This is a genomic window from Lysobacter enzymogenes (genome assembly GCF_900106525.1).
In the GTDB taxonomy this organism is placed as follows: domain Bacteria; phylum Pseudomonadota; class Gammaproteobacteria; order Xanthomonadales; family Xanthomonadaceae; genus Lysobacter; species Lysobacter enzymogenes.
In genome coordinates, this window is record NZ_FNOG01000003.1 from 515,247 (window position 1) to 569,976 (window position 54,730).

A 54,730-nucleotide genomic window follows, 5' to 3' on the forward strand; every position below is an offset into this window, starting at 1 on the left:
TCCTGTGTCCGAGCTGCGGCGACGTGCCGGTGCCGGAAGATCAGCTGCCGGTGGTGCTGCCGGAAGACGTGGAATTCAGCGGCGTCGCATCGCCGATCAAGGCCGACCCGAACTGGCGCAAGACCACTTGCCCGCAGTGCGGCGGCGCGGCCGAGCGCGAAACCGACACCTTCGACACCTTCATGGAGTCGAGCTGGTATTACGCGCGCTACACCTCGCCGGGCGCGGCCCAGCAGGTCGACGAGCGCGCCAAGTACTGGACCCCGGTGGACCAGTACATCGGCGGCATCGAGCACGCGATCCTGCACCTGATGTACTTCCGCTTCTATCACAAGCTCATGCGCGACCAGGGGCTGGTGAACAGCGACGAGCCCGCGGTGAACCTGCTGACCCAGGGCATGGTGATCGCCGAGACCTACTTCCGCGGACCCAAGGGCAAGGAAGACTGGTTCAATCCGGCCGACGTCGAGGTGACCCGCGACGAGCGCGGCCGCATCGTCGGCGCCACGCTCAAGGCCGACGGCCTGCCGGTGGAGATCGGCGGCATCGAAAAGATGGCCAAGTCGAAGAACAACGGCGTCGACCCGAAGCTGATGGTCGACAAGTACGGCGCCGACACCGTGCGCCTGTTCTCGATGTTCGCCGCGCCGCCGGACCAGTCGCTGGAGTGGAACGAGGCCGGCGTGGAAGGCATGGCGCGGTTCATGCGCCGGCTGTGGACCGCGGTGCACAAGCACGCCGATGCGGGCGCCGCGCCGGCGCTGGACGCGGCCGCGCTCAGCGCCGCGCAGAAGACCCTGCGCCGGCAGATCCACGAGACAGTGCAGAAGGTCGGCAGCGACTACGGCCGCCGCCTGAGCTTCAACACCGCGATCGCCGCGGTGATGGAACTGCTCAACCACCTGTACAAGTTCGACGACGCCAGCGACAACGGCCGCGCCCTGCGCCAGGAAGCGCTGGAAGCGATCGTGCTGCTGCTCAACCCGATCACCCCGCACACCAGCCACGCGCTGTGGCAGACCCTGGGCCACGCCGAGACGCTGCTGGAAGACATCGCCTTCCCGCAGGCCGACGAGGCCGCGCTGACGCGCGACGCGGTGACCCTGGCGGTGCAGGTCAACGGCAAGCTGCGCGGCACCATCGAGGTTGCGGTCAGCGCGCCCAAGGACGAGATCGAGAAGCTGGCCCTGGCCGAGCCGAACGCGGTCAAGTACCTGGAAGGCCTGACGGTGCGCAAGGTGATCGTGGTGCCGGGCAAGATCGTCAATATCGTCGCCAGCTGAAACCGCGCGCCGCCGGCCGGTCCCGCGTTTGCGCCGGGCCGGTCGCGCGGCGCGCCTGCGTGCGCATTCCGCGCCGGCGGGCCACCGCATCGCCCGATCTCCCACTGCGAATCCCGAGTCCCGGCCCATGACCGCGATCCTCTACTGCCATCCCGATTCGGGCTTCAGCTACAAGGTCGCGCTGGCGCTGGACCTGCTCGGCGTCGAGTACGAGCAGCGCCAGGTCAACATCCGCATCGCGCGCGAACAGCGCTCGGCGGAATTCCGCGCCGTCGCCGCGCACGGCGAAGTGCCGGTACTGCTCATCGACGGGCTGAACCTGTGCCAGTCGAATGTGATCCTGGACTATCTCGCCACCCGCCAGGACGCCGCCGGCGGCCCGCGCCGCCTCGACGGCGCCGAGCTCGCCCAGCGCCTGCACGTGCGCGAATGGCTGTCGTGGGAAGCCAACCGGGTCAGCCTCAACCTCGCTCATGCGCGCTACGGCCGCCAGTTCGGCGCCTACGATCCGGCCCTGCTGGCCTGGTACGACCGCCGCAGCCGCGCCGACCTCGACCGCCTGCAGGCCCAGCTCGCGCAAACCCCGTGGCTGGCCGGCGACGCGCCGACCATCGCCGACGTGGCCTGCATGGGCTATCTGTGCTTCACCGTCGAACCCTGGGCCGAAGCCGCCGGCGTCGCCCACACCGATTGGGCGCAGCGCTGGCCGGCGCTCAAGGCCTGGTACGACCGCTTGCTGGCGCTGCCGGGCGCGCGCAGCGCGCAAGCCGCGTTCGCCGGTCGCGAAATCCGTTACTGAGCCGGCGCGCGCCGCGCCGCACGGTTCAGCCTTCGCTATTGATGCCCACGGCCGCCTCGTCCAGACTTCGCCCCATGACGCCTCGCTCCCTTCTTGCCCGCACGTCGCTTGCGGCTCTCGTGTTGGCCCTGTCGGCCTGCGGTTTCCAATTGCGCCAGGCCCTGACCCTGCCGCCGGACCTGGGCCCCGTGCGCGTGGTCTCGATCGACCGCTACAGCCCGCTGGCCGAATCGCTGGCCCAGGCGCTGACCCGCGCCGGCGCGGTGCCGGCCCAGGAGGGCTCGGCGGAAGTGGCGGTGCTGGACCTGATGTCCGAACGCTGGGGCGACACCCCGGCCGCGCTCGACGAACTCGGCCGCGTGCAGGAATACAGCCTGCGCTACGCGGTGGTGTTCGAACTGCGCAAGGCCGACGGCAAGCCGCTGGTGCCGCGCCAGAGCATCGAACTGTCGCGCGACTACGTGTCCAGCCCGACCAACGCCATCGGCACCGAGGGCGAGCGCGAAATCCTGATGCGCGAAATGCGCCGCGAAATGAGTTCGGCGGTGCTGCGCCGGATCGGCGCGGTCAGCGAACGGCGCTGAGCCGCATCGCCGGCCGGCCCGCCGCCTCATGGAACTGACCCCCGAGCGCCTCGTCGCCCAGCTCGACCAGGAACCGCTGCGCCCGGCCTATCTGATCGCCGGCCCCGAGCCGCTGCGCGTGCTGGAAGCCGCCGACGCCGTGCGCGCCGCCGCGCGCGCCCAGGGCATCGGCGAGCGCGAAGTGTTCGAAGCCGAAGGCAACCAACGCGAGCCCGATTGGAACGCGCTGTCGGCGAGCTTCCGCGCGCCCAGCCTGTTCGCCAGCCGGCGCCTGCTGGAACTGCGCCTGCCCACCGGCAAGCCGGGCAAGGAAGGAAGCGAAGTCATCGCCGATTTCTGCGCCGCGCCGCCGCACGATGCGACCTTGCTGATCTCCTGCGGCGAATGGAGCAAGCAGCACGGCGGCAAGTGGAGCGAGGCGATCGGCCGCATCGGCCACATCGCCGTGGCCTGGGCGATCAAGCCGCACGAATTGCCCGAATGGATCGAGCGCCGCCTGCGCCAGCGCGGCCTGCGCGCCGACCGCGACGCGGTGCAGAGCTTGGCCGACCGGGTCGAGGGCAACCTGCTCGCGGCGGCGCAGGAAGTCGACAAGCTGGCGCTGTTGTCCGACGGCGAAACCCTCACGGTGGAGCGCATGCAGGCCTTGGTCGCCGACGCCGCGCGCTTCGACGTGTTCCGGGTGCTGGACGCGGCCATGAACGGGCAGGGCGCGCAGGTCTCGCGCATGCTCGCCGGCCTGCGCGCCGAGGGCGAAGCGGTGCCGGCGCTGCTGGGCATGGTGGTGATGGAACTGCAGCGCACCGCCGCGCTGGCGCGGGTGTCGGCGCGCGGCGGCAACCTGTCGTCCGAGTTCAAGGCCCAGCGGATCTGGGATTCCAAGCAACCGATGTACCGCCGCGCCCTGCAGCGCCACGACGCGCGCCGCTGGGAAGCGCTGCTGGCCCAGGCCGGGCGCGTGGACCGCATGGCCAAGGGCCGCGAGGCCGGCGACGCCTGGGTGGCGCTGGAGCGGCTGCTGCTGGCGGTGGCCGAGCCGCGCGCGCTGCGCCTGCTCGCGGTCTCCGCAAGCTGAGCGGCAGCGTTCGCGCATGAGCCTCGTCGTTTTCTACGGCGGCACCTTCGATCCGATCCACGACGGCCACCTCGCCGTCGCCCGCGCCGCGCGCGACGCGCTGGCCGCGCAGGTGCGGCTGATGCCGGCCGCCGATCCGCCGCACCGCGCCGCGCCCGGCGCCGATGCGGCGCAGCGCGCGCACATGCTGGACTTGGCCGTGGCCGGCGAGGCCGGCTTGGTCGTGGACCGGCGCGAACTGCAGCGCGAAGGCCGCTCCTACACCGTCGAAACCCTGCGCGAGGCGCGCGGCGAGTTCGGCCTGGAACGCCCGCTGGCGCTGCTGGTCGGCGCCGACAGCTTCCTCGACCTGCCCAAATGGCGCGAATGGCAGGCGCTGTTCGGCCTGGCCCATTTCGTCGTCGCCGAGCGGCCGGGCAGCCCGCTCGACGAGGGCCGCATCGACGCTATCGCACCGGGCTGCGAGACCGATGATCCGGCCGACCTGGGCCGGGCCCCGGCCGGGCGCGTCTACCGGCTCAAGCAGCCGCTGCACGCCGAATCGGCCAGCCAGGTCCGCGAGCTCATCGCCGACGGCCGGCCCTGGGACGAGTTCGTGCCGGCGCCGGTAGCCGCCTACATCCGCGCCAGCGGCCTGTACGGCGTCGTCGCCGACCGCGGCGCGACGACCGCCTGAACGCCCCGCCGCGCGGTCCGCAGCGCCGCCGCAAAGGCCTTGGGTATAATCGGCACATATCTTCCGAACGATGAGCCGTACCTCTTGACCAGCCAAGCCCAAGTCATCAAGACCCAGCTGCCGAATCCGCCGCCGCCGACCGAGCTGCTGCTCAAGACCGTCCACGCCGCGGTCGAAGAACTCAAGGCCAAGGACGTCGTGGAAATCGACGTGCGCGGCAAGAGCAGCGTCACCGACTACATGGTGGTCGCCTCCGGCACCTCGACCCGCCACGTCAAGTCGATCGCCGACGAAGTCGTCAAGTTCGCCAAGAACCTCGATGTCATGCCGCTGGGCGTGGAAGGCGAGCGCGAGGCCGAATGGGTGCTGGTCGACCTCGGCGATGTGGTCGTGCACGTCATGCTGCCGCGCGTGCGCGAGTTCTACGCCCTCGAGCGCCTGTGGACCGTCGGCGACCAGCCGCCGCCGCCGGAAGGCGTGGAAGGCCGCGACAACGACACCGGCGAAGACGATCGCTACTGATCCTCGCGGTTTGCGCAGCACGATACGAAAACGGCGCCTGAAGGCGCCGTTTTTCGTTTCCGAACCCGCGAACCCGCAACCCCGACGGTAGGAGCGACGCGAGTCGCGACCGCAGGGTTGCAAGCTTGCGTCGTACGCGTGGTGCCGCGGTCGCGACTCGCGTCGCTCCTACAGTCGGTGCTCTCGCATTCGCCGCGGCTCAGCTCAGCGCGAGCTTCCCCGCCGCTGCCACGATCAATCCACCGGCGACACCATCGATCCAGCGCCGCCGTCGCCCGCCCAGCGCAGGTGTTCCGCCGCCGCCGCGCGCGCCGCGGCCGAGGATCAGGCTCAGCGCCGCATAGATCAGCGCGCAACCGCTCACGAACAATGCCGACAGCGAGATCGCCTGCGTGGCCGCCGGCGCATCGGCGCGCATGAACTGCGGCAGGATCGCCAGGTAAATCATCATCCCCTTGGGGTTCAGCGCCGCGGTCAGGAAGCCGCGGCGGAACGCATCGCGCCGGCCGGCCGCCTGTATCTCGAGCGCGCCGGGCCGCAGCGCCGAGCGCAGCAGCTTGAACGCCAGCCACGCCAGATAGGCCACGCCGATCCAGCGCAAGGCCTGGAACAGCAGCGGCGACGCCGCCACCAGCGCCGCCAGCCCGAGCGCGGCCAGCAACGAATGCAGCACGTAGCCGGCGCAGACCCCGGCGGTGGCGCGCAGCCCGGCCGGGGCGCCGCCGCCGAGGCTTTGCGAGGCGACGAACAGCATGTCGGGGCCGGGCGTGCAGATCAGCGGCAACACGGTGGCGCAGAAGAGCAGGGCGGTGTGCAGGTCCATGAACGCCATCGTCGGCCAAAAGCCGCGGCGCAGGGTTGCGCGGATGGCGCGTTTGTCGGAATTATTGGCAGGAACTGCCACTCAATTGCCGATAGCGAGGTCAGGATTGCCATGAGGCTGGACGAGACCGACCGCCACATCCTGCGCGTCCTGCAACGCGACGGGCGCATCCAGAACGCCGAACTGGCGCAGCGCGTCGGCCTGTCGCCGTCGCCGTGCCTGCGCCGGGTCCGCCTGCTTGAGGAGGCGGGGGTGATCGAGCGCTACGTCGCCGTGCTCAACCCGGCCCGGCTGGGCCTGGGCATGTCGTTGTTCACCCGGGTCTGGCTGCTGACCCAGGACGCCGAGACCATCGACCGCTTCGTCGCCGCGATGCAACGCCTGGAGCAGGTGATGGAGTGCTACATCGTGCTCGGCGAATGCGACGCGATGCTGCGCGTGGTCGTCGCCGACCTCGACGATTACCGCCGTTTCCAGACCACCCACCTGACCCGCGCCAACGGCATTTCCAACGTCAAGACCGACCTGCCGAGCCAGGTGGTGAAACGCAGCTACGAGCTGCCGCTGTAAGCGCCGGCCGCAAACGAAAAGGGCGCCCGAAGGCGCCCTTTTCGCGAGATTGCGCGGCAGTCGATCAGTTGCGCGACTGCAGCTTCGACAGCAGGCGCAGGAACTCGATGTACAGCCACACCAGGGTGACCATCAGGCCGAACGCGCCGTACCACTCCATGTACTTCGGCGCGCCTTGCTCGACGCCGGTTTCGATGAAGTCGAAATCCAGCACCAGGTTCAGCGCCGCCACCACCACCACGAACAGGCTGAAGCCGATGCCGATGATGCCGGACTGGTGGATGTAGGGGATTTCGATGTTGAACAAGCGCAGCACGATCGAGGCCAGGTAGACCAACGCGATGCCGCCGGTGGCGGCGACCACGCCGAGCTTGAAGTTCTCGGTGGCCTTGATCAGGCCGGTGCGGTAGGCCGCCAGCAGCGCGAACAGGGTGCCGAAGGTCAGCATCACCGCCTGGATCACGATGCCCGGGAAGCGCGCTTCGAAGATCGAGGAGATCGCGCCGAGGAAGAAGCCTTCCAGCAACGCGTACATCGGCGCGGTGATCGGCGACCATTCCTTCTTGAAGGTGGTCACCAGGCTCATGATCAGCCCGCCGATCAGGCCGCCCCACAGGTACAGCCCGGCGCCGGAGACCTGGCCGCGCGGGCCGATCTCGATCTGGTTCCAGGCGAACGCGGCGGTGAGCACGGTCAGCAGCAGCAGGAAGCCGGTCTTGTTGACCGTACCGTTCAGGGTCATCGCCTGGCCGTCGCCGCGGACGACCGCGCCGCTGCCGAGGTCGAGGAAGGTGGATTCCTTCAGGGCGGGGTTGCCGCTGCGCATCATCGGTGTAGCTCCTTTTCGTAACGAGCCGCCGGCCCGGCCGGCGGCGGAATAGGTTTTCTGATCGGCGAAAGCATACACGGCGCTGTTTGCGGCCGGCCGCGGCAGGATGTTTCCAAGTGTGCTTACCGCCGGGCGCGGACCGGCGGCGCGAACCGATTGCGCGACAGGATTGACAGTTCAGGAAGCGGCGACGACACTATGCGGCCTTTCGCGGCGTTGGCGCGCCACGGGAGTCCCGGTTCCGGGGTATAGCTCAGCCTGGTAGAGCGCCAGCTTTGGGAGCTGGATGTCGTGGGTTCGAATCCCTCTGCCCCGACCATCCATCGACCAGGCCGGCCGTCAGTTAAGATTCGACTTTCCTGGCGCCCGTAGCTCAACCGGATAGAGCACCGGCCTTCTAAGCCGGTGGTTGCAGGTTCGATTCCTGCCGGGCGCGCCAAATTCGCAAGCGCTGTGCGGTACAATGCGCAGCTTGTAAGTGTTCTACGGTGGCTGTAGCTCAGCTGGTTAGAGTACTGGATTGTGATTCCAGATGTCGGGGGTTCGAGTCCCCTCAGCCACCCCATTCAAATCGTTGCGACGGAAGATTGTTGTAACGAAAGTGTTGTGCGGAGCGAAGTTGTTGTGTAAGATTTCGCTCCTCGGTTTTACCGGGCCGTTAGCTCAGTTGGTAGAGCAGTTGACTCTTAATCAATAGGTCCAAGGTTCGAATCCTTGACGGCCCACCAAACAAAAAGGATCTGGCTCACGCCAGGTCCTTTTTTCTTTTCCGGACGAAAAGCCCGAAGCGCGCGCATCGCTGCGCGCTGCGTTGCCACGACAAGGATTGCGGCATGAATTGGAAACGGATCGCCAAGTATTCGCTGGCCTTGTGGTTCGCAGGCTTCGCGGTCGGTTTCGTCCAGGGGTTGTTCGCGCCCCAGGAACTGGCCGCCGCGGCGAGGTACGAACTGATCGGCAACGTGGCCGGGTTTGCGCTGTACCTGGCGGTGTTCGCGCACATGGCGGCCGGCGCCGACGGCCATCCCATCGCCGAGACGGTGGCGGCCATGGCCGCGACGACGGCGCTGTCGTGGTTGTGCTCGTGGGCGCTGCAGGCGCTGGCTCCGCAGATCTTCGACGGCGCCATCGGCGTGCTGCAGGTGGCCGTGGAGCTGGCCTTGATGGCGATGGCCGCGACCTTCGGCATGGGGCTGGGCAGTTATCTGCGCGATCGGCGGCGCTTGCGTTCGGTTTGAGCGCTGAAGCGGCGCGACGGGCGATCGGATCGATGCGGGGCGCGGCTTGTCCGGGCGATGGGGTCGTCGTGACTCGTCGTCTCGGTTTGCGCGACGCGACGATGTTCTTATCGCGAGCTTCGCGGACGGCGCGGCAGCCACCCGGCATCGCGCCGCGGCAGTAGCCTGCGCGCGTCCGAACGCACACGACGATTCAACGATGACGCCTTCCTATCTCGATCCTCAGCTGGTGTTCGCCTGGCAGACCGCGCATTGCATCGCCCGCGGCGCGCCGTCGCCGGTGCCCGACCGCGGCGGCGTGCGGGTGGATACCGGTTCGGAGAAAGAAACCAAGCGCTGGGTGTTCCCGCAACTGTGCGACGGGCTGCGCGAGGTCGCGCGCGAAATCGCGGCGCCGCGGCATTACTTGAAGCTGTGCGGCTCGGACGAAGAACTGCGCAGCGCGTTGCCGGCGCGCTGGACGCTGCAGCCGGCGAACTATTTCATGACCGCGGCAGAGGCGGCGGCCGCGCAGGCGCTGCCGGCGCCGGACGGGTACACCGTGGAGCTTTACCGCGCCGGCCCCGTGGCGCGCGCTTGCGTCGTCGCGGCGGACGGCGAGCTGGCCGCCAGCGGCTACGCGGCGGAAACGGCGGACGTCTTCGTCTACGACCGGATCGAAACCGCGCCGTCGCATCGGCGCAAAGGCCTGGGCGCGGCGGTGATGAGCGCGCTGGGCGCAGCGCGGAAGTCGCGGGCCAATCCCCAGCTCTTGGTCGCGAGCGAAGACGGCCGCGCGCTGTATGCGCGCCTGGGCTGGACGGTGCTCGCGCCGTTCGCCGCCGCGGCGATCGCCGACGACTGAGCCGGCTGGGGCGCGCCTGGCCGTCGAAAGCGGCCAGTGACCGCGCGCACTCACGATGTGTCTCTATGGCGCACTAAAAGTGCCGGAAAACATCACATTTCGGCCGTGACTTCGTCGGCGCAGCGGCGGACAGCGGGCGCGAAATCCGGTATCCCTGAATCATCGAGCCGCGCGACCGCTTGCAGCGTCCGCGCTCGTCGTTGCCTCCCCCTCAAAACTCCGGCTACCCGGTGGCGGACAGAATCGCTGGCTGTCCGCTCCGGCGCGCGCGTGCGCCGCTTGCTGGCGTCGGGCGCGCAGGGGAACGACCCAGCGACATCATCGTATGAACAAGGAGAGGTGCATGAAGCGGACCATGATGAAGGCGGCGACGGCGGCGGTTTTCGCTGCGGGACTGGTGATCGGCGTCGGCGCGGCCAACGCGCAGGTGGGCGGGCAGTTCTGCAGCCCGAACGGCGCGGCGACCACCATCGTGCAGAACGGGTGGCGCTACTACTACACCTGCAGCAAGAACAAGTGGGTGTTCGTGCGGGCCTGCCCGGTCGGCGGCGGGCATTGCATCGAGTGACCGCGCAGTAACCGCTGACGTGGCGCCGCCCACTCGAAGAATGAGCGGACCGGCGCGACAACTGCGACCCTGCCGGCCGTCTGGCCGGCAGGGTCGCTGCGTTCTTGCAGCCGCGAGCCACGACCGGCTCGGTCGGGCGCGCCAGCGGGGCCGCGCCGGCGCCGGTTTTCTCGTATCGTCGCGTTCGCCGACGGCGGCGCGAGCGATGCGGTTTCGCGATGCCGCCATCATCGAGTCCGGCCAGGAGGCCGGCCATCAGGACCGAAACCATGTCTCGCCGTTCGTCGCACCCTATCCCGCACGCAACGCCTCACGCGATCGTGCGCGCCTGCGCGATCGCGCTGGCCCTGGTCTTCGCCGGCGGCGCATCGGCAGCGACGCCTCACGACGACGTCGACGCCAGTAACAACGCCAGCACCGGCGACGCCAATGTCGACCTCGCGCTGGAACTGGCCCAGGAACGCGCCCTCAACGCCGACCGCCCCGATTGGCCGGCGGTGCGCGCACGCGCCGCGGACCTGGTGCGCGCCGAGCCCGGCGAAGCGGGGCGCGCGGCGGCGATCCGCTACGTGCTGGCATCGTTGGGCGACGGGCATTCGTTCTATCTCAGCGCCGGACAGCTCGCTGCCAACCTCGGCGGCGCCCGCGACGAGGGCGACGGCAAGGAGCGCGCGCCGATCGCGCAAGCGCTGGCGCCGTCGAACGGGTTCGCGCGGCTGTCGCTCAACGGCTGGGTCGGCGACGGCGAAGCGGCGGTGGCGCAGGCAGCGCGGCAGGTGCGCCAGGCCTTGATCGAATCGCTGGGCGAGGGCCGCTGCGGCCTGATTCTCGATCTGTCCGCCAACGGCGGCGGCAATATGTGGCCGATGATGGGCGGGCTGGCGCCGCTGTACGACGAGGGTCTGGTCGAGGTCTACGACGGCCGCGGCGGGCGCACCGAACTGTACGTGCGCAAAGGCGCGCTGCATTCGGGCCGCCTGCGCCTGCCGAGCGTCGACTTGCCGCCGTTGCCGGCGCGGCCGCAGCGCATCGCGCTGATCCTGGGGCCGCAGACGGCCAGCTCCGGCGAAATCGTGGCGCTAGGCTTCAAGGGCCAGCGCAATGCGCGTTCGTTCGGCGCCGCCACCGCCGGCGCGACCACCGCCAACCAGGGCGTTCACCTGCCGTCCGGCGGAGTGCTGGCGTTGACGATCGCGCGCCTGCTCGATCGCGACGGCGTCGCCCAGCAAGGGCCGCTGCTGCCGGACGAGCGCAGCGAGCGGCCGTTCGAGGCCGCGGCGCAGTGGTTGCAGGAACAGTGCGACGGCGCAGCGGAAACGTCCGCGCCGTGATCGCCGCGCGCACGTCACCGTCGCCGCGCAGCTAGAACGCGGCCCGCGCGGCTGCGGACGAAGCTACCGGCCCGCGACGTTCGGCGAGCGCGCCCTCAACGCTTGCCGAACCGCTCGGCCAGCGCGTCCGTCGCCGTCACCAGCGCATCCACGATCGCCGGGTCGGCCGCGCTGTGCCCGGCCAGGACGATGCGCAACTGCGCTTCCGGCCACGCCGCGGCCAGGTCGACCGCGCTCTTGACCGGGCAGATGATGTCGTAGCGCCCGTGCACGATGGTCGCCGGGATGTGGCGGATGCGGGCGACATCGCGCAGCAACTGATCGGGTTCCAGGAACACGTCGTGGCGGAAGTAGTGCGCTTCGGCGCGCGCCACGCTCACCGCCGATTCGATATCGCCGTGGATGCCCGGCTCGTTCGGGTCGTGCAGCAGCGTGGTGCTGCCGCCTTCGCAATCGCTCCAGGCCATCGCCGCTTCGATCCGCACTTTGGGGTCGTCGCTGTCCAGGCGCCGCCAGTAGGCCTCGACCATCTGCCCGCGCTCTTCCTCGGGGATGTAGTCCAGGTAGCGCTGCCAGCGCTCGGGGAAGACCCAGCGCGCGCCGCCGTCGAGCTCGTTGAACCAGCGCAGCTCCGGCGGCCGGCCGAGGAAGATGCCGCGCAGCACCAGCCCCAGCAACGGCTGCGGATGGGCCTGCGCATAGGCCAGCGCCAGGGTGGAACCCCACGAGCCGCCGAACACCACCCAGTGCTCGATCCCGAGCATCGCGCGGATGCGCTCGATGTCGGCGACCAGATGCCAGGTGGTGTTGTCGCGCAGCTCCGCGTGCGGGGTCGACTTGCCGGCGCCGCGCTGGTCGAACAGCACGATGCGGTAGCGGGCCGGATCGAAGAAGCGGCGGTGGTACGGCGACACGCCGGCGCCGGGGCCGCCGTGCAGGAACAGTACCGGCAGCCCGTGCGGGTTGCCGCATTCCTCGACGTGCAACTCGTGGACCGCATCCACGGCCAGGCGATGGGTGCGGTAAGGCTCGATCTCGGGATACAGCTCGCGCATGGCGGTCGCAGCCGGTGGGGAAGGGCGCAGCATAGCCGCGCGCGGCGGCCGGCGGCTTGCCTGCGCTGGCGCCTCGCCCGTCGCCGGCGGGGCTCGGCATTTGCGCCGGCGCGCCGTTAGAATGCGGGCCCGGCCGACGCGCCGGCGATGCGAAAGTGGCGGAATTGGTAGACGCACTGGATTTAGGTTCCAGCGCCGCAAGGCGTGCGGGTTCGAGTCCCGCCTTTCGCACCAAGGCGGCCGGCAGACAAAACAGCCGCCACGCCAAGCATCAATGGCCGGCCTTCCCAGCCGGCGCAGTTGAACGCGGCTGTTCCCCGCTTCGCCGCCCTCGCTCCCAATCCCACCGCCGCCTGCGACACACCCCGCAAAACCCGGCATCGGCCCCAAAACCCGCCGCCCGCCAGCCTTTCGGCTGCGCAACGCTGGCAGCCCAGCGCGTAATCGGCCAAACTAGCAAGTTCCGCCGGCCGGCGAGTTTCACCCCCGGGCCGGCGGCCGGACCGGATCAACAACATCGTCGCCGCGGCAGGTGCCGCGGTCGCAGGAGTGGATATGCAAGTTTCGCTCGAATCGCTGGGCTCGCTGGAGCGCCGACTGACCTTCAGCCTCCCGGCCGAAAACCTGGAAACCCAGGTCGGCGGCCGCCTGCGCGAAATCGCGCGCGGCGCCAACATCAAGGGCTTCCGCCCGGGCAAGGTGCCGGCCAAGATCATCGAGCAGCGCTTCGGCGCCCAGGTCCGCGCCGAAATCCTCGACGGCATGCTGCGCGAGAGCTTCGGCGACGCGGTGCGCAAGGAACAGCTGCAGATCGCCGGCAACCCGAGCATCGAGCCGGCCGGCGAAGCCGAAGGCACCTTGTCCTACGTGGCCACCTTCGAGGTGGTGCCGGACTTCGGCGACATCGACGTGAGCAAGCTGGAAGTCGTGCGCCACACCGCCGAGGTGTCCGACGCCGACATCGACGCGATGATCGAGAACCTGCGCCTGCAGCGCCGCACCCTCAAGTCGGTCGAGCGCGGCGCCCAGGACGGCGACATCGTCGAAGTGGAAACCTGGACCGAAGTCGACGGCCTGCGCCTGCCGGCCGAGGGCGCCGAGCACGGCAGCACCCAGATCGGCTCCGGCGCGATGTTCAAGCCGCTGGAAGACGCCATGATCGGGGTCAAGGCCGGCGAGGAGAAGGTCGCCCAGGTCGAGTTCCCGGCCGATTGGCGCGCCGCCGAGGTCGCCGGCAAGACCGCCAACGTCCACCTCAAGATCAACCACGTGTCCGAGCCGGTGCTGCCGGAAGTGGACGCTGAGTTCATCAAGAGCTTCGGCGTGCGCAGCGGCGATGCCGAGCAGTTCCGCGCCGACATCCGCACCAACCTGGAGCGCGAGCTCAAGGGCGCGCTGATGAACCGCCTGCGCCAGGAAGTCGGCGAGCAGCTGGTCAAGGCCTACGAAGCGGTGGAAATGCCGCCCAAGCTGGTCGAGCAGGAAGCCCGCAACATGGTCTGGCAGACCGTCGAGCAGGCCCGCCGCCAGGGCCGCCAGATCAGCGCGCCGGACGACGCCCACCTGAGCTACATGGATTCGGCGCGCAAGCGCGTGCTGGTCGGCCTGCTGGTCGGCGAGATCGCCCGCCGCAACGACCTGCGCCTGGAAGCCAAGCGCGTCAACGAGACCCTGCGCCTGATCGCCTCGACCTACGAGGAGCCGCAGCAGGTGATCGACCTGTACCGCAACGACCAGCAGCTGATGGCCGGCCTGCAGAACCGGGTGATGGAAGAGCAGGTGATCGACTGGATCGCCGAGCGCGCCCAGCACACCGAGCAGCCGCTGTCGTTCAGCGACGCGATCCGTCCGAACTGACGATCGCACGGCCCGCGGCCACCGCCGCGGGCCGCTTGCTTTGCATCGCCCGCTTTGCGCGATCCAGCCGGAGGCCCTCCCCGCGAGGGCCTTCGCCGCACTGGCCGCCGGCATCGGCAGGCCGCCGGGCGGCGCCCCGCGGCGTTTTAGCAATCGCGCCTCTTGCGCTGCGCCGCGACCGGCCCCAAGTTGGGCTCAACCGCGCAAGCAACTCCAGCGCCCCCTACGTCAGCCACAGGTGCCGTTTAACCCATGGATAACCTAACCAAAGCCCTGAATCTGGTGCCGATGGTGGTCGAACAGACCAGCCGCGGCGAGCGCGCCTACGACATCTACTCGCGCCTGCTCAAGGAGCGCGTGATCTTCCTGGTCGGCGGCGTCGACGACCACGTCGCCAACGTGATCGTGGCCCAGATGCTGTTCCTCGAGGCCGAAAACCCCGAGAAAGACATCAACTTCTACATCAACTCCCCGGGCGGCGTGGTCACCGCCGGCATGGCGATCTACGACACCATGCAGTACATCAAGCCCGACGTGAGCACGATCTGCATCGGCCAGGCCGCCAGCATGGGCGCGCTGCTGCTCGCCGCCGGCGCCAAGGGCAAGCGCCTGGCGCTGCCGAATTCGCGGGTCATGATCCACCAGCCGCTTGGCGGCTTCCAGGGCCAGGCCACCGATATCGACATCCACGCGCGCGAGATCCTGACCCTGCGCCAGCGCCTCAACGAAATCCTGTCCAAGCACACCGGCCAGTCGCTGGAGACCATCGCCCGCGACACCGAGCGCGACAACTTCAAGAGCGCCGAGGCCGCGCGCGATTACGGCCTGGTCGACCAGGTGCTCGAGCGCCGTCCGGACGAGACCATCCAGGCCTCGTAAGCACGCCGTCGGGCGGGCCGACAGCACGCGCAAACCTTTGATCCGCCTGAACTATGTTCGCTCAGGCAGATCCAGGGGGAGGGCCCGGGACGCTGTGCTATCCTCGGCCCGTGTCGCCTGAACGAGCCTCGGCGGCGCTTGCCGCCCAGGCGATTTAGGCATATTAAGAAGCCAACGCGCACCACAAGACTGAGCACCAACGGGCCAAATCAAGCATGACCGACGAACGACAAGGACGCAGCACGGGCGACAGCAACAAGATCCTGTATTGCTCGTTCTGCGGTAAAAGCCAGCACGAAGTCCGCAAGCTGATCGCGGGCCCGAGCGTGTTCATCTGCGATGAGTGCGTGGAGCTGTGCAACGACATCATCCGCGAGGAACTCGAGGAGAAGGCGCAGTCGGCGCGCAGCCACCTGCCCAAGCCGCGCGAGATCCTCGAGGTGCTCGATCAGTACGTGATCGGCCAGCAGCGCGCCAAGCGCACGCTCGCGGTCGCCGTGTACAACCACTACAAGCGCATCGAGAGCCGGCAGAAGAACGACGACGTCGAATTGTCGAAGTCGAACATTCTGCTGGTCGGCCCGACCGGTTCGGGCAAGACCCTGCTCGCCGAAACGCTGGCGCGGCTGCTCAACGTGCCGTTCACCATCGCCGACGCCACCACGCTGACCGAAGCCGGTTACGTGGGCGAAGACGTGGAGAACATCATCCAGAAGCTGCTGCAGAAGTGCGACTACGACGTCGAGAAGGCGCAGCAGGGCATCGTCTACATCGACGAGATCGACAAGATCTCGCGTAAGAGCGACAACCCGTCGATCACCCGCGACGTGTCCGGCGAAGGCGTGCAGCAGGCGCTGCTCAAGCTCATCGAAGGCACCATCGCCAGCGTGCCGCCGCAGGGCGGGCGCAAGCATCCGCAGCAGGAATTCCTGCAGGTCGACACGCGCAACATCCTGTTCGTGGTCGGCGGCGCGTTCGCCGGTCTGGACAAGATCATCCAGCAGCGCAGCACCGAGGCCGGCGGCATCGGCTTCGGCGCCAAGGTCAAGAGCGCCGAGCGCAAGATCGACATCGGCAAGATCCTCGCCGACGTCGAGCCGGAAGATCTGATCAAGTTCGGCCTGATCCCCGAGTTCGTCGGCCGCCTGCCGGTGGTCGCCACGCTCGAGGAGCTCGACGAGCCGGCGCTGATCTCGATCCTGACCGAGCCGAAGAACGCGATCACCAAGCAGTTCCGCAAGCTGTTCGAGATGGAGAACGTCGAGTTGGAGTTCCGTCCCGACGCGCTGTCGGCGATCGCCAAGAAGGCGCTCAAGCGCAAGACCGGCGCGCGCGGCCTGCGCACCATCGTCGAGTCGGTGCTGCTGGACACGATGTACGAACTGCCGTCGCTGGAGAACGTCAGCAAGGTGGTGGTGGACGAGTCGGTCATCGAGCACAAGTCCGAGCCCTACCTGATCTACCAGACGCCGCCGGCGCAGCCCAAGGTGGCTTCGGCCGAGTAAGCCAGTCCGCCGTAAAAGCAAGACCGTCGCCCCCGCCCAGTGCGGGGGCGATCGTTTTCGGGGTCGGTTTCTTTGTTCGATGGACGCCGCGGCAGTCCTGCTCTTGTGGGAGGGACTTCAGTCCCGACGCTGTCTTTTCACATCGCAGCGATCCGGCACAAAAGCGTCGGGGCTGAAGCCCCTCCCACAAAAAAGCCGTTTCCGGCCTGCGCGGCAAGCGCTACGACTGCGAAGTGGTCCCGCTCTTGTGGGAGGGACTTCAGTCCCGACGCTGTCCTTTCAGGTCGCAGCGATCCGGCACAAAAGCGTCGGTGCTGAAGCCCCTCCCACAAGGCAGGCCCCTCCCACAAAAGAGCAGCGTGCGTGCGCCGGCAAAACAGCGGGCGAGGCCTTCAGGCCGCGTCCTCTTCCCCATCGCCGTTCCACTCGATCATCGCCTGCCGCGCGCGCTCCACGCCTTCGCACAAGGCCTCTTCCAGCGACTGCCGCGCCGGGCTGGCGCCGAGCATCGCGCGCAGCAGGCGTTCGACGCTGCCGAACCCGTCCTGGTCGTAATACAGCGCGCCGAACCGGCCCGCTTCGTCGGCGTACACGTACCACGCGCTTTCCCCGACCGTGTCGGTGCGGTACCAGCCGAAGCAGCGGTAGCGCGCGTTGAGCGCGTCCAGCTCGGGCTGCTGGAAATTCGCGCCGGGTTCGAACTCGGGCCGGTCGTTGCCCCAGCTGTGGACGATCACATCGACCAAACCCAAGGAGCGAATACGCTGCCAATCGTCGGCCTGCGCCAGCCCTTCGGCGAGGGCGGCGGGGCCGGGCAGTTCCATGCAGTGCGACTCGGTGTTGTCCTGGTTGCCCAGGCCGCCGAAGCGCCGGTAGAACTCCTCCAGCTCGGCCGGCAGCGGCCGCGGCTCCAGCGCCCGCAGCCGGGCGATGGCGTCCTCGGCGGCCGGCCCGGGCGCGGTCAGGGTGTTGTAGTCGTCGTCCCAGAAGCGGGCCCGGTTTGCGTTGTATTGATCGATGGCGTCGCGCAAGCGTTGCATCGGTGGCGTCCTGATCGGCGGGGCGGGCGGGACGCTTTGTCCCAGGCCCGGATTTGTATCACAAGGCAATGATTTAAAAGCGGTTTTTCTCGATTCTGCGGGCCGTCCGGCGGGCTTTGCTTGCGCTCCCGCGCCGCCACCCCCATAACGGGAGCCTGGATGCCACGGCATCCTCACCCCACGCTTGTCGAGAGCTCCAATGACCCAGTCTTCCGCCGAATCCATGACCCTGCCGGTGCTGCCGCTGCGCGACGTGGTCGTGTTCCCGCACATGGTGATCCCGCTGTTCGTCGGTCGCGACAAGTCCATCCGCGCCCTCGACCTCGCCATGGAATCGGACAAGCGCATCCTGCTGGTCGCGCAGAAGTCCGCCGAAACCGACGACCCGGGCGCCGAGGATCTGTACGAGATCGGCACCCTGGCCCAGGTCCTGCAACTGCTCAAGCTGCCCGACGGCACCATCAAGGTCCTGGTCGAAGGCGTCTCGCGCGTGCGCGTGGACGAAGTCGCCGAGCGCGACAGCGCGCTGTCCGGCCACGCGGTCGTGGTCGAGCCGCAGATCGACCGCGAAGAGCGCGAGATCGAAGCGATCGCGCGCTCGCTGATGGGCCTGTTCGAACAGTACGTCAAGACCAACCGCAAGCTGCCGCCGGAGCTGATGCAGACGCTCGCCGGCATCGACGAGCCCGGCCGCCTGGCCGACACCGTCGCCGCTCATCTGGGCGTGCGCATCGGCGACAAGCAAAAGCTCCTGGAGACGCATGCCATCGGCACGCGCCTGGAGCAGCTGGTCGGCCTGGTCGACGGCGAGATCGATGTGCAGCAGCTGGAAAAGCGCATCCGCGGCCGAGTGAAGTCGCAGATGGAGAAGAGCCAGCGCGAGTACTACCTCAACGAGCAGATGAAGGCGATCCAGAAGGAGCTCGGCGAGATCGACGATGCGCCCAACGACATCGACGAGCTCGCGCGCAAGATCGCCGAGGCCGGCATGCCCAAGCCGGTCGAGACCAAGGCCAAGAACGAGCTCAACAAGCTCAAGCAGATGTCGCCGATGTCGGCCGAAGCCGCGGTGGTGCGCAACTACCTCGACTGGCTGCTGGGCGTGCCGTGGAAGAAGCGCAGCAAGATCCGCAAGGACTTGAAGGCCGCGCAGGACGTTCTCGACGCCGACCACTTCGGCCTGGAGAAGGTCAAGGAACGCATCTTGGAATACCTCGCGGTGCAGTCGCGGGTGAAGAACATGAAGGGCGCGATCCTGTGCCTGGTCGGCCCGCCGGGCGTGGGCAAGACCTCGCTCGGCCAGTCCATCGCCAAGGCCACCAACCGCAAGTTCGTGCGCATGTCGCTCGGCGGCGTGCGCGACGAGGCCGAGATCCGCGGCCATCGCCGCACCTATGTCGGCTCGATGCCGGGCCGGATCGTGCAGAACCTCAACAAGGTCGGCAGCAAGAACCCGCTGTTCGTGCTCGACGAGATCGACAAGATGTCGATGGACTTCCGCGGCGATCCGTCCTCGGCGCTGCTGGAAGTGCTCGATCCCGAGCAGAACAACGCCTTCAACGATCACTACCTGGAAGTCGACCTCGACCTCAGCGAAGTGATGTTCGTCGCCACCTCCAACTCGCTCAACATTCCCGGCCCCTTGCTGGACCGCATGGAAGTGATCCGCATCCCGGGTTACACCGAGGAGGAGAAGCTCAACATCGCCATGCGCTACCTGCTGCCGAAGCAGATCAAGAACAACGGCTTGAAGCCGGAAGAGATCAAGATCGCCGAGGGCGCGGTGCGCGATATCGTGCGCTACTACACGCGCGAGTCGGGCGTGCGCAACCTGGAGCGCGAGATCTCCAAGATCTGCCGCAAGGTGGTCAAGGAAATCGCGCTGGCCGGCCCCAAGCCTGCGAAGAAGGGCAAGGACGGCGCGGTCAACGTCGGCTCCAAGAACCTGGAGAAGTACCTGGGCGTGCGCCGCTTCGATTTCGGCCGCGCCGAGGAACAGAACGAAGTGGGCCTGGTCACCGGCCTGGCCTGGACCGAAGTCGGCGGCGATCTGTTGCAGGTCGAAGCCACGCTGGTGCCGGGCAAGGGCCAGCTGATCCTCACCGGCCAGCTCGGCGATGTGATGAAGGAATCGGTGTCGGCGGCCCTGTCGGTGGTGCGCGCGCGCGCCGAGCGCCTGGGCATCGACGTCGAGTTCCTGCAGAAGCACGACGTGCACGTGCACGTGCCCGAGGGCGCCACGCCGAAGGACGGCCCCAGCGCCGGCATCGGCATGGCCACCGCGCTGGTGTCGATGCTGACCAAGAATCCGGTCAAGGCCGATGTGGCGATGACCGGCGAGATCACCCTGCGCGGCCGCGTGCTGCCGATCGGCGGCTTGAAGGAAAAGCTGCTGGCCGCGCTGCGCGGCGGCATCCGCACCGTGATCATTCCGGAAGAGAACCGCAAGGATCTGGCCGACCTGCCCAAGAGCGTGACCCAGGGCTTGAAGATCATCCCGGCGCGCTGGATCGACGAGGTGCTCGACATCGCGCTCGAGCGTCCGATCGCGCCGGTGCCGACTTCGGGCGAAGGCGAAATTCCGGTGCGCGAAAACGGCAAGAGCAACCCGCAGCCCGACGTCAAGCACTGACTCGGGCCGCCGGTCGGAGAGCGCCGAAAGGGGACGCGAAAAAACGCTGAAAGCCGCGCCACTGCTGGCTTTCGCGCTTGCGCCCCCTATAGGCCGCTGGTATAACGACCGCAACCGCGCAGCCCCAATCCACACGCACAACTTCTGCGCGGCACACTTGATCGGAACCACGCCTCCTGCGGCGATGCTCCGATTCTCAGAACACGCGGTCGCAACCGCACAGGGAGTCAATAAAATAATGAACAAGGCCGAACTCGTAGGCGCCGTCGCCGAAACCGCCGAGCTGTCGAAGACCGACGCTACCGCCGCCGTCGATGCGCTGATCGACGTCGTCACCAAGGCGCTGAAGAAGGGCGACACTGTCACGCTCGTAGGCTTCGGCACCTTCCAGGTGCGCAAGCGCGCCGCTCGCCAGGGCCGCAACCCCAAGACCGGCGAGACCATCAAGATCCCGGCTTCGAAGAATCCCTCCTTCAAGGCTGGCAAAGCGCTGAAGGATGCCGTAAACTAACCAACTCGGCGGCGATGCAGGCATCGCCCACGAAACCCAAAGCAGTCAGCCCTAGGTATTCGGGTGCTTAGCTCAGCGGTAGAGCGTCTCCTTTACACGGAGAGGGTCGGGGGTTCGAAACCCTCAGCACCCACCAGAGTCGCTGGTCTTTCTGCCGTGGCGTTTTCCTCGCAAGAGCGAATTCAGCGAGCGAAACGGGTTTTCGAAAACGAGTTTTGGTAGTAAAGTTTCAAAATATGCGGAGTGGTAGTTCAGTCGGTTAGAATGCTGGCCTGTCACGCCGGAGGTCGCGGGTTCGAGTCCCGTCCACTCCGCCAGTTTTGTCGAAGGCGCCGGAAACGGCGCCTTCGTTTTTATATAAGTGAGAGTCCTCGATTTTGCCGCGATGCGGCACGGATCGCGGGCCGAAGTTTCAAAGCGCGGAGTGGTAGTTCAGTCGGTTAGAATGCTGGCCTGTCACGCCGGAGGTCGCGGGTTCGAGTCCCGTCCACTCCGCCAGTTACACCTGAAAGGCACCGGAAACGGTGCCTTTTCTTTTTTCTGCGGTGCGGCGTTTGCGTGCCTTCGGTTTCGCGAGCCGGCTTCTGTTTCCCAGGCTCCAACCGCTGCCCCACCGGTGCGCACGAGCGTTCGCCTCGACGGGTGCTGCGGTACGTCGCGCCGGCCGCCCGGCCGGGCGCCCGCACCGCCCGCCACCGCCCCGAATGCGACAACCGTCGCCCCGCGCCGCCCTGGCCGCGGAACCGCGCTAAACTGTCCGGCTTACGACTTAACCCGACCCGGACATGCTGCAGACACTCCGCGACAAGACCTCGGGCTGGATCGCCACCGTGATCCTCGGCCTGCTGATCATTCCCTTCGCCTTCGTCGGCATCGAGCAGTACATGGTGCAGCGCACCGACAATGCGGTCGCGCACATCGAGATCGCGCCGTCGTGGTGGCCGGCTTCGATGCTGTGGAAGAAGGAAGCGATCGAGCGCGGCGAATTCGACGAGCGCTTCAACCGCGCCCGCGACCAGGCCCGCGCCCAGCAGGGCCCGAACTTCGACGCGCGCGAATTCGAAAAGCCGGAGAGCAAGCGCCGCGTGCTCGATGCGCTGATCGACGAGCGCGTGCGCAAGATCGCCGCCGAAGTCGACGGCGTCAGCGTCAGCGACGCGCTGGTGGTCAAGACCATCCAGTCGGTGCCCGATTTCCTCGACGGCAGCGGCAAGTTCAGCCAGGAGCGCTACATCCTCGGGCTGCAGATGCGCAATCCGCCGCAGACGCCGACCCAGTTCGAGCAGTTCGTGCGCGACCGCCTGCAGGAAACCCTGCTGCCGGCGAGCCTGGCCGAGAGCAGCTTCGTCACCTCCGGCGAAACCGACCGCTTGATCAAGCTGCTGGGCGAGAAGCGCGACATCAGCCTGATCGAGCTGCCGGCGCCGGCCGCCGACACCGCCGAGGTCAGCGCGGCCGAGATCCAGAAGTGGTACGACAGCCACGGCAAGGATTTCCGTTCGCCCGAGAGCGTCGGCATCGAGTACGTCGAGCTCAACGCCGCGGCGATGCCGCCGCCGGCGCCGCCGACCGAAGCGGCGCTGCAGGAGCGCTACAAGAACGAGCAGAGCAAGTTCCTGGCCGCCGAGCAGCGCCTGATCTCGCACATCCAGATCAACGTGCCGGCCAACGCCGACGCCGCCGCGCAGAAGGCGGCCGAGGACAAGGCCAAGCAGATCGCGGCGCAGGCCAAGGCCGCGGGCGCCGACTTCGCCGCGCTGGCGCGCGCCAACAGCGACGACCTGGGCTCCAAGGCCGCCGGCGGCGAACTGGGCTGGATGGGCAAGGGCAATTTCCCCGGCGCGTTCGACGATGCCGCGTTCGGCAAGCTGCTGGCCGGCCAGGTCAGCGACCCGGTCAAGGCCGACGGCGGCTGGCACATCATCCAGGTGCGCGAGATCAAGAGCGGCTCGCAGCAGCCGTTCGAGGCCGTGCGCGAGACCTTGCTGCGCGAGGAAACCGAAGCCGGCCGCGAGCGCGCCTTCAACGAGTTCTCGGCCAAGCTGGTCGATCTGGTCTACAAGAACCCGACCACGCTGGAAGCGCCGGCCAAGGCGGTCGGCCTGCCGCTGCAGAAGATGGCGGTGGTGACCCGCGACGCCGCGGCCAACACCGGCATCGCGCAGAACCCGGCGGTGGTGCGTGCGGCCTTCACCGAGGCGCGCATCCAGGACAACACCGTCAGCGATCCGATCGACATCGGCCAGGACCACAGCGTGCTGATCCGCGTGGTCTCGCACACGCCCGAACGCGCGCAGCCGCTGGCGCAGGTGCGCGACAAGGTCATCGCCGCGGTCCGCGCCGACCGCATGAGCAAGGCCGCGGAGAAGGACGCCGACGCGCTGATCGCGCGCATCAACGGCGGCGAAACCCTGACCGCGGTGGCCGCGTCCAAGCAATTGCCGCCGCCGCAGGATCTGCCCGGCGTCGCCCGCGGCATGCCGATGCTGCCGCCGGACGTGACCGAGGCGATCTTCGCGGTGCGCGCGCCGGCGCAGGGCAAGAACGCCGGCGGCAAGGCCAGGCTGCCCAACGGCGGCTACGTGCTGTTCGCGGTGACCAAGATCGCGCCGGGCGACAAGACGGTGCTGAAGGCGCCGGAGCTGGACATGCTGCGCACCCAGTCCGCGCAGGCGACCGCGGCGGACGAAGTGACCGAGCTGACCTCGGCGCTGCGCAAGCGCATGACGATCAAGGTGCTGGAGGAGAACTTGCGCTGAGGCGCGGGTTCGCTTCGCATCGCTGAAACGACGAAGGCCCGGCGCATGCCGGGCCTTCGTTTTTGCGGGGCGGTTTTGTTGCGCGCGATGTTTGGGTTGGGTGCGGGCGGGAGTCGGTTGCGCGGTCGCGTCGTTTTCGCGGTCGCGGCTTGCGCCGCTCCTACAGTCGCTCCGACGTAGCTGCGCTTGCCCCTGTAGGAGCGGCGCAAGCCGCGACCGCGCCACTACGCCAACGACGAAACCCGCATCGCCCCCGCGCTACCATGCGCCCATGAAAAGCAAACTCATCGCCGTCGGCGAACGCGCCCCGCGCTGGGTCGCCGAAGGCTTCGGCGAGTATCAAAAGCGCCTCTCGCACTGGCTGCCGTTGGAACTGGTGGAGATCGAGCCGGGCCTGCGCGGCAAGGGCCGCGATGCGGTGCGCGCGACCGCGGACGAGGGCGCGCGGGTGCTCGCGGCGCTGCCCAAGAACGCCTGCGTGGTGGCGCTGGAAGGGCGCGGACGGTTGTGGACGTCGGAGCAGTTGGCGCAGCGCCTGGAGCATTGGCGCGGGCAGGGGCGCGATCTGGCGTTTTTGATCGGCGGGCCGGAAGGGCATGCGCCGGAGGTGCTGGCGCGCGCGGATGAGCAGTGGTCGCTGGGGCCGCTGACGCTGCCGCATATGCTGGTGCGGTTGGTCGCGGCGGAGCAGTTGTATCGGGCGGCGGCGTTGCTGGCCAATCATCCGTATCACCGCGCTTGAGGTGTGGGGGCGGTTTGGTGCAACGGTTTTCTGCGGAGCGATTGGCGCGGGTGTTGCGGGCGGTCGTCGTGGTTGCGGGTTCGCGGTCGCGGCTTGCGCCGCTCCTACAGGGGCTTTCGTGGGGTAACGAAAACAAGACCCTCGCTGAGGCGAGGGTCTGTGCGTTAGTCGTCGAGTGTCGGAGCGTCGCCCGCGGCGAGCGGGCGACGCTGCGGCTTACTGCCGGTCCAGCTTGAACTCGATCGGCACGCGGCCGCGCGCCTGCACCGCCTGGCCGTTTTCCATCGCCGGCTGGAACGCCCAGCGCTGCAGCACGACCTTGCGCGCGGCCTGGTCGAGTGCGCGGTTGCCGCTGCTGCGCACGATCAGCACGTCGATCGGCTTGCCGTCGATGCCGACCAGGATTTCCAGCTCGACGGTGCCGGTGATGCCGGCGCGCACGGCTTCGATCGGGTAGCTCGGCGGCGGGTTGCGCAGCACCTGCAGGGTCGCGCCTTCGATGATCTGGCGGCCGACGTTGGTCTGCGGCGGCAGCGCGGTGGCGACCTGTTCGACGCCCTGGAAATCCATCGGCATCGCCGGCTGGTCGACCACCACTTCCTGCGGCGGCGCGACCGTCTGCGGCACGACCTGCTGGACCCGCGGCGGCGGATCCTTGACCACCTGGCGCAGCGGCGGGTCTTTCTTCGGCGGCGGCGGGGGCGGGTCGACCAGCTTGGGGCGCGGCACGAACTCGATGATCGTCTGGTCGAGCGGTTGGGTGATCAGCTGCGGCGCGCTCAACGGCGCCAGCATCAGCATCAGCATGGCCGCGTTGAAAGCGATGGCGCCGGCGTTGCCGGCTATGCGAGTGCCATCCAGGGGTTGGCGGGCGTGGTGGGATGGGAGCGTGCGAACCATGGGCATCCTCCTTGAGTGTGTCGTACTGCTCTGACAACGGCCCGGAACCGCTAGCGGGGTTGCGCTGGAAAGCGGTTCCGCGTCTCAAAAATGCGCTGGTGGCCGCTGGCGATGCAAGCGGTTCTCGTTTACTACTTTGGTGGGGGAGGGCGCCGGGCGATTCGGTCGATGGCCGGGGATTTCTGCTGACATCGTCGGACTTCGTGCGGCGATTTCCGTCGATTCGGCTAGAGCTGGAAATTCTACGGAAGGCCGGTTCAAGCGTTATCTGCCTGAATGAACGGCAACGTTTGGCAACGACTCGTGCGCTTGGCCACTTGCCGGAGCGATGGAGCTTTAGTGCTGAAACCAGCCGGGCGTTGCTGGCAGCTTTGCGCTGCCGAAGAAGGGGCGAGTGAGGCCGAGCCGGACTCGCCCACGCGCGCCTCGCCACGGCCTGCGCCGGCCCTCAGGCAGCGCCCCGCCGCGGAAATGCCGCCGCAGCAAGCCGCAAAAACGACGAGGCCCGCTCGCGCGGGCCTCGTCTTTTTGGTCTGCGACCCCGGCGGGTTCAATCGCCGTCGGCGCCGTGTTCGGGCTTTCGCTCCAGTCCGCCCTCATCGGGATCGGGCTGGTGCGGCTTGGGCCGCGCGGCGTCCTCGCGATCCTGCGGCTGCGGCTCCGGATAGCCCGGAGTGCGGCCCGGACGCGGGTCGGCGGTGCCCGGCGTGCGCTTCTTGTCGCCGCTCATCTCACTTGCCCAGCTCGAACACCACGTCCAGGTTCATCGACAGGCTGTTTTCGCCCGGCGAGACCGAGGTGTCGGCGGCGGCGCCGGCCTTCTCCATGCGCATGGCCATCATCGGCATCGGCATCGGCGGGGCGAAGCGGCCGCCTTCGCTGACGCTGACGATGCGGCGCACCTTCACGCCCAGGGTCTTGGCGTACATCTCGGCGCGCGCCCGGGCCTTCTCGATGGCGCCGCGGCGGGCTTCGTCGAAGGCCGCGTCCTTGTCCTTGTCGTCCAGGTCGAAGGTCGGGCCGTTGATCTGGTTGGCGCCGGTGGCGACCAGCGAGTCGAGGATCTTGCCGACCTTGGAAATATCGCGGATCACGATGTTGACGTTGTTGTTGGCCTGGTAGCCGGTGATCTGCGGCGGCTGGTTTTCCTGGTAGCGGTACTGCGGATTGAGGTTGATGCCGCTGGTCTGGATGTCGCGCTCGGCGATGCCGGCCGCCTTGATCGCGGCCACGACCTTGGCCATCTGCTCGGCGTTGGCGCGCATCGCCGCATTGGCGTCGGCGGCCTGGGTGACCACGCCGGTGGAGACGTTGGCGATGTTGGGGGTGCGCTTGGCGGTGGATTCGGCCGAGACCGAGAGCAGGGTGCCGTCGGTGGCGACGTAAGGGGCGGTCTGGGCGGACGCGGACATGGCGGTTGCGGCTCCGAAGGCGAGGACGGCGGCGAGCGCCAGCGGGCGCAACGACAGGCGGGGCAGGGACGGCGGGCGGACGGACGACGAGGACGACAACCGGGTCATGTGCAACTCCTTGAGGGACGAGGTAAGGGTCTTGCTGAATCGGTTAACGAACCGTGATTCGGTACGGGGTTTGCGCCGTCCGGCTTGGGGCGGCGCTCAGTCAGCGCGGGTTATGCTTTCGCGCATGCTCTATCTAGCCTCCCAGTCGCCGCGGCGACGCGAACTGCTCGGCCGCCTCGGCCTGGAATTCGGCCTCATCGACCTGGATCTGCCCGAACAGCGCCAGCCCGGCGAGCCCGCCGCCGACTACGTGCGCCGGGTAGCGCGCGAAAAGGCCGGCGCGGGCCTGCTCAAGGTGGTCGCCAACCCGTCGGCGGTGGTGCTCGGCGCCGACACCGAGGTGGTGCTCGACGACGAGGTGTTCGGCAAGCCGCGCGACGCCGAGGATGCCCGCGCCATGTTGCGGCGGCTGTCCGGCCGCACCCACCAGGTGATCAGCGCGGTGTCGCTGGTCTCGCCGGCGCGCGAAGCGCAGGCGGTGTCGGTGTCGCAGGTCAGCTTCGCCGCGCTCGACGAGGGCCAGATCGAACGCTACGTCGCCTCCGGCGAGCCGATGGGCAAGGCCGGCGCCTATGCCATCCAGGGCGGCGCCGAGGTCTTCGCGACCCGGCTGGCCGGCAGTTATTCCGGGGTCATGGGGCTGCCGCTGTACGAAACTTCGAAGCTGCTGCGCGAGTTCGGCCTGCCCGCCTGAACCGCGTCGGCCGCGTGCGCGCGCGGCGGCGAACTTCGCCCGCCGCGCGCGCTCCATAGCCACCCCGGCGCCAATCGCCCAGACGCCGCACCGCTGCATCCGCACTGCGATCCTTCGCTGCCCTCATTCCCGCTTCATCGCGCCAACGGACCCGCGCCCCCTCATGACTGAAGAGATCCTGGTCAACGTCACCCCGCGCGAAACCCGCGTCGCCGTGGTCGAAAACGGCATGCTGCAGGAGCTGCACATCGAGCGCGGCTGGCGCCGCGGCGTGGTCGGCAACATCTACAAGGGCAAGGTGCAGCGGGTGATGCCGGGCATGCAGGCGGCGTTCGTCGAGATCGGCCTGGAGCGCGCGGCGTTCCTGCACGCGGCCGACATCGTGCGCCCACACCAGAGCGGCGAAGGCGAGGGCGAGGAAGCGCCGCTGCCGCCGGCGCCGACCCGGCCGATCGCCGAGCTGTTGCGCGAGGGCCAGGAAATCATCGTGCAGGTGGTCAAGGACCCGATCGGCAGCAAGGGCGCGCGCCTGACCACGCAGCTGTCGATCCCCTCGCGCTATCTGGTGCTGCTGCCGCGCACGCGCGTGGTCGGGGTGTCGGCGCGGATCGAGGACGAGGGCGAGCGGGCGCGGCTGAAGTCGCTGGTGACCGCGCAGGCGCCGGCCGGCGAGCAGCACGGCTACATCGTGCGCACCAACGCCGAAGGCCAGCCGGAGGAGGCGCTGGCCGAGGACATCGCCTATCTGAGCCGGGCCTGGGCGCTGATCGCGGAGAAATCGCGCAGCAGCAAGATCGGCGAGCGCGTCTACGAAGACTTGAGCCTGCCGCTGCGCGCGGTGCGCGACCTGATCCGCCGCGACGTGGAGAAGGTCAAGGTCGACTCGCGCGAGACCAGCGAGCGCCTGCGCAGCTTCGCTGCCCAGTACATGCCGGGGCTGGCCGAGAAGATCGAGCACTACACCGGCGCGCGGCCGATCTTCGACCTGTACGGGGTCGAGGACGAGATCCAGCGCGCGCTGGACAAGGAAGTGCCGCTGAAGTCCGGCGGCTATCTGGTCATCGACCAGACCGAGGCGATGACCACCATCGACGTGAACACCGGTTCGTTCCTGGGTCAACGCAACCTGGAGGAAACCGTTTACCGCACCAACCTGGAGGCGGCCCAGTCGGTCGCCCGGCAATTGCGGCTGCGCAACCTGGGCGGGATCATCATCATCGACTTCATCGACATGACCGACCAGGAGCACAAGCGTCAGGTGCTGCGGCAGTTGGAGAAGTCGCTGACCCGCGACCACGCCAAGACCACGGTGTACGAGTTCTCGCCGTTGGGGCTGGTGGAGATGACCCGCAAGCGCACCACCGAGAGCCTGGAGCGCCAGCTCAGCGAGCCCTGCCACGAGTGCGGCGGCCGCGGCACGCTGAAGACGCCGGAGACGGTGACGTACGAGATTTTCCGCGACATCGTCCGCCAGGTGCGTCAGTTCGACGCGGCGCGGCTGCTGGTGATCGCCTCGCCCAAGGTGGTCGCTCGGATCACCGACGAGGAGTCGGCGGCGGTGGCGGAGCTGGAAGAATTCTTGAGCAAGTCGATCCGCTTCCAGGCCGACGACCAGTATGCGCAGGAGCAGTTCGATGTCGTGCTGCTGTGACTTCGCTTTCCTTCTCCCGCATGCGGGAGAAGGTGGCCCGCAGGGCCGGATGAGGGCTGCCGCGCCGGCGGCCCACACCCCGACTGCGCTCCCGCACACGGGAGCGGGGCTGATCGAGCGGGCGCGCCGTTGATGCCCACGCCCCTGCGCCGCCGCCTGCGCCTCGCCCGCCGTGCCGTGTTCTACGGCGCGGCGGTGTTGTTGGTGCTGGTGGCGTCGTTGTTGGCGGTGGCCAGCCAGTTGCTGCCGCTGGTCGAGCGGCATCCGGACAAGGTCGCGGCGTGGCTGAGCCAGCGCGCCGGCCGGCCGGTCGCGTTCGACCGGGTCGAAACCCAATGGACCCGGCGCGGGCCGCTGCTGCGCCTGGACGGTCTGCGCATCGGCGAGGGCGCGCAGGCGTTCAACATCGGCGACGCCGAAATGCTGGTGTCGCTGTATGCCGGCGTATTGCCGGGGCAGGCGTTCTCCGAGCTGCGCCTGCGCGGGCTCGACCTGACCCTGGAACGCGCCGACGACGGCCGCTGGAAAGTGCGCGGCCTGCCGGGGCAGGAACAAACCGAACAAAGCGATCCGCTGTCGGCGCTGGAAGGGCTGGGCGAGCTGCAGGTCATCGACGGCAAGCTGGCGGTGATCGCGCCGAGCCTGGGCCTGGATGCGCGCGTGCCCAAGATCGACCTGCGCCTGCGCGTGGACGGCGACCGCCTGCGCGCCGGCGCGCGCGCGTGGCCGAGCGTCGGCACGAGCGGCGCGGCGGCCGCGCCGCTGGACGTGGTGCTGGATTTCGACCGCAAGCGCGGCGACGGCCGTGCTTACGCCGGCGCGGTGCGCGCCGACCTGGCGGGCTGGTCGCCGCTGCTGAAAGTGGCCGGCATCCGGATCGAGTCGGGGCAGGGCCGCGCCCAGGCCTGGGCCGACCTGCGCGGGCACCGGGTCGCCGGGGTGATGGTGTCGGCGGCGCTGGACCGGGTCGGCTTGCGCGCCGAGCGCAGCGCGCCGGCGTCGGCACCGCCCACGGCGGCGTCGACCTCGGTGCCGGCGGCGATCGCCGCGGCCGCGGCGCCTGTCGCCGTCGCTGTGGCTGGGCCTTCCGGTCAGGCAGCCGCGAGCGCAGCGGACAGCGTCGGGGCTGAAGCCCCTCCCACCAAGGCCGCCGCCGCGACCGCCAAGACCGCGCGCGCCGATGACGCAGCGAACAAAGCGGTGCAGCCGGCGCGGATCGAATTCGACCACGTCGAAACCCTCGCTCACTACCGCCTGACCGACAACGGCTGGCGCCTGGACGCCTCCAGGCTGCGGATCGGCAACGACCCCAACGTGCAGAGCCTGGACGGGCTGGCCGTGGCCGGCGGCGAGCGCTACGCGCTGCGCGCCGACCGCATCGACGCCGGCCCGCTGATCGCGGTGGCCGCGCTCAGCGACGCGCTGCCCGAGCGCCTGCGCCACTGGTTCGAAACCGCCAAGCCGCGGGTGTCGCTGAGCGATATCGCGGTCAACGGCCACCGCGACGGGCCGATGTTCGCCAGCGCCCGGGTCGATGCGCTGGGCTTCGATCCGGTCGGGCATTCGCCGGGCCTGCAAGGGCTGGCCGGGCGTTTCCAGGCCGATGCCGAGGGCTTCGCGTTCGATCTCGACGAACGCTCGCCGATGCGCTTCGACTGGCCGTCGGGCTTCGGCATGCCGCATACGTTCAAGCTGCAAGGCAGCGTCGGCGGCTGGCGCGAAGGCGGCGGCTGGCGCATCGGCACCACCGCGTTGCGCATCGACGGCGATGTCGGTTTGCGCGCGCGCGGCGGGATGTGGTGGCAGGGCGACGGCTCGCGGCCGTGGATCGACATCGCCGCCGACCTGGACCCGATCAAGCTGCCGACCGCGAAAGGCTTCTGGGTGCGCAGCCAGATGTCGCAGCGTTTGTTGAACTGGCTCGACAACGGCTTGGTCGCCGGCACTTTGGTCGATGGGCACGCGGTGGTGTCCGGCGATCTCGACGATTGGCCGTTCAACCGCAACAACGGCCTGTTCCACGCCGGCGGCAAGCTGCGCGCGGCGACGGTGAAGTTCCAGCCCGATTGGCCGGCGGTGGAAGCGCTCGACGCCGACATCGCCTTCGTCGGCGACGGCTTCAGCGTCGAGGGCGGCGGCAAGATCGCCGGCGTCGGCGTGCGCAAGGTGCAGGCCGGGATCGAGAGCTATCACGACGGCGTGCTGTACGTGAAAGCCGATACCTCGGCGGAAGCCGGGCAACTGTTGAACTTGCTGCGGCAGAGCCCGCTGCACAAGGAACACGCCGACACCCTCGACAACCTGCGCGCCAGCGGCCCGGCCGCGGTCGCCTTCGACATGCAGCTGGCGCTGCGCGAGGGCGGGCGCACCACGCTCAACGGCGGGATCGAATTGACCGACGCCAAGCTCGCCGATCCGCGCTGGAAGGTCGCGTTCGAACAGGTGCGCGGCCACGCCGAATTCGGCCGCAGCGGTTTCCGCGCCGAGGATCTGGCGGTGCTGCACGACGGCGCGCCGGGCAAGCTGTCGCTGCGCGCCGGCGAAGACTACGTGCGCGACAAGGCCAACGCGTTCGAGGCCGGGCTGGACGCGATCTCGGGCGCCGACGAGCTGATCGTGCGCGGGCCGGACGATCTGGCCTGGCTCAAGGAGTATCTGGACGGGCGCTCGCTGTGGACGGTGGGCATCTCGATTCCCAAGAGCGCGCCGGCCGCGCCGGGCAAGCCGGCAACGGCGGCGCCGACGATGCTGAGCCTGCAGTCGAATCTGGTCGGCACGGCATTGACCTTGCCGCCGCCGCTCAACAAGGCCGCGGCCACGTCGCTGCAGACCAGCGTGGAAACCCCGCTGCCGCTGGGCAGCGGCGATGTGCGCGTGGCTCTGGGCAACACCCTGGCGCTGCGCGCGCGCAACAGCAACGGCAAGACCGGCGTGCGCGCGGTGTTCGGCGCCAACCGGGTCGACGAGCTGCCGCCGGCCAGCGGCCTGGCGGTCAGCGGCCGGGTCGACGTGCTGGAGGCGATCGACTGGATCGCGCTCGCCCACGGCGACGGTTCCGACGACAGCCTGCCGTTGCAGCGCGTCGACGTGACCGCGCAGCGCCTGCAACTGCTCGGCGGCGTGTTCCCCAACACCCGCCTGGTGGTGGTGCCGGCCGCGCGCGGCGCGACTGCGGTGCGCGCCGAAGGCGCGGCGCTGGAGGGCGCGGTGATGATTCCCGGCGGCGAAGGCGGCGCCATCGCCGGCAAGCTCGCGCGCGTGCACTGGAGCGCGGTGGGCGCGGGCGCGACCGCCAGCGGCAATGCCGGCAGTGCCGGCAACGGCGGACATGCGGCCGCGGCCAACGCCGCACAGGCCGCGCCCAAGCCGGCCGATGCGTCGATGGATCCGGCCAAGATTCCGGCGCTGACCCTCGACATCGCCGACCTGCGCTTCGGCAGCGCCGCGCTCGGCAGCGCCACGATACGCACCCGGCCGACGCCGGCCGGCATGCGCATCGACCAGATCAGCACCCGCGGCGACAAGCAATCCATCGACCTCAGCGGCGACTGGACCGGCCGCGGCGCCGCCGCGCGCACCCACCTGAGCGCGACCGTGGACAGCGGCGACGTCGGCGCGCTGATGACCGGCTTCGGCTTCGGCGGCCAGATCGGCGGCGGCAAGGGCAAGGCGCGGCTCGATGCGGGCTGGCCGGGCGCGCCGGCCGGGATGGCGCTGGGCTCGCTCGAAGGCACGCTCAACCTGGACGTGCGCGACGGCCGCCTGATCGAGATCGAACCCGGCGCCGGGCGCATGCTCGGCCTGCTCAGCGTGGCCCAACTGCCGCGCCGGCTGACCCTGGACTTCCGCGACCTGTTCTCCAAGGGCTTCGCCTTCGACCGGGTCGGCGGCACCGTGCGCTTCGGCAACGGCAGCGCGCGCAGCGACGATCTGAGCATCGACGGCCCGGCCGCGAGCATCGCCATCCGCGGCGCCGCCGACCTGCGCGCGCAGAGCTACGACCAGACCATCGAAGTGCGGCCCAAGGCCGCCAACGTGCTGACCGCGGTCGGCGCGCTCGCCGCCGGCCCGGTCGGCGCGGCGATCGGCGCGGCCGCCAACGCGGTGCTGCAAAAGCCGCTGGGCAGCCTGACCTCGCGCACCTACCGGGTGACCGGGCCGTGGAAGGAGCCCAAGGTCGAAGTGGTGACGCGCGAGCAGACCCGCGCGGCCGGCAAGCCGGCGCCGCCGGCGGGTTAGGGCGCTGCCGGCGGGCTAGGGCGTCGCCGGGGCGAGACCTCTGGCTGGGTGCGTTGGACCCGCAGCGCGGCGATCCGGGCGGAAAGCGTCGGGGCTGAAGCCCCTCCCACAAAAGCCCGGCGACGCTGCAATGCAATTGTGGGAGGGCCTTCAGGCCCGATGCTCTTGTCGCAGATCGCAGCGATCCGAATGGAAAGCGTCGGGGCTGAAGCCCCTCCCACAAAAGCCCGGCGACGCTGCAATGCAATTGTGGGAGGGCCTTCAGGCCCGATGCTCTTGTCGCAGATCGCAGCGATCCGAATGGAAAGCGTCGGGGCTGAAGCCCCTCCCACAAAAGCCCGGCGACGCTGCAATGCAATTGTGGGAGGGCCTTCAGGCCCGATGCTCTTGTCGCAGATCGCAGCGATCCGAATGGAAAGCGTCGGGGCTGAAACTCCTCCCACAAAAGCCCGGCGGCGCTGCAGTGCGATTGTGGGAGGGCCTTCAGGCCCGACGCTCTGGTCGCAGATCGCCGCGATCCGGGCGGAAAGCGTCGGGGCTGAAAGCCCCTCCCACAAAAGCCCGGCGACGCTGCAATGCGATTGTGGGAGGGCCTTCAGGCCCGACGCTCTGGTCGCAGATCGCGGCGATCCGGACGGAAAGAGGCAACGCCGAAAGCCCCTCTCACATTGATCTGCGCCCAAGCGCCACTATCTAGTGTCTTGTCCCAGTCCCGCGCCCGCGCCGCCACAGTGGCGCCGCGGACGCCTAAGATGCCCTTTCCCCGCCTACACGGTTCGCTCATGACCCTGCCGATCCAGATCGCCGAATCCCGCCTCCTCCTGCCCGCCGGGCTCGACGCCAGCGGCCTGGAGCGCAGCTTCGGCACCCTGCTGGGGCCGGGCATCGATTTCGGCGACCTGTATTTCCAGCACTCGCGCCGCGAGAGCTGGACGGTCGAGGACGGCATCGTCAAGGACGGCGGCCATTCGATCGAGCAAGGCGTCGGCGTGCGCGCGATCAGCGGCGAGAAGACCGGCTTCGCCTATTCCGACGAAATCAACAGCGAGGCGCTGCTCGGCGCGGCCAAGTCGGCGCGCGCGATCGCCCGCGACGGCGACGCGCACACGCCGCGCGCGCTGGTGCGCGGCGGCGGCCGCTCGCTGTACCGCAGCGAGGATCCGATCGATTCGGTCTCCAACGAGGCCAAGGTCGACGCGCTGCGCAAGCTCGACCAGTTGCTGCGCGCCGCCGACCCGCGCGTGCGCCAGGTCGTGGTCAGCCTCAACGGCGTGCTCGATACCGTGCTGGTGGCGCGCAGCGACGGCGTGCTCGCCGCCGACGTGCGCCCGCTGGTGCGCTTGAACGTGCAGGTCATCGTCGAACACAACGGCCGCCGCGAGAGCGGCTACGCCGGCGGCGGCGGCCGCTACAGCTACGCCGAACTGCTCGACGGCGGCAAGCCCGAGCGCTTCGCGCGCGAAGCGCTGCGCCAGGCGCTGGTGAACCTGGACGCGGTCGACGCGCCCGCCGGCGTGATGCCGGTGGTGCTCGGCTCGGGCTGGCCCGGCGTGCTGCTGCACGAGGCGGTCGGCCACGGCCTGGAAGGCGACTTCAACCGCAAGGGCACCTCCACCTACGCCGGCCGCCTGGGCCAGCGCGTCGCCGCCCCGGGCGTGACCATCGTCGACGACGGCACCCTGGAAGGCCGCCGCGGCTCGCTCAACGTCGACGACGAAGGCACCCCGACCAACTGCACCACGCTGATCGAAGACGGCGTGCTGGTCGGCTACATGCAGGACACCCTCAACGCCCGCCTGATGGGCATGGCGCCGACCGGCAACGGCCGCCGCGAATCCTTCGCCCACCTGCCGATGCCGCGCATGACCAACACCTACATGCTGGCCGGCACGCACGATCCCGAAGAGATGATCCGCTCGGTCAAGAAGGGCCTGTACGCGGTCAACTTCGGCGGCGGCCAGGTCGACATCACCAGCGGCAAGTACGTGTTCTCGGCGACCGAGGCCTATCTGATCGAAGACGGCAAGATCACCGCGCCGGTCAAGGGCGCGACCCTGATCGGCAACGGCCCGGAGACCATGCGCAAGGTCAGCATGATCGGCCATGACCTGGCCCTGGACGAAGGCGTGGGCGTGTGCGGCAAGGACGGGCAGAGCGTTCCGGTCGGCGTCGGCCAGCCCTCGCTGCTGATCGACGGGCTGACCGTAGGCGGCACCCAGTCGTGACGCCTTTGCTGCGGCTCAGCGCGCGTCGTCGAGCGCGCGCAGATAGCGCAGCAGCCGGCGCGCGGTGCCGTGGCGATGGCTTATCGCCTGCGCCTGCTGCACCAGCCGCTTGAGTTCGCGTTTGTCCGCCGTCGGATACTCGAGCGCGAAGGCGTCGATGGCGTCGATGCCTTGCGCGATGAAGCGCGTCCGCCAGGTCTCGATGCGCAGCAATCGCTCGTCGATGGTCATGGCGCGCGCGGGTGCCGCGGTTCAGTCGCGCTCGGGCGAGCCGTCTTCGCTGTCGCTGTTTTCGTCCGCATCGGCGTCGCCCTCGGCGGCGCCGAGGATCGCCGCGCGCAACTCGCGGTACAGCTCGCGGAACGCGTGCGGCGGCTTGTTGCGCTTGCGCTCGTCGAGCGTGTTGCGCACCAGCTGGCGCATGCGCTGGCGGTCGGCGTGCGGATATTCGTCGAGCAGCTCGGCCAGCGCGGCGTCGCCGTCGTCGAGCAGGCGTTCGCGCCATTGCTCGACCCGGTGCATCGCCGCGACCTCGCGCCGCGCCGCGTCGCCTTTTTCGTCCATCGCGTCGCGCAGCCGCTCCAGCGCTTCTTCGTCTTCGCGCCGCATCTGCTTGGCCAGAAACGCCAACTGGCGCTTGTGGGCGACGTGGGCGGTGATGCGCTTGGTCTCGCGGATGTGCGGCAGCAACGCCTCGGGCACCGGCAGCTTGGCCAGCTGGGGCTCGCTCAGCGCGACCAGTTTTTCCGCCAGCGCCAGCACCTCCAGCGCCTCGCGCCGGTTCTGGCTGCGGCTGGGGCTGAAAAATTCGCCGGTGTCTTCGTCTCTGCCGCGCATCGCACTTCCCTCGATAAACTGAACGTTACGACGGCGGCGCCCACGGCGCCGCCACTGCCTAGGATAAGCCATTGAACGCGCAAGCCCTCACCTCCGCCGCCGCCCACACCTTCGCCGACCCGGACGCGCGCCTGGACGCGCTGGCCGAGCTGTCCCAGCGCCTGCTGGCCGCCGCGCGCGCGCGCGGGGCGAGCCAGGCCGAGGTCTCGTGCTCGGAAGACGCCGGCCTCAACGTCAACGTGCGCATGGGCGAGGTCGAGACGGTGGAATCCACCCGCGACCGCGGCATCGGCGTCACCGTCTATTTCGGCCAGCGCAAGGGCAGCGCCAGCACCGCGGACCTGCGCGAGGAAAGCCTGGAATCCACGGTCGAGCAGGCCTGCGCGATCGCCCGCTACACCGAGGACGACCCCGCCGCCGGCCTCGCCGACGCCGAGCTGATGGCGCGCGGCGATCGCGATTTCGACACCTGGCATCCGTGGTACATCGATGCCGACCGGGCGATCGAACTGGCCCTGGCCAGCGAAGCGGCCGGGCGCGCGTTCGATCCGCGCATCGAGAATTCCGACGGCGCCTCGGTCGGCACAGGCGCCAGCCTGGCGGTGTACGCCAACTCGCACGGCTTCCTCGGCCGCGAACGCAGCACCCAGCACAGCCTGAGCTGCGCGTTGATCGCCGGTCGCGGCGAGGCGATGCAGCGCGACGGCTGGTACACCCTGGGCCTGTCCGCCGACGACATGGAATCGGCCGCCTCCGTCGGGCGCCAGGCCGGCGAGCGCACGGTCGCGCGGCTGGCGCCGCGCCAGCTCGCCACCGGCGAGTATCCGGTCCTGTTCGCGGCCGAAAGCGCGCGCTCGCTGATCGGCCACTTGATCGCCGGAGTCAGCGGCGGCGCGCTGTACCGGCGCGCCAGCTTCCTGCTCGACAGCGCCGGACAAAAACTGTTCCCCGAGTGGTTTTCGGTGCGCGAAAACCCGTTCGTGATGCGCGGCCTGCGCTCGACCGCCTACGACGGCGAAGGCGTGGCCACGCACGAATCGATGCTGGTCGAAGGCGGCGTGCTGCAGCGTTACGTGCTCGGCAGCTACTCGGCGCGCAAGCTCGGCCTGCACAGCACCGGCAACGCCGGCGGCGTGCACAACCTGGAAGTCGCCGCCAACGCCGGCGACTTCGCCTCGCTGCTGCGGCAGATGGGCCGCGGCCTGCTGGTCACCGAACTGATGGGGCAGGGCGTCAACGCCGTCACCGGCGACTACTCGCGCGGCGCGGCCGGGTTCTGGGTCGAGAACGGCGAAATCCAGTACCCGGTCGACGGCATCACCATCGCCGGCAACCTGCGGCGCATGTTCGAGAGCTTCGAAGCGATCGGCAACGATGTGGACCTGCGCTCGCACGTGCGCACCGGCTCGATCCTGGTGGGCAAGATGATGGTGGCGGGGGAGTGAGCGGCGGCGACAGGGCGACCTGTCGCGGACGTTGTTCGCTGTCTTGCACGCGAACTCTCGCATCGTCGTGCCCGCGAAGGCGGGCATCCAGGGCTTCATCGCGGCATGGCTCTGAAGTCTCTGGATCCCCGCGTTCGCGGGGATGACGACTTGGAGAGGCGCGGCGAAACCGACTAGCGGCGAAACCCACCCACCGTCATGCCCGCGAAGGCGGGCATCCAGGGCTTCATCGATGCATGACTCTGAAGTCTCTGGATCCCCGCCTTCGCGGGGATGACGACTTGGAGACGCGCGGCGGAACCGACTTGCCGCGCAACCCACCTACCGTCATGCCCGCGAAGGCGGGCATCCAGGGGGCATCGCGGTATGGCTCTGAAGTCTCTGGATCCCCGCCTTCGCGGGGATGACGACTTGGAGAGGTCGGCGGAACCTACTTGCCGCGACACCCACCTGCCGTCATGCCCGCGAAGGCGGGCATCCAGGGCTTCATTGAGGCATGGCTCTGAAGTCTCTGGATCCCCGCGTTCGCGGGGATGACGACTTGGAGAAGCGCGGCGAAACCGACTAGCGGCGAAACCCACCCACCGTCATGCCCGCGAAGGCGGGCATCCAGGGCTCCATCGAGGCAGGACTCTGAAGTGTTTGGATCCCCGCCTTCGCGGGGATGACGACTTGTAGAGGCGCGGCGAAACCGACTTGCCGCGAAACCCACTTGCCGTCATGCCCGCGAAGGCGGGCATCCAGGGCTTCATCGCGACGCCGCTCCACCGCTTCGCCCCTGCGTTCGCGCCGCATCCGCCGCGCCCGTCGCCATCGCGACACCGCCGTCCCCGCTGAACAGGCCTCCCGCCTGTCAACGCCACGCCCCCGCAGCCGTTCCCAGCGACTAGTCCACCGCCGGGAACCCCGATGAGCGCGAGCAAGGCCACGGCCGCCAACCGTTTCGGACTGGGCGCGCGCCCGGGCGAGCTGGAGCGCGGCGGCAGCGATGGGCGCGAGCAGTTGCTCGCGCAGTTGCGCCGTCCGCCGACGCTCGATGCGTTCGCCGCGCTGCCCGGCAGCCTGGAGACCATGCGCCTGGAGTATCGCCAGCAGCAGCTCAACCGCGCCGAACGCGCGCCGCGCGGCCAGGCCGCGCCGGCGGCCGGCGAGGGCGCGGCGATGTCGCCCGACGCGGCAGCCGGCGCCGCGATGCCGGCCGAGGCTTCGACGATGGCCGAAGCGACGAGCATGGCCACGCCCGCCGCAGACGCCCGCATCCGCCGCCGCGCCCGCTTCGCCGCCGCAGCCGAAACCCCGTCCGCGCCACGCGGCGCCGCCGATCCGGCCGACAACCTGCGCCGCGAACTGCGCCGCCAGCAGCTGGCCGAATTCGCCGCGCGCTACCGCCACGCCGCCGACACCGATGCGCCCTTCGTCGAGCGCCTGACCCAGTTCTGGTCGAACCACTTCGCCGTCTCCATCGACAAGGGCAACGCGCGTCTGTACGCCGGCTCGATGGAGCGCGAAGCGATCCGCCCGCACGTGCTCGGCCGTTTCCAGGACATGCTGCTGGCGGTGGAAAGCCATCCGGCGATGCTGCGCTATCTCGACAACGCCGCCTCGATCGGCGACGACTCGCGCGCGGCGATGCGCGCGCAGAAGCTCGGGCGCGAGAAGCGCGGGCTCAACGAGAACCTGGCGCGCGAGATCCTGGAGCTGCACACGCTCGGCGTCGACGGTGGCTATCGCCAGGACGATGTGATCGAACTGGCGCGCGCGATCACCGGCTGGAGCACGCCCGGCCCGCGCGACGAAGACGCCGCGCAGCCGTTCGTGTTCCGCGCCAACGCGCACGAGCCCGGCGCGCGCCGCGTGCTCGGCCGTCAGTACGCCGAAGGCGGGCAAGAGCAAGGCCGCGCGGTGCTGGCCGACCTCGCCCGGCATCCGGCGACCGCGCATCATCTGAGCTTCAAGCTGGCCCGCCACTTCGTCGCCGACCAGCCGCCGCCGGCGCTGGTGGAACGCATGGCCCAGGCCTACCTGCGCGAAGACGGCGACCTGCGTGCGCTGTACCGCGCGCTGATCGACAGCGAGCAGGCGTGGTCGGCGGACGCGCGCAAGTTCAAGACGCCCAACGATTTCGTGATCTCGGCGCTGCGCGCCGGCGAACTGGCGGTGGACGATCAGGCGCGCGCGCTGGTCGGCTTGCTCGCCAGCCTCGGCCAACCGGTGTTCACCCCGCGCTCGCCGGCCGGCTTTCCCGACACCGCGGCCGACTGGAGCAGCCCCGACGGCTTGTTCAAGCGCATCCAGGCCGCGCAGATGTTCGCCGCACGGGTGGATTCGGGCAGCGTCACCCCGTATCAGCGCGCGCTCGAAGTGCTCGGCAGCCAGGCGGTGAGCGGCGATTTCGCCCTCGGCCTGCGTCGCGCCGGTTCGGCCAGCGACGGCTACTCGCTGCTGTTCGCCAGCCCCGCGTTCCAGTGGAGGGTGTGAGATGGGACGCGATGCCAACGATCCCAGCGCCGCGATGAGCGCGCTCGAGCGCCAGCGCCGCGGCCTGCTGGCCGGGTTCGGCGCCAGCGCGCTGCTGACCCTGTTTCCGCGCATCACCGCCGCGGCCGGCGGCGCCGACACCCGCTTCCTGCTGGTGCTGCTGCGCGGCGGCCTCGACGGCCTGCACCTGCTGCCGCCTTATGCCGAACCGGCGTACGCGACGCTGCGCCGCGACGGCGCGGTCGCCGATCCGATCCGCATCGACGGCCTGTTCGGCCTGCATCCGGCGATGCAGCAGTCGGCGGCGATGTACCGCGCCGGGCAGTTGCTGCCGCTGGTGGCGGTGGCGCCGCCGTACCGGCAGCGCTCGCATTTCGACGCCCAGGATTGCCTGGAGAACGGCACCGCCACGCCCAACGGCGCGCGCGACGGCTGGCTCGGCCGCTGCGTGCGGGCGATGCCGAGCGAGTCGGCGCTGGCGGTGGCCGCGGTGATGCCGCTGGCGATGCGCGGCAGCGACCGCGCCAGCAACTGGTGGCCGCCGCTGCCGCGTCCGGTCGACCCGCAGTTGCTGCAGCAGCTACAGCCGCTGTACGCGGCCGACGCGCGCCTGAGCGAAACCTTCGAACGCTCCGCCGCCAGCGCCGGCATGCAGCGCGACGGCAAGGGCGCGTTCGCCCTGCCCGAGGCGATGCGGGTGGCGGCGCAGCGCATGGGCGCGGCCGACGGCCCGCGCATCGGCTTCGTCGAGGACAGCGGCTGGGACAGCCACCGCAACCAGGCGCCGCAACTGCAGCGCAAGCTGGCCGAACTCGACCAGGGCCTGGCCGCCGCGCGCGACGGCTTCGGCGCGCTGTGGCCGCGCACGGTGGTGGCGGTGGTGACCGAATTCGGCCGCACCGCCGCGCTCAACGGCACCGAGGGCACCGACCACGGCACCGGCGGCATGGCCCTGCTGTGCGGCGGCGCGGTGCGCGGCGGCCGCATCGGCGGCGACTGGCCGGGGCTGGGGCCGTCCCAGCTCAACGAGGGCCGCGACCTGCGCGCCACCACCGACCTGCGCGCGGTGTTCAAGAGCGTGCTGAGCGAGCACCTGGGCCTGGCCGAAGCGGCGGTGGAAAGCCGGGTGTTTCCCGACAGCCGCGCGCTGCCGCCGCTGCGGAGCTGGCGCCGGGCCTGAGCCGGCCGGCGTCGTCGGTGGGCGCGCGCCCCTGAGGCGTGCGCGCTGCGAGGCGCGGGAGCTTTCCCGCGCGGAAAACCTGTTGGCGTCCGCTCCAATTGCGTTGCGTGCCGGCCGCGCGCTCGATTTGCATCCATCCGCCGCCGTGTGGCCGCCCGCCGCGCGGCTTTGCGTTGCGCCGCTGCGTGCGAAACTTGCGCGCCGGCGTGGTTAATCTGTGATGAATAAAGGTTTATGATGCCCGCCAAGGGGACCGGGGCGCGGCCGCGGGAAACTTCGAACCACCACTCCATCCAAACACGTAGGGGAAGCGTAATGAACGATATCAGTCAGGACGAGAAGACTTGGGGCATGCTGGCTCATCTGAGCACGCTGGTCGGTTTGATCGTTCCCTTCGGCACCATCCTCGGCCCGCTGGTGGTGTGGCTGATGAAGAAGGACACCATGCCCTTCGTCGCCGACCAGGGCAAGGAAGCGCTGAACTTCAACATCACCGTGCTGATCGCGATGATCGTCGGCGGCATCCTGACCCTGGTGCTGATCGGCGTGCTGGTCATGATCGTCGTCGGCATCGCCTGGCTGGTGCTGAGCATCATCGCCGCGCTGGCCGCCAACAAGGGCGAGAGCTACCGCTACCCCTTCACCCTGCGTCTGGTGAAGTAAGCGCGCGACGCCGGCACGACCGGCGCCGACACGGAAAAGGCGGGCTTCGGCCCGCCTTTTTTCTTGTGCGCGATCGCGAGGCGGGCTTTGCCCGCTTTTTCTTTGGGCGCGTTCTAAGTCGGGCTTCGGCCCGTTTCCGCTGGGGCCGCGGCGCGGAGCCGTCGGATCACTTCCACAGATCGTCGTCCGGCGACTCGATCCGCCAGCGGTAGCCGTCCAGCGGCACGGTCGCGACCTGCGTGTAGTACACGCACGAATGCTCGCGCTGTTCGAGCGCGGCGCCCGCGGCTTCGGCCTCGGCCAGATCGTCGAACACCGCGGAGAAAACGATGTAAATCTGGCCGAAGGCTTCTTCGAACTCGGCCAGCGCATACACCGTATCGCCGCCGCGGTCGCGACGCCGGTCCTCGACCGGCACGGTGCGCAGGTCCAAGGCCGGATCGACGTTGTGGTGATAGGCCTGCTCGCGCCAGGGATCGTGCCGGGCGACGTCGGCCAGATACTCGTCGCGCGCCTGAGCCGCCCGTTCGGCGGTGGTGAAGAGGCCGAGCAATTGGTCGGGAGCGGTGTAGGCCGATATTTCGCGGATCAACGCCAGCAAGACCGGTCTCCTGAGCGCCTGGCGGGTCTCAGCGATCGCGCTCGATCGCCAGCCGCCCCAGCGCGTGCAGCGCCGCGGCGCGCGGGCCGAACGGCTCCAGCGCTTCGCGCATCGCCGCGCCGAGCTCGTCCAGGCGCGCGCGCGAGGCGTCCAGGCCGATCAGGGCGGGGAAGGTCGACTTGTCCTGGGCCAGGTCCTTGCCGGCGGTCTTGCCCAGGGTCTGGCTGTCGCCTTCGATGTCGAGGATGTCGTCGCGTACCTGGAACGCCAGCCCGAGCGCGCGCGCGTAGCGGTCCAGCGCCGCCAGCGCGGCCGTGTCGGCGCCGCCGCACAGCGCGCCCATGCGCACGCTGGCGCGGATCAGCGCGCCGGTCTTGAGCGAATGCAGCCGCTCCAGCGCCGGCAGGCTCAGCTGCACGCCGGCGCCGGTGGCGTCGATGTCCAGCGCCTGGCCGCCGCACATGCCGGCCACGCCGGCGGCCTGGGCCAGGGTGCGCAGCAGGTCGACGCGGATCGCGTCCAAGGTGTCGGTGTCGGCGAGTACGGCGAAGGCCAGCGATTGCAATGCATCGCCGGCGAGGATCGCAGTGGCCTCGTCGAAGGCCACATGCACGGTCGGCTGGCCGCGGCGTAGGGCGTCGTCGTCCATCGCCGGCAGGTCGTCGTGGACCAGCGAATAGGCGTGGATCAGTTCGACCGCCGCGGCCGGCGCGTCGAGCACCGACGGCGCGACTTCGAACAGCGCGCCGCTGGCGTAGACCAGCAGCGGACGCATGCGCTTGCCGCCGAGCAGCACGGCGTGGCGCATGGCCTGGTGCAGGCGGCGCGGTTCGGTTTCGGAATCGGGCAGGGCGCGGACCAGGGCGGCATCGGCGCGTTCGCGCCAGCCGGCGATCACGCCGTCGAGCGCGCGCGCATCGAAGCCGGCCAAGGCGGAGCCGGAGGACTCGGCGCGGGCCTGGGCGGCAGCGCGGGGTTCAGGCATCGACATCGCTGCCCGGCGGGCCGGCATTGCCGAAAGGTTCGGCGCTGGCCGGATCCTGCGGATCGGTGAGCAGGCGCACGCGCAGCTCGGCCTGTTCCAGCGCGCTCTGGCAGCGGCGATAGAGGCCGACGCCGCGCTCGTAAGCGGCCAGCGACTCCTCCAGGCTCATTTCGCCGTGTTCCATCTTCTCGACCAGTTGCTCGAGCGCGTCCAGCGACTGCTCGAAATCGGCGACCGGCGAGGCTTCGGTGGTGGTTTTGCGGGGCATGGGGAAAGTGTGAGCCGGGGGCCGGGCGGGGTCAATGCGCGCGGGGTGAAGGGCGTGCGACTGGGCGTCGCGGTTGCGACAGTTGCGCCGGATGGCGTGGGTTCGCGGTCGCGGCTTGCGCCGCTCCTACAGGGCGATAGCGCGGTTTCGGACTCGCCCTGTAGGAGCGGCGCAAGCCGCGACCGCGCCAGCGCACCAACGACGCAAGCTCATCGGGCTACGCCACCCACTCCAACCGCGCCCCGCGCTCGCGCAACCACGCATCCATGCGCGCCGAATACAACAGATCGCCGGCCGCCCACACCTCGCCGTCGGCGTCGGCCAGCAGCGGCAGGCGCTCGCGCTCCCACGGCGGCACGCCCAGCGCCTGCAGCGCGTGCTTGAGGCTGTGGCGATGCGCGCGTCCGGGCAGGGCGATGCGCTCGCCGCCGGCGCGCGCGTGCGCGATCAGCGGCGCGTCGAATCCCGCGGCGCCGTCGAGCCGCCAGCGGCCGCCGCCGGGCAGCGCCAGCGGCGCGCGGCCGTCCCAGCCGGTGCGCCAGTCGTGCGGCAGCGGCGGGCGCAGATGTTGCGCGTACAGCACATCGCGCCAGGCGCGCACCACCGCGCCGTTCCAGGCGAACTGCGCTTGCGCGTCGGCGCGCGCCGGCAACAGCTCGCGCTCGATCCGCGCCACGCCCTGCGCCGGCAGCGGCGGCAGCGCCAGCGCGGCGATCCAGCGCCGCAGCACGCGCGCGCGCCGCGCCGGCGCCAGCGCGCGCAGGCCGCTGCGCGAGAGCGCCTGCGGATCCAGGCTGCGCACCTGCGCCAACGCGGCCGCGTCTTCGCTGTCGAGCAATCCGGCCGCTTCTTCCTGCAGGCGCGCCGATTGCGCGAGCGCGGCGGACGCCTGCGGCCAGCGCTCGCGCAGCAGCGGCAGCGCGCGGTGGCGGAGGAAGTTGCGGTCGTAGCGTTCTTCGTCGTTGCCGGGATCGTCGATCCAACGCAGCGTGTGTTCGCGCGCATACGCCTCCAGCGCCGCACGCGGCAGCGCCAGCAGCGGCCGCCACAGCCGGCCGCGGCCGCAGTCGCGCCACTCGCGCATCGCCGCCAGGCCGTCGGGGCCGGAGCCGCGCAGCAGCCGCAGCAGCAGGGTTTCGGCCTGATCGTCGCGATGGTGCGCCAGCGCCAGCGCTTCGCCCGCGCCCAGGCCGGCGGCGAAGGCGGCATGACGTGCGGCGCGTGCGGCGGCTTCGGGGCCGTCGCCGCCGTCGCGCGCAACCGACACCCGCGAAACGGTCAGTTCCAGGCCGTAGCCGGCGCAAACCTGCGCGCAATGCGCGGCCCAGGCGTCGGCGTCGGGGTGCAGGCCGTGGTGCACGTGCCAGGCGCGCAGCCCGCGTTCGCGCGCGGCCGGCGACGCCGCCAGGGCGTGCAGCAGCACGCTGGAATCCAGGCCGCCGCTGTAGCCCACGCACAGCGGCGCCGCCGGCAGGGCGGCGAGCGCGGCGGGGATCGCCTCGGCGGGGGATGCGTGCATGCGCGCATGGTGCCACGGCAACGGGACGCAGCAACCCATGCGTGATGCTGCCCCGGCCGGGGGCCGCCTATACCTTGATCCGCAGATCCCTACCAAGAGAATCCCGTCGTGTCCCGGCTTTTCGCTCCGCTGTCGCAACGCTCGTTGACCTTGCGCAACCGCATCGCGGTCTCGCCGATGTGCCAGTACTCGGCCAGCGACGGCTTGCCCAACAACTGGCATTTCGTCCATCTGGGCAGCCGCGCGGTCGGCGGTGCCGGGCTGGTGCTGACCGAAGCCTGCGCGGTGTCGCCGGAGGGCCGCATCTCCGCGGCCGACACCGGCTTGTGGAACGCCTCGCAAGCCGAGGCCTGGCACCGCATCACCTGCTTCCTGCGTTCGCGCGAGGCAGCGGTGGGCGTGCAGTTGGCCCACGCCGGGCGCAAGGCCAGCGTCGCCGCGCCGTGGCTGGGCGGCCAGCCGGTGCGCGCCGAAGACGGCGGCTGGACGCCGGTGGCGCCTTCGCCGCTGCCGTTCCGCGACGGCGCGCCGCAACCGCGCGAGTTGCAGCCGATCGAGATCCGCACCGTCGTCGACGATTTCGCCGCCGCCGCGCAGCGCGCGCTGGATTCGTGTTTCCAGTTGGTCGAGATCCACGCCGCGCACGGCTACCTGCTGCACCAGTTCCTGTCGCCGCTGTCGAACCGGCGCGAGGATCGCTACGGCGGCAGCTTCGAAAACCGCACCCGTCTGCTGCGCGAAGTGCTGGCGGCGGTGCGCGAGGTGTGGCCGGAGCGCTTGCCGCTGTGGTTGCGCATCTCCGCCACCGATTGGGCCGAAGGCGGTTGGGACATCGAGCAGAGCGTAGCGCTGGCGCGCATGGTCAAGGAGCTGGGCGTGGATTTGATCGACGTGTCCAGCGGCGGACTGGTGCCGAACGCGCGCATTCCCGGCGACGAGCCGGGCTATCAGGTGCCGTTCTCCGCGCGCATCCGCCGCGAGGCCGGCATCGCCACCGGCGCGGTCGGATTGATCACCCGCGCGGCGCGGGCCGAAAGCATCGTCGCCGAAGGCGAGGCCGATGTGGTGCTGCTGGCGCGCGAGCTGCTGCGCGATCCGTACTTCCCGCATCGCGCCGCGCGCGAGCTGGGCGCGAGTACGCACGTGCCGGATCAGTATCAGCGCGCTTGGAGCTGACCGGCGCGCCTTGAACTGGGCGGCGCACGACGACGATGGGAATGCGAACGCCGGGCCTTCGGGTCCGGCGTTTTTCTTTGTTTGTGCTTCGGTTTTTCGCTTGCGGGGCCGGCTCTGGGAATGGCGCGAGCTGCGGTGGCGACTGTGCAGTTGGGGCGATGCTGGCGCGGTGGTCGTGTTTTCGCGGTCGCGACTTGCGTCGCTCCTACAGGGGGGGCGTGGTTCTTGCGCGCGTGTGGTTTTGTGAACGACGCGCTTTTGTCTTGATCTGTGCGAAACATCACACGGCACCGGTGCTTTCTTGCTGGCACGGTGAAAGACCTGGGCTTGTGCGCTTGAGAAGATGCGTCAACGCGGATCGCGCTGAGCTCGCGAGCGCGGTTCCGCAGCCTTCGAACCACGCTCCGCACTACACGCGTCTTTGGATTTTTCCGCTTTTTTTGGACGAGCGGACATTGTCTGCGCAACGTCGACGCGTTCGCGCTGCGCGCCCTGCAACCCTCACGCCCTTGGGAGTCACCATGCGATCGATCCTGTGTCTGCAGCAAGCGCAACGGGCCGCCTGCGCGGCGGGTCTGGTCGCGCTCGGCCTCAGCGGCGCCGCGTCGGCGGCCAATCTCGCCTTGAACCGGCCCGCCACCGGCTCGGCCGCGTGCAACGCCAACGAGACCGCGGCCAAGGCGGTCAACGGCAGCGTGTCCGGCGGCAACGCCGACAAGTTCTGTTCGTCGGCCTCGAGCAAGTGGCTGCAGGTCGACCTGGGCGCGAGCAAGAGCATCGCCAGCTTCGTGGTCAAGCATGCCGGCGCCGGCGGCGAACCGGCGGCGTACAACACCCGCAACTTCAACATCCAGACCTCCGCCGACGGTTCGGCGTGGACGACCGCGGTCACCGTCAGCAACAACACCGACAACGTCACCACCCACAGCGTGAATGCGATCGCCGCGCGCTACGTGCGGCTCAACCTCACCACGCCGACCCAGGGCAGCGACAGCGCCGCGCGCATCTACGAATTCGAAGCGCACGACACCGCGCCGGCGCCGGAGAAGGTCGTGCTGGTGCTCGATCAGGTCCCGCAGTTCGGCATCTACCGCAGCACCGAGCCGACCACCTACACGCCGCCGGCCGGGCTGCTGATGTGGAAGCGCGGCACCGAGTTCGCGCGCAAGCTCAGCGATGCGGACAAGGCCAAGATCGGCGACGACGTCGCGCTGCGCATCACCTATCACGCCCAGTGCGATCCCTACGACCGTTTCGCTTCGGCGTTCTTCATCAGCCTGCCGAAGGGGCAGACGCCGACGGTGGATACGCCGCGGGTCACCTTCACCGATTTCATTTCGCCCTTCAGCGACATGTGGCAGGGCGCCAAGGCCACGCGCGTGTATCCCGACGCGCCGATGGACCCGTATGCGGCGGCGCTGGCCAATCCGGACCGCGACATCTGGGTCGGCATCAGCGGCGGCTCCAATCCGCAGTACGGCGACGACGCCTGCCAGAACCACGGCGTCACCGATCCGGCCATCGCCGAGGTCGGGTTCAAGTATTCGCTGGCGCTGGTGTCGCGCAAGTCGCTGAGCGCTGGCGCCGACCCGGATGTGCTGAGCCTGCTGTCGCGTTCGCCCGAGAAGAGCGACACGATCGCGACCGGCACCGTCGCGCACACGGCCAACCTCGGCATCGCCACGCTGGCGGTCAGCATCGCCGGCTACGGCGCGTCTTCGGGCGGGCAGGAGTACACCAACACCAACGTCAGCGTGAAGTTCAACGGCGCGCAGCTCGCCACCTTCAGCACCAAGATCGATTGCGCGACCTACGAGCAGTACAGCCCGCGCGGCAACCCCGGCATCTTCCGCAACAACAACACCAGCAACCCGCGCAGTTGGTGTCCGGGCGCGTTGGTGCCGATGCGCTACTTCGACCTCGGCGACATCCGCGGCAAGAGCTTGCAGTTCACGCTGGGCGTGGGCAATCGCTCGCCGTGGACGGCCGATTCGGTCTACAACACCAGCGTCAGCGTGTTGGAGCACTAACGGCGCAGCCGGAGCCGGCGGGCGTAGTTTCCGCCGGTCTCCCGGAATCTCGGGTAGGGCATCGCTGCGAAGCATCGGGCTGGCGGCTTTCTCCGCGCCTTCGACCCGATGGGCGTTGCGAACAGCCGACAGCGAGGAGGCGCTTACGCGTCGGGCGGGCAGGCGATGGGCTTGAGCCGCGCCAGCGTTCGCGCCGAAAGTGCGGGCAGCTTGGAATCGCCGATTCCTTGCGTCGCCTCGGCATACGCCAGGCGGAACGCTTCGGGAGCGCAGTGCGGATCGCGGCCGCCCAGATGGATGCGCAGCAGCACCAGCATCGCCAGTTCCTCGCGCGTGAGCTGTTCCACGGTTATGCCGAAATAGGCCTGCGCCGCTCGCTCCAGGCTGGCGCTGTCGCGGCCGTAGTCGCCGGAGCCCAGCACGAAGTCGGCCATGCGCTCGGCCGGCCATTCGCGGCTGGCGCGGATGAACAGCGCCATCGATTCGAACCCGTAGTCGTAGCTAACTTGCTGCAGCGCCGCCGCATTCGAACCTGCCGATGTCGATGTCGATGAGGGCGCCGCGACTCGTGCGCGCCTGATCTCCACCAACGCATCGCGGACCGCAAAGCTGGTCTGCTCGACCAGTCCCAGATCGGCGGCCGGCAGCATCGATTCGCCGTGGCGATCCAGGTACAGGAACAGGGTTTCGAAGATCAATCCCGCATAGCTGAAGGCGTTGAGCCGTCGAGCCGAGATCGCGGCGTCGCCGCCGCCCAGCGTGCGCCACAGCAGTTCGCGCGCCGCGGCGGGGTACTCGCGTCCGGGCTGCGGCAGACGTTGCGGCAGCATCGAGGCGCCGTACCAGTACGCGCCCTGCACCAGCAGGCACAAGGCCGCGACGATGGCGACGAGGCCGCCGCCCACCCATTTCAGGAAGTTTCCCAGCGCCATCCGTGGCTCTCCATCGTCGCGCCGCGTCCAGGCGGCTCAGGAACTCGCAGGCCTCAGGCGGCTTCGTACGCGCCGTAACCGCGCAGCCGCTCGTAACGGCGCTGCAGCAGTTCGTCGGTCGGCACGCCTTCCAGCGCGTCGAGTTCGTTGATCAGCACGGCCTTCAGACGCGTGGCCATTTGCTTGGGGTTGCGGTGCGCGCCGCCGATCGGCTCGCGCACGATCTTGTCGATCAGGCCCAGCTCGAGCAGGCGCTTGGCGGTCAGGCTGAGCTGTTCGGCCGCCTCCTTGGCCTTGTCGGCGGTCTTCCACAGGATCGAGGCGCAGCCTTCCGGGGTGATCACCGAGTAGGTGCTGTATTCGAGCATCAAGGTGCGGTCGCCCACGCCGATGGCGAGCGCGCCGCCGGAGCCGCCTTCGCCGATCACGGTGCAGATCACCGGGGTCTTGAGCCCGGCCATCTCCATCAGGTTGCGGGCGATGGCTTCGGACTGGCCGCGTTCTTCCGCGTCGATGCCCGGCCAGGCGCCGGCGGTGTCGATGAAGGTCAGCAGCGGCAGGCCGAAACGCTCGGCCAGCTTCATCAGCCGCAGCGCTTTGCGGTAGCCCTCCGGGCGCGGCATGCCGAAGTTGCGCTTGATCTTGCTCTTGGTGTCGCGGCCCTTCTGGTGGCCGACCACGACCACGCTGCGCCCGGCGATGCGGGCCAGGCCGCCGACGATGGCGTTGTCGTCGGCGAAGGCGCGGTCGCCGGCCAGTTCCTGGAACTCGTCGCACATCACCCGCACGTAATCCAGCGTGTACGGCCGGGCCGGATGGCGGGCGAGCTGGGAGATCTGCCAGGACGAGAGGTCGCGGAAGATCTGCGCGGTGCGCAGGCGCAGCTTGTCCTGCAGGGCGTGGATTTCGGCGTCGATGTCGACCGCCGGACCGCTGCTGGCATGGCGCAGCTCCTGGATCTTGGCTTCCAGGTCGGCGATGGGCTGCTCGAAGTCGAGGTAGTTCGGGTTCATGCGTGGGCCATGGGCCGAGGAGGGGCACAGTCTAGCTCAGGCGGCCGGACCGTACCGATAGGCATGGGGCGGGTACGGAAACTGAGAAGTGAGCGGGCAGGCGCGGGCAACGAACGGCACAGCGGCGCCTCTACTCACTTCTCATTTCCGCACGCTCACGTGTGCGCCATCAATCGCCGCCGGAGCGCGCCCACGGCTTGGACAGGGTCAGCTTGACCGCCTTCACGCCCGGCTGGGCGCGCAGCAGGCCGGTCAGTTCGGCGTCGATGCGTACCGATTGCGGGCCGTTGAGGTCGAGCATGCCGGCCGCGCCGTCGCGCAACAGGTCCAGGCGGATCGGGGTCGGGCCGGGGCGCTGCTTGGCCAGCAGGGCGTCGACGCGTTGCCAGGCGCCGGGCACGCGCAGGTCCAGGCGCAGGGCCAGACGCTGGGCGTGCTTGGCGCAGACCGCGTTGTAGTCCCAGCAGCGCGCCGCGCGCAGGGCGAAGCCGCCGCTGAAGGCGTCCTCGCGCAGGCCACCCTGGATCACCAGCAGGCGGTCGCGCGCCAGCATCGAGGCGAACTCGCTGTAGGTCTCGGAGAAGAACGCGCACTCCAGGCGGCCGCGGCCGTCCTCGATCTGCACGAACATCTGGCTGTCGCCCTTCTTGCGCAGGCCGACCACTTGCCCGGCCACGATCACTTCCAGCTCCGGGCGCCAGCCGCTGCGCGCGCTTTCCGGGCGTTTTTCCCAGATGCCTTCGAGCTCGCCCAGGTCGGTGCCGACCAGCGAGCGCAGCTCTTCGCGATACGGATCGAAGGGATGGCCGCTGAGGTAGTGGCCGAGGGTTTCGCGTTCGCCGTGCAGGATCTGCGCCAGCGGCCACTCGTTGGTTTCGCTGAGGTCCAGGTGCAGCGCCGGCGCGGCGGCTTCGAAGCCGCCGAACAGCGAGACCTGGCCCGCGGCGCGCTCCTTGGCCATCTGGTCGGTGGCCTTGAGCACTTCGGGCAGCTGCAGCATCAGGCTTGCGCGGTTCTTGCCCAGGCCGTCGAGCGCGCCGGCGTGGGTCAGCGCTTCAAGCGCGCGGCGGTTGAGCTTGCCGCTGTCCACGCGCTTGCAGAAGTCGAGCAGGTCGGCGAACGGGCCGGCGCGGCGCGCTTCCACGATCGACTCGCACACGCCGCGGCCGACGCCCTTCACCGCGCCGATGCCGTAGCGGATGGTGTTGGCGTCGATCGCCTCGAACATGTACTCCGATTCGTTGACGTGCGGCGGCAGCACGGTGATGCCCATGACCCGCGCTTCGTCGAGGAAGTTGACCACCTTGTCGGTGTTGTCCATGTCCGACGAACAGGTCGCGGCCATGAACTCGGCGCCGTAGTGGCGCTTGAGCCAGCCGGTCTGGTACGCCACCAGCGCGTACGCGGCCGAGTGCGACTTGTTGAAGCCGTACTCGGCGAACTTCTCCATCAGGTCGAAGATCGGGCTGGCCTGCTTGGCCGGGATGTTGCGCTCGGCGCAGCCGGCCTCGAACTTGGCGCGCTCCTTGGCCATCTCCTCCGGCTTCTTCTTGCCCATCGCGCGGCGCAGCATGTCGGCGCCGCCGAGGGTGTAGCCGGCCAGGACCTGGGCGATCTGCATCACCTGTTCCTGGTAGACGATGACGCCGTAGGTCGGAGACAACACCGCTTCCAGCGAATCGTGCGGATAGGTGACCTCGGCGTTGCCGTGCTTGCGGTCGACCCAGTCCTTGTCCATCCCCGAGCCCAGCGGGCCGGGACGGAACAATGCGGCCAGCGCGATGATGTCTTCGAAGGTGTCGGGCTTGGCGCGCTTGAGCAGCTCGCGCATGCCGCGCGATTCGAACTGGAACACCGCGACGGTGTCGCCGCGCGCGAACAGCTCGTAGGTGGGCTTGTCGGTCAGCTCCAGCGCGTTGATGTCGAGCGGGTCTTGTCCTTCCTTGGCGCGGCGCTTGTTGATCGCGCGCACCGCCCAATCGATGATCGTCAGCGTGCGCAGGCCGAGGAAGTCGAACTTGACCAGGCCGACGGCTTCGACGTCGTCCTTGTCGAACTGGGTCACCGGGTTGCGGCCGCGGCCTTCGCCGTCGTGTTCGGCGAACAGCGGGCAGAAGTCCGACAGCGGGCTGGGCGCGATCACCACGCCGCCGGCGTGCTTGCCGGCGTTGCGGGTCAGGTCTTCCAGGCTGCGCGCCAGGTCGAGCAGGTCGCGCACGTCGTCTTCGTTGCGGTAGCGCTGGATCAGGTCGGCCGAGGCCAGTTCCGGATTTTTCGCCGCCGCTTCGGATTCGCCCAGCGCGTCGTCGAGCGAGATGCCCAGGGTCATCGGGATCAGCTTGGCGATGCCGTCGACGAAGCCGTACGGGTGGCCGAGCACGCGGCCGGCGTCGCGCACCACCGCCTTGGCCGCCATGGTGCCGTAGGTGATGATCTGCGAGACGCGGTCGCGGCCGTACTTGCGCGCGACGTAGTCGATGACCTCGTCGCGGCGGTCCATGCAGAAGTCGATGTCGAAGTCGGGCATCGACACGCGTTCGGGGTTCAGGAACCGCTCGAACAGCAGGTCGTAGGGCAGCGGGTCCAGGTCGGTGATGCCCAGCGCCCAGGCCACCAGCGAGCCGGCGCCGGAACCGCGGCCCGGGCCGACCGGGATCTCGTGATCCTTGGCCCAGTTGATGAAGTCCGCCACGATCAGGAAGTAGCCGGGGAAGCCCATCTTGATGATGACGTCCAGCTCGATTTCCAGGCGCTGCTCGTACTCCTCGCGGGTCTTGCCGGGCGCGAGCGGGTTCTTTTCCAGGCGCTTGGCCAGGCCTTCGCGCGACTGGCTGCGCAGCCACGATTCGATGGTGTGGTCGCTCGGCGTGGGGAACGCCGGCAGCGCGTATTCGCCCAGCTTGAGCTCGACGTTGCAGCGCGTGGCCAGCGCCAGCGCGTTGTCGAACGCATCGGGCACGTCGGCGAACAGCGCGGCCATTTCCTCGCCGGTCTTGAGGTATTGCTCTTCGCTGTAGTCGCGCGGGCGCTTGGGGTCGTCGAGCACGCGGCCGGAGGCGATGCACACGCGCGCTTCGTGCGCTTCGAAACCGTCGCGGTCGAGGAAGCGCGCGTCGTTGCTGGCCACCACCGGCAGGCCGCGCTTGCTCGCGGCCTGCAGGGCGAAGGCGTTGAAGGCGTCTTCGCCGTCGCGCTGGGTGCGGGTGAGTTCCAGGTGCAGGCGGTCGCCGAACACGCCCTGCCAGTCGACCAGCCAGGCGTGGGCGAGCTCTTCGCGGTTGCTCGCGGCCAGACGCGCGGCCAGGCTGTTGCGGCCGGCGAGCGCGAACAGGCCGTCGTTGTCCTCGCGCAGCCATTCCGGGCGCAGCACCACGCCTTCGGTGCGGTGGCCTTCCATCCAGGCGCGGCTGAGCAGGCGCGACAGGCTCAGATAGCCGCCGCGGTCGCGGCACAGCAGGGTCAGGCGCGAGGCCGATTCGTTGCCGTCGGCCAGATGCACGTCGGCGCCGATGATCGGCTTGATGCCGGCGCCTTCGCAGGCTTTGTAGAACTTGACCGCGGCGAAGATGTTGTCGAGGTCGGTCAGGGCCACGGCCGGCTGGCCGAGGGCGACGCAACGCTTGACCAGCTCGCCGATGCGGAGGGTCGAGTCGGCCAGCGAGTACTCGCTGTGCAGGTGGAGATGAACGAAAGGAGCGGACATGCGTACCGATTGTGCGGCCGTGCCGGGAGAGCGTGCCGGGAGCCGCGCGCCTTGATGGCGCGAGCCCGGGACGGCATCGGCACGGCGGGGAAAGTGCCGGATTGCAGGGTATCAGCCCGGTGGCGTGGGGCAAGGCTTGACAGGGGGTTGGGGGCGCGGAGCGGGCGACAAGACGCGAGCGACGAGTCGCTGGCGGCAGGGCCGGCGGCGAGGTTGTGCGGTTTTGGGCGGTTGCGGTTTCGGTGCTGCGGGGGCGGGGCTGCGTCTGCGTGCAGAGCGTCGCGGGAAGTGGGGATACGAGGTCGGGCGGGGCGCCGCGGCTTCGCATTTCCTCGGCCGACGATTGGCCGCGTCGCGGCTCGCGCCGCTCCTACAGGGAGCTTCGGCTGCAACGGGCTCGCCCTGTAAGAGCGGCGCAAGCCGCGACCGCGCCAACCCGTACTACGACGAACCGAACCTGCCGGCGCGCCCATCCAGACGAGGCGCCGCGCGAGTAGCGTCGGCTGCAACGGCCTCGCCCTGTAGGAGCGGCGCAAGCCGCGCCCGCGC

General features: G+C 69.4%; 45 protein-coding genes, 8 tRNA genes and 6 pseudogenes (1 of these 59 running past the window's edge). 41 read left to right on the forward strand and 18 right to left on the reverse strand.

Annotated elements, in window-relative coordinates; translation table 11 throughout:
• From leuS to rsfS, 6 genes are all read left to right on the forward strand, one after another.
• Positions 1–1,283, forward strand: partial view of a leucine--tRNA ligase gene (gene leuS / locus BLU84_RS10055; RefSeq protein WP_074865967.1) — the final stretch only. 1,498 nt of this gene lie to the left of the window's left edge; the window shows 1,283 of its 2,781 coding nt (coding positions 1,499–2,781); its start codon lies beyond the left edge, outside the window; its stop codon occupies positions 1,281–1,283.
• 127 nt (positions 1,284–1,410) lie between these two features.
• A complete protein-coding gene (locus tag BLU84_RS10060) occupies positions 1,411–2,082 on the forward strand; it encodes a glutathione S-transferase family protein (protein WP_074865970.1) in 672 nt (223 codons plus the stop codon).
• Between the two features lie 119 nt (positions 2,083–2,201).
• On the forward strand, positions 2,202–2,666 hold the full coding sequence (locus tag BLU84_RS10065) for an LPS-assembly lipoprotein LptE (protein WP_232518451.1): 465 nt from the start codon (positions 2,202–2,204) through the stop codon (positions 2,664–2,666).
• A gap of 28 nt (positions 2,667–2,694) precedes the next feature.
• Positions 2,695–3,741: a DNA polymerase III subunit delta gene (holA, locus tag BLU84_RS10070; protein WP_074865976.1), complete on the forward strand. Its 1,047-nt coding sequence runs from the start codon at positions 2,695–2,697 to the stop codon at positions 3,739–3,741.
• Positions 3,742–3,757: 16 nt separating this feature from the next.
• Positions 3,758–4,417: a nicotinate-nucleotide adenylyltransferase gene (gene nadD, locus BLU84_RS10075; RefSeq protein ID WP_074865979.1), complete on the forward strand. Its 660-nt coding sequence runs from the start codon at positions 3,758–3,760 to the stop codon at positions 4,415–4,417.
• An 84-nt stretch (positions 4,418–4,501) separates the two neighbouring features.
• Complete coding sequence (rsfS, locus tag BLU84_RS10080; RefSeq protein WP_074865982.1) at positions 4,502–4,939, forward strand: ribosome silencing factor; 438 nt, start codon at positions 4,502–4,504, stop codon at positions 4,937–4,939.
• Positions 4,940–5,138: 199 nt separating this feature from the next.
• On the opposite strand, the gene BLU84_RS10085 is transcribed toward rsfS, so the two are convergent.
• Positions 5,139–5,762 carry a LysE family translocator gene (locus tag BLU84_RS10085; RefSeq protein ID WP_074866625.1) on the reverse strand — a complete coding sequence of 208 codons (624 nt, stop codon included), beginning with the start codon at positions 5,760–5,762 and terminating at the stop codon, positions 5,139–5,141.
• Between the two features lie 111 nt (positions 5,763–5,873).
• On the opposite strand from BLU84_RS10085, the gene BLU84_RS10090 reads away from it, so the two are divergent.
• A complete protein-coding gene (locus BLU84_RS10090; RefSeq protein ID WP_074865987.1) occupies positions 5,874–6,332 on the forward strand; it encodes an Lrp/AsnC family transcriptional regulator in 459 nt (152 codons plus the stop codon).
• A gap of 64 nt (positions 6,333–6,396) precedes the next feature.
• Here the strand turns inward: BLU84_RS10090 and BLU84_RS10095 are convergent, their stop codons facing one another.
• Positions 6,397–7,158, reverse strand: a complete 762-nt coding sequence (locus BLU84_RS10095) for a Bax inhibitor-1/YccA family protein (RefSeq protein WP_074866628.1) — start codon at positions 7,156–7,158, stop codon at positions 6,397–6,399.
• Positions 7,159–7,403: 245 nt separating this feature from the next.
• On the opposite strand from BLU84_RS10095, the gene BLU84_RS10100 reads away from it, so the two are divergent.
• The 8 genes from BLU84_RS10100 to BLU84_RS10135 all read left to right on the forward strand — a co-directional run bounded on the left by BLU84_RS10100 (position 7,404) and on the right by BLU84_RS10135 (position 11,142).
• A tRNA-Pro gene (locus BLU84_RS10100) sits at positions 7,404–7,480 on the forward strand.
• Positions 7,481–7,523: 43 nt separating this feature from the next.
• Positions 7,524–7,600 (forward strand) — tRNA-Arg (locus BLU84_RS10105).
• 49 nt (positions 7,601–7,649) lie between these two features.
• A tRNA-His gene (locus BLU84_RS10110) sits at positions 7,650–7,726 on the forward strand.
• A gap of 87 nt (positions 7,727–7,813) precedes the next feature.
• Positions 7,814–7,889: transfer RNA gene (locus BLU84_RS10115), tRNA-Lys, on the forward strand.
• A 105-nt stretch (positions 7,890–7,994) separates the two neighbouring features.
• Positions 7,995–8,399, forward strand: a complete 405-nt coding sequence (locus tag BLU84_RS10120; RefSeq protein ID WP_074865990.1) for a hypothetical protein — start codon at positions 7,995–7,997, stop codon at positions 8,397–8,399.
• A 46-nt stretch (positions 8,400–8,445) separates the two neighbouring features.
• Positions 8,446–9,243, forward strand: coding sequence for a GNAT family N-acetyltransferase (locus BLU84_RS10125; RefSeq protein WP_211664517.1), 798 nt, complete (start codon positions 8,446–8,448; stop codon positions 9,241–9,243).
• A 343-nt stretch (positions 9,244–9,586) separates the two neighbouring features.
• Positions 9,587–9,811 (forward strand): hypothetical protein, encoded by a 225-nt coding sequence (locus BLU84_RS10130; RefSeq protein ID WP_074865996.1) that lies wholly within the window; start codon positions 9,587–9,589, stop codon positions 9,809–9,811.
• Between the two features lie 269 nt (positions 9,812–10,080).
• Positions 10,081–11,142 (forward strand): S41 family peptidase, encoded by a 1,062-nt coding sequence (locus BLU84_RS10135; protein ID WP_170849136.1) that lies wholly within the window; start codon positions 10,081–10,083, stop codon positions 11,140–11,142.
• A gap of 95 nt (positions 11,143–11,237) precedes the next feature.
• On the opposite strand, the gene pip is transcribed toward BLU84_RS10135, so the two are convergent.
• On the reverse strand, positions 11,238–12,197 hold the full coding sequence (gene pip, locus BLU84_RS10140) for a prolyl aminopeptidase (protein ID WP_074866003.1): 960 nt from the start codon (positions 12,195–12,197) through the stop codon (positions 11,238–11,240).
• A 149-nt stretch (positions 12,198–12,346) separates the two neighbouring features.
• Here pip and BLU84_RS10145 point away from each other — a divergent pair.
• From BLU84_RS10145 to BLU84_RS28465, 6 genes and pseudogenes are all read left to right on the forward strand, one after another.
• A tRNA-Leu gene (locus tag BLU84_RS10145) sits at positions 12,347–12,431 on the forward strand.
• A 321-nt stretch (positions 12,432–12,752) separates the two neighbouring features.
• Positions 12,753–14,054 (forward strand): trigger factor, encoded by a 1,302-nt coding sequence (gene tig / locus BLU84_RS10150; RefSeq protein WP_074866631.1) that lies wholly within the window; start codon positions 12,753–12,755, stop codon positions 14,052–14,054.
• A 252-nt stretch (positions 14,055–14,306) separates the two neighbouring features.
• Positions 14,307–14,933 (forward strand): ATP-dependent Clp endopeptidase proteolytic subunit ClpP, encoded by a 627-nt coding sequence (gene clpP / locus BLU84_RS10155; RefSeq protein WP_057948282.1) that lies wholly within the window; start codon positions 14,307–14,309, stop codon positions 14,931–14,933.
• Positions 14,934–15,148: 215 nt separating this feature from the next.
• Complete coding sequence (gene clpX / locus BLU84_RS10160) at positions 15,149–16,438, forward strand: ATP-dependent Clp protease ATP-binding subunit ClpX (RefSeq protein WP_074866006.1); 1,290 nt, start codon at positions 15,149–15,151, stop codon at positions 16,436–16,438.
• A 105-nt stretch (positions 16,439–16,543) separates the two neighbouring features.
• Positions 16,544–16,618: pseudogene (locus BLU84_RS28460) on the forward strand (DUF6053 domain-containing protein); the annotation flags it as partial.
• 67 nt (positions 16,619–16,685) lie between these two features.
• A pseudogene (locus BLU84_RS28465) lies at positions 16,686–16,760 on the forward strand (DUF6053 domain-containing protein); the annotation flags it as partial.
• Between the two features lie 70 nt (positions 16,761–16,830).
• On the opposite strand, the gene BLU84_RS10165 reads toward BLU84_RS28465, so the two are convergent.
• Positions 16,831–17,478 carry an SMI1/KNR4 family protein gene (locus BLU84_RS10165; protein ID WP_074866009.1) on the reverse strand — a complete coding sequence of 216 codons (648 nt, stop codon included), beginning with the start codon at positions 17,476–17,478 and terminating at the stop codon, positions 16,831–16,833.
• Between the two features lie 199 nt (positions 17,479–17,677).
• Between BLU84_RS10165 and lon the strand changes: the two genes are divergently transcribed.
• From lon to rlmH, 7 genes are all read left to right on the forward strand, one after another.
• On the forward strand, positions 17,678–20,110 hold the full coding sequence (gene lon, locus BLU84_RS10170) for an endopeptidase La (RefSeq protein WP_074866012.1): 2,433 nt from the start codon (positions 17,678–17,680) through the stop codon (positions 20,108–20,110).
• Positions 20,111–20,348: 238 nt separating this feature from the next.
• Positions 20,349–20,621 carry an HU family DNA-binding protein gene (locus BLU84_RS10175; RefSeq protein ID WP_057948278.1) on the forward strand — a complete coding sequence of 91 codons (273 nt, stop codon included), beginning with the start codon at positions 20,349–20,351 and terminating at the stop codon, positions 20,619–20,621.
• Positions 20,622–20,682: 61 nt separating this feature from the next.
• Positions 20,683–20,757, forward strand: a tRNA-Val gene (locus BLU84_RS10180).
• Between the two features lie 104 nt (positions 20,758–20,861).
• Positions 20,862–20,938, forward strand: a tRNA-Asp gene (locus BLU84_RS10185).
• Positions 20,939–21,042: 104 nt separating this feature from the next.
• A tRNA-Asp gene (locus tag BLU84_RS10190) sits at positions 21,043–21,119 on the forward strand.
• A 287-nt stretch (positions 21,120–21,406) separates the two neighbouring features.
• The gene (locus tag BLU84_RS10195; RefSeq protein WP_074866015.1) at positions 21,407–23,380 is read left to right on the forward strand and encodes a SurA N-terminal domain-containing protein; all 1,974 of its coding nucleotides are present in this window, start codon (positions 21,407–21,409) and stop codon (positions 23,378–23,380) included.
• A gap of 271 nt (positions 23,381–23,651) precedes the next feature.
• Positions 23,652–24,122 carry a 23S rRNA (pseudouridine(1915)-N(3))-methyltransferase RlmH gene (gene rlmH, locus BLU84_RS10200; protein ID WP_074866018.1) on the forward strand — a complete coding sequence of 157 codons (471 nt, stop codon included), beginning with the start codon at positions 23,652–23,654 and terminating at the stop codon, positions 24,120–24,122.
• A 216-nt stretch (positions 24,123–24,338) separates the two neighbouring features.
• On the opposite strand, the gene BLU84_RS10205 is transcribed toward rlmH, so the two are convergent.
• From BLU84_RS10205 to BLU84_RS10215, 3 genes are all read right to left on the reverse strand, one after another.
• Complete coding sequence (locus tag BLU84_RS10205; RefSeq protein WP_074866021.1) at positions 24,339–25,022, reverse strand: energy transducer TonB; 684 nt, start codon at positions 25,020–25,022, stop codon at positions 24,339–24,341.
• Positions 25,023–25,572: 550 nt separating this feature from the next.
• Positions 25,573–25,752 carry a hypothetical protein gene (locus BLU84_RS10210; protein ID WP_074866024.1) on the reverse strand — a complete coding sequence of 60 codons (180 nt, stop codon included), beginning with the start codon at positions 25,750–25,752 and terminating at the stop codon, positions 25,573–25,575.
• A gap of 1 nt (position 25,753) precedes the next feature.
• Positions 25,754–26,542, reverse strand: coding sequence for an SIMPL domain-containing protein (locus tag BLU84_RS10215; RefSeq protein ID WP_074866027.1), 789 nt, complete (start codon positions 26,540–26,542; stop codon positions 25,754–25,756).
• A 124-nt stretch (positions 26,543–26,666) separates the two neighbouring features.
• Here BLU84_RS10215 and BLU84_RS10220 point away from each other — a divergent pair, with 124 nt between their 5' ends.
• The 4 genes and pseudogenes from BLU84_RS10220 to BLU84_RS28470 form a co-directional block, all read left to right on the forward strand.
• Positions 26,667–27,236, forward strand: a complete 570-nt coding sequence (locus BLU84_RS10220) for a Maf family protein (RefSeq protein ID WP_074866032.1) — start codon at positions 26,667–26,669, stop codon at positions 27,234–27,236.
• Between the two features lie 163 nt (positions 27,237–27,399).
• Entirely contained in the window at positions 27,400–28,887 is a 1,488-nt protein-coding gene (gene rng, locus BLU84_RS10225; protein ID WP_074866035.1) for a ribonuclease G, read from the forward strand.
• A gap of 132 nt (positions 28,888–29,019) precedes the next feature.
• The gene (locus BLU84_RS10230) at positions 29,020–33,126 is read left to right on the forward strand and encodes a YhdP family protein (protein WP_074866038.1); all 4,107 of its coding nucleotides are present in this window, start codon (positions 29,020–29,022) and stop codon (positions 33,124–33,126) included.
• Between the two features lie 48 nt (positions 33,127–33,174).
• Positions 33,175–33,348: pseudogene (locus BLU84_RS28470) on the forward strand (DUF6053 domain-containing protein); the annotation flags it as partial.
• Here BLU84_RS28470 and BLU84_RS28475 read toward each other — a convergent pair.
• Positions 33,270–33,458 (reverse strand): annotated as a pseudogene (locus BLU84_RS28475) (DUF6053 domain-containing protein); the annotation flags it as partial. The pseudogenes BLU84_RS28470 and BLU84_RS28475 sit on opposite strands and share 79 nt — an antisense overlap.
• Between BLU84_RS28475 and BLU84_RS28480 the strand changes: the two are divergent.
• Positions 33,388–33,570 (forward strand): annotated as a pseudogene (locus BLU84_RS28480) (DUF6053 domain-containing protein); the annotation flags it as partial. The pseudogenes BLU84_RS28475 and BLU84_RS28480 sit on opposite strands and share 71 nt — an antisense overlap.
• Here the strand turns inward: BLU84_RS28480 and BLU84_RS28485 are convergent.
• Positions 33,492–33,683 (reverse strand): annotated as a pseudogene (locus BLU84_RS28485) (DUF6053 domain-containing protein); the annotation flags it as partial. The pseudogenes BLU84_RS28480 and BLU84_RS28485 sit on opposite strands and share 79 nt — an antisense overlap.
• 26 nt (positions 33,684–33,709) lie before the next feature.
• Here BLU84_RS28485 and BLU84_RS28490 point away from each other — a divergent pair.
• Together BLU84_RS28490 and tldD are read left to right on the forward strand one after the other, a co-directional pair.
• Positions 33,710–33,823: a DUF6053 domain-containing protein gene (locus tag BLU84_RS28490; RefSeq protein ID WP_425479348.1), complete on the forward strand. Its 114-nt coding sequence runs from the start codon at positions 33,710–33,712 to the stop codon at positions 33,821–33,823.
• Positions 33,824–33,908: 85 nt separating this feature from the next.
• Positions 33,909–35,351 carry a metalloprotease TldD gene (tldD, locus tag BLU84_RS10235; RefSeq protein WP_074866040.1) on the forward strand — a complete coding sequence of 481 codons (1,443 nt, stop codon included), beginning with the start codon at positions 33,909–33,911 and terminating at the stop codon, positions 35,349–35,351.
• Between the two features lie 15 nt (positions 35,352–35,366).
• Here the strand turns inward: tldD and BLU84_RS10240 are convergent, their stop codons facing one another.
• Positions 35,367–35,582, reverse strand: a complete 216-nt coding sequence (locus BLU84_RS10240; RefSeq protein ID WP_074866043.1) for a dual-action ribosomal maturation protein DarP — start codon at positions 35,580–35,582, stop codon at positions 35,367–35,369.
• A gap of 21 nt (positions 35,583–35,603) precedes the next feature.
• Positions 35,604–36,188, reverse strand: coding sequence for a ribosome biogenesis factor YjgA (gene yjgA / locus BLU84_RS10245; RefSeq protein WP_074866048.1), 585 nt, complete (start codon positions 36,186–36,188; stop codon positions 35,604–35,606).
• A 71-nt stretch (positions 36,189–36,259) separates the two neighbouring features.
• Between yjgA and pmbA the strand changes: the two genes are divergently transcribed.
• The 4 genes from pmbA to BLU84_RS10265 all read left to right on the forward strand — a co-directional run bounded on the left by pmbA (position 36,260) and on the right by BLU84_RS10265 (position 41,954).
• Positions 36,260–37,633 (forward strand): metalloprotease PmbA, encoded by a 1,374-nt coding sequence (gene pmbA, locus BLU84_RS10250; protein WP_074866051.1) that lies wholly within the window; start codon positions 36,260–36,262, stop codon positions 37,631–37,633.
• Positions 37,634–38,542: 909 nt separating this feature from the next.
• Complete coding sequence (locus BLU84_RS10255; RefSeq protein WP_074866053.1) at positions 38,543–40,111, forward strand: DUF1800 domain-containing protein; 1,569 nt, start codon at positions 38,543–38,545, stop codon at positions 40,109–40,111.
• 1 nt (position 40,112) lies between these two features.
• Positions 40,113–41,291: a DUF1501 domain-containing protein gene (locus BLU84_RS10260; protein WP_233431113.1), complete on the forward strand. Its 1,179-nt coding sequence runs from the start codon at positions 40,113–40,115 to the stop codon at positions 41,289–41,291.
• A 315-nt stretch (positions 41,292–41,606) separates the two neighbouring features.
• Entirely contained in the window at positions 41,607–41,954 is a 348-nt protein-coding gene (locus BLU84_RS10265) for a DUF4870 domain-containing protein (RefSeq protein ID WP_074866054.1), read from the forward strand.
• Between the two features lie 166 nt (positions 41,955–42,120).
• On the opposite strand, the gene BLU84_RS10270 is transcribed toward BLU84_RS10265, so the two are convergent.
• The 4 genes from BLU84_RS10270 to tilS all read right to left on the reverse strand — a co-directional run bounded on the left by BLU84_RS10270 (position 42,121) and on the right by tilS (position 45,327).
• Positions 42,121–42,555 carry a hypothetical protein gene (locus BLU84_RS10270; protein WP_074866057.1) on the reverse strand — a complete coding sequence of 145 codons (435 nt, stop codon included), beginning with the start codon at positions 42,553–42,555 and terminating at the stop codon, positions 42,121–42,123.
• Between the two features lie 28 nt (positions 42,556–42,583).
• Positions 42,584–43,540: a (2E,6E)-farnesyl diphosphate synthase gene (gene ispA / locus BLU84_RS10275; protein WP_083382476.1), complete on the reverse strand. Its 957-nt coding sequence runs from the start codon at positions 43,538–43,540 to the stop codon at positions 42,584–42,586.
• Positions 43,533–43,808, reverse strand: a complete 276-nt coding sequence (locus tag BLU84_RS10280) for an exodeoxyribonuclease VII small subunit (protein ID WP_074866060.1) — start codon at positions 43,806–43,808, stop codon at positions 43,533–43,535. Before BLU84_RS10280 ends, ispA begins: the two co-directional genes overlap by 8 nt.
• A 217-nt stretch (positions 43,809–44,025) precedes the next feature.
• On the reverse strand, positions 44,026–45,327 hold the full coding sequence (gene tilS, locus BLU84_RS10285; protein WP_074866063.1) for a tRNA lysidine(34) synthetase TilS: 1,302 nt from the start codon (positions 45,325–45,327) through the stop codon (positions 44,026–44,028).
• 108 nt (positions 45,328–45,435) lie between these two features.
• Between tilS and BLU84_RS10290 the strand changes: the two genes are divergently transcribed.
• Both BLU84_RS10290 and BLU84_RS26360 read left to right on the forward strand, forming a co-directional pair.
• Entirely contained in the window at positions 45,436–46,503 is a 1,068-nt protein-coding gene (locus tag BLU84_RS10290) for an NADH:flavin oxidoreductase/NADH oxidase (RefSeq protein ID WP_074866066.1), read from the forward strand.
• A 521-nt stretch (positions 46,504–47,024) separates the two neighbouring features.
• A complete protein-coding gene (locus BLU84_RS26360; protein ID WP_211664518.1) occupies positions 47,025–48,533 on the forward strand; it encodes a discoidin domain-containing protein in 1,509 nt (502 codons plus the stop codon).
• A gap of 143 nt (positions 48,534–48,676) precedes the next feature.
• Here BLU84_RS26360 and BLU84_RS10305 read toward each other — a convergent pair whose 3' ends face one another.
• The 3 genes from BLU84_RS10305 to dnaE form a co-directional block, all read right to left on the reverse strand.
• Positions 48,677–49,465 (reverse strand): transglycosylase domain-containing protein, encoded by a 789-nt coding sequence (locus tag BLU84_RS10305; protein WP_074866069.1) that lies wholly within the window; start codon positions 49,463–49,465, stop codon positions 48,677–48,679.
• A gap of 53 nt (positions 49,466–49,518) precedes the next feature.
• The gene (locus tag BLU84_RS10310) at positions 49,519–50,478 is read right to left on the reverse strand and encodes an acetyl-CoA carboxylase carboxyltransferase subunit alpha (RefSeq protein WP_074866072.1); all 960 of its coding nucleotides are present in this window, start codon (positions 50,476–50,478) and stop codon (positions 49,519–49,521) included.
• A 169-nt stretch (positions 50,479–50,647) separates the two neighbouring features.
• Positions 50,648–54,181 (reverse strand): DNA polymerase III subunit alpha, encoded by a 3,534-nt coding sequence (gene dnaE / locus BLU84_RS10315; RefSeq protein ID WP_074866075.1) that lies wholly within the window; start codon positions 54,179–54,181, stop codon positions 50,648–50,650.
• Positions 54,182–54,730: the final 549 nt, after the last annotated feature.

Excerpts from the sequence above, each read along its gene's own strand:
- BLU84_RS10210 (WP_074866024.1), bottom strand. The coding sequence starts at position 25,752 with ATGAGCGGCGACAAGAAGCGCACGCCGGGCACCGCCGACCCGCGTCCG.
- BLU84_RS10240 (WP_074866043.1), bottom strand. The coding sequence starts at position 35,582 with ATGACCATCGACGAGCGATTGCTGCGCATCGAGACCTGGCGGACGCGC.
- ispA (WP_083382476.1), bottom strand. The coding sequence starts at position 43,540 with ATGCCTGAACCCCGCGCTGCCGCCCAGGCCCGCGCCGAGTCCTCCGGC.
- nadD (WP_074865979.1), top strand. The coding sequence starts at position 3,758 with ATGAGCCTCGTCGTTTTCTACGGCGGCACCTTCGATCCGATCCACGAC.
- holA (WP_074865976.1), top strand. The coding sequence starts at position 2,695 with ATGGAACTGACCCCCGAGCGCCTCGTCGCCCAGCTCGACCAGGAACCG.
- rlmH (WP_074866018.1), top strand. The coding sequence starts at position 23,652 with ATGAAAAGCAAACTCATCGCCGTCGGCGAACGCGCCCCGCGCTGGGTC.
- BLU84_RS10280 (WP_074866060.1), bottom strand. The coding sequence starts at position 43,808 with ATGCCCCGCAAAACCACCACCGAAGCCTCGCCGGTCGCCGATTTCGAG.
- tig (WP_074866631.1), top strand. The coding sequence starts at position 12,753 with ATGCAAGTTTCGCTCGAATCGCTGGGCTCGCTGGAGCGCCGACTGACC.
- dnaE (WP_074866075.1), bottom strand. The coding sequence starts at position 54,181 with ATGTCCGCTCCTTTCGTTCATCTCCACCTGCACAGCGAGTACTCGCTG.
- pip (WP_074866003.1), bottom strand. The coding sequence starts at position 12,197 with ATGCGCGAGCTGTATCCCGAGATCGAGCCTTACCGCACCCATCGCCTG.
- BLU84_RS10305 (WP_074866069.1), bottom strand. The coding sequence starts at position 49,465 with ATGGCGCTGGGAAACTTCCTGAAATGGGTGGGCGGCGGCCTCGTCGCC.
- BLU84_RS10135 (WP_170849136.1), top strand. The coding sequence starts at position 10,081 with ATGTCTCGCCGTTCGTCGCACCCTATCCCGCACGCAACGCCTCACGCG.
- BLU84_RS10205 (WP_074866021.1), bottom strand. The coding sequence starts at position 25,022 with ATGGTTCGCACGCTCCCATCCCACCACGCCCGCCAACCCCTGGATGGC.
- BLU84_RS10265 (WP_074866054.1), top strand. The coding sequence starts at position 41,607 with ATGAACGATATCAGTCAGGACGAGAAGACTTGGGGCATGCTGGCTCAT.
- BLU84_RS10095 (WP_074866628.1), bottom strand. The coding sequence starts at position 7,158 with ATGCGCAGCGGCAACCCCGCCCTGAAGGAATCCACCTTCCTCGACCTC.
- BLU84_RS10090 (WP_074865987.1), top strand. The coding sequence starts at position 5,874 with ATGAGGCTGGACGAGACCGACCGCCACATCCTGCGCGTCCTGCAACGC.
- clpP (WP_057948282.1), top strand. The coding sequence starts at position 14,307 with ATGGATAACCTAACCAAAGCCCTGAATCTGGTGCCGATGGTGGTCGAA.
- BLU84_RS10230 (WP_074866038.1), top strand. The coding sequence starts at position 29,020 with ATGCCCACGCCCCTGCGCCGCCGCCTGCGCCTCGCCCGCCGTGCCGTG.
- BLU84_RS10130 (WP_074865996.1), top strand. The coding sequence starts at position 9,587 with ATGAAGCGGACCATGATGAAGGCGGCGACGGCGGCGGTTTTCGCTGCG.
- yjgA (WP_074866048.1), bottom strand. The coding sequence starts at position 36,188 with ATGCGCGGCAGAGACGAAGACACCGGCGAATTTTTCAGCCCCAGCCGC.
- tilS (WP_074866063.1), bottom strand. The coding sequence starts at position 45,327 with ATGCACGCATCCCCCGCCGAGGCGATCCCCGCCGCGCTCGCCGCCCTG.
- BLU84_RS10175 (WP_057948278.1), top strand. The coding sequence starts at position 20,349 with ATGAACAAGGCCGAACTCGTAGGCGCCGTCGCCGAAACCGCCGAGCTG.
- BLU84_RS10255 (WP_074866053.1), top strand. The coding sequence starts at position 38,543 with ATGAGCGCGAGCAAGGCCACGGCCGCCAACCGTTTCGGACTGGGCGCG.
- rng (WP_074866035.1), top strand. The coding sequence starts at position 27,400 with ATGACTGAAGAGATCCTGGTCAACGTCACCCCGCGCGAAACCCGCGTC.
- BLU84_RS10215 (WP_074866027.1), bottom strand. The coding sequence starts at position 26,542 with ATGACCCGGTTGTCGTCCTCGTCGTCCGTCCGCCCGCCGTCCCTGCCC.
- BLU84_RS10310 (WP_074866072.1), bottom strand. The coding sequence starts at position 50,478 with ATGAACCCGAACTACCTCGACTTCGAGCAGCCCATCGCCGACCTGGAA.
- BLU84_RS10195 (WP_074866015.1), top strand. The coding sequence starts at position 21,407 with ATGCTGCAGACACTCCGCGACAAGACCTCGGGCTGGATCGCCACCGTG.
- BLU84_RS10085 (WP_074866625.1), bottom strand. The coding sequence starts at position 5,762 with ATGGACCTGCACACCGCCCTGCTCTTCTGCGCCACCGTGTTGCCGCTG.
- BLU84_RS10220 (WP_074866032.1), top strand. The coding sequence starts at position 26,667 with ATGCTCTATCTAGCCTCCCAGTCGCCGCGGCGACGCGAACTGCTCGGC.
- lon (WP_074866012.1), top strand. The coding sequence starts at position 17,678 with ATGACCCAGTCTTCCGCCGAATCCATGACCCTGCCGGTGCTGCCGCTG.
- tldD (WP_074866040.1), top strand. The coding sequence starts at position 33,909 with ATGACCCTGCCGATCCAGATCGCCGAATCCCGCCTCCTCCTGCCCGCC.
- BLU84_RS10060 (WP_074865970.1), top strand. The coding sequence starts at position 1,411 with ATGACCGCGATCCTCTACTGCCATCCCGATTCGGGCTTCAGCTACAAG.
- BLU84_RS10120 (WP_074865990.1), top strand. The coding sequence starts at position 7,995 with ATGAATTGGAAACGGATCGCCAAGTATTCGCTGGCCTTGTGGTTCGCA.
- clpX (WP_074866006.1), top strand. The coding sequence starts at position 15,149 with ATGACCGACGAACGACAAGGACGCAGCACGGGCGACAGCAACAAGATC.
- BLU84_RS26360 (WP_211664518.1), top strand. The coding sequence starts at position 47,025 with ATGCGATCGATCCTGTGTCTGCAGCAAGCGCAACGGGCCGCCTGCGCG.
- BLU84_RS10260 (WP_233431113.1), top strand. The coding sequence starts at position 40,113 with ATGGGACGCGATGCCAACGATCCCAGCGCCGCGATGAGCGCGCTCGAG.
- BLU84_RS10165 (WP_074866009.1), bottom strand. The coding sequence starts at position 17,478 with ATGCAACGCTTGCGCGACGCCATCGATCAATACAACGCAAACCGGGCC.